Genomic DNA, 44,680 nt, shown 5'->3' on the forward strand with positions numbered 1-44,680 from the left:
GCACGATTTTACCCCCGATATGCCTGTTTTTGAACAAATGCACGAAGGTGGTGACCATTGTGAACACGTGTGACGAATGAGCCGAGTTATCCCCAGACGCCAACCCAGATGTTTGAGGATCAGCACCCTCGAACGGGCGCCGATCGTCGTCGCTAGGCTGGCCCGCATGTTGATCGCACTTGGAGACCGCGCCCCCGTCGTACCTGATTCCGCCTGGGTCGCTCCCGACGCGACGTTGGTCGGATCCGTGGAACTGTCCGAAGGGTCGTCCGTCTTCTACGGCGCCGTGCTGCGCGCCGACAACGAGCCGATCACCATCGGTCCACGCTCCAACGTGCAGGACAACTGCGTCTTCCACGTCGACAAGGGCAAGCCCGTGACGCTCGGTGAGGGCGTCTCCGTGGGCCACGGCGCGGTCATCCACGGGGCCACCATCGGCAACCACGTGCTCGTCGGGATGAACGCCACCGTGATGAACGGCTCCGTGATCGGCGACGAGGTGCTCATCGCCGCCGGAGCCCTGGTCACCGAGGGCATGGAGATCCCGCCACGCACGCTGGTCGCCGGCGTGCCCGCGAAGGTGCGTCGCGAGCTCACCGCGGAAGAGGTCGAGCGGTTGCACACGAACGCCGCCATCTACGAGCACCACCGCGACCTACACCGCGGTGGCACGGTCGTCGGCTGACCCGACTGGTCCTCGACTGATCCCAGGAAGCCAGTCACGCGTCGGGGTTCGCGGCGTACGCCTTGACGAAGTCGGTCGGATAGATCGGCAGGCACCAGTGCGAGTCACTGAAGGTCGGGATGCCGCCGGTCTTCCACTTCTCCCAGAAGACCGTGTAGGAGTCGGCCTCGTTGCCCATCGGCACGCTCTCGTAGTCGGGGTGGTTCTCCCGGAGCTGTGCCTCGAGCACGTCCGGATCGCCGCGAGTCTCCCCCTGTCCACCTGAGTTCTGGAAGTAGAACGCGCCCGTGCTGGTGTGCTCGTTGCCGTCATCGTCTGTGTAGCGCAGCTGCGCATCGTCGTCGTACCCGATCAGCACCTTGTAGTGCTCCGAGCTCCAGTGGCCCTCGCCCTGGTCCATCAGCTCGTCGATGGTGACGATCACCGGTACGCCGCAGTGGATCCAGCGCTTGAGCTGGGTGAGAGCCTCGGTCTTGCCGAGCGACTCGTAGGTGTAGCCCTGGCCGGAGAAGCCGCACCTCCAGGCACCGACGGTCATCGTCTCCTGGAGGGTGCCCGGCGACGGGTCGTCGGTGAAGATCGAGACCACCGCCGGGATCAACCCGCCGCTGACGTAGAGCAGGAACGAGTGCAGCCAGGTCGAGTCCCATCCGTCCTTGATGTGCTCACCGGCCCACTGCCCGTTGTCGCCCATCGGGTTGTAGCGCTGCGGCGCCCAGTAGCTGAACGCGTGCGCCAGCGAGAACAGGCCGCACCATCGGGTCTGCTGCTGGTGTTGTTGGGGGACGTTGCCCTGCAGGAACACCTTCGGCGGCGGGTCGACGTCCAACCGGGTCAGGTCGAACCCGTGGTCGAGTCCGACCTCGCGCACCGACCCGACGTCCATCACGACATCACGCACCGTGGTCACGATGAGTCCCCCGTCGGCGTGGCCGGCGATCACGTAACGACCGGCGGGCAGGTTGGAGATGAGCGTGCTCGACTCCTCCGGGTCCGTCGCCACCATGAGGATCTGGGGCGACTCGAGGTCTTCCTGCTTGACGAACGCGAACTTCTCGCAGGTGCCGCAGGGCGTGCCGGACTTGTCGAACGTCGACTGCCACTGCGCATGCTTGGCCGGGTACGTCGCCTTCGCCGGATGCACTGACAGCGCGACGATCTCGGGGTCGTGGAAGATGCGCAGCTGGTTGCTCGCCGCCAGGCCGACCCTGACGAAGGCAGTGGCGACCGGTACGTCGACCCTCGTCTGCGCGGACCCGTCGGAGACGACATACTCCCCCACCTCCGGGAACGCGACCGGGTTGCCCGCCGGGTCGAGGCCGAGGCCGTGGCGCACGACGACGGTGACCGGGCTGCCGATCCCAGGGCCGGACTGGATGGTCCAGGTGACGCCGTCGAGCGGTGACCCGTCGGCGGCAATGAAGACCGGCACGCTCGCGCCGAAGCGGTGCACCCACCGCACGGCCAGCAGGTTGAACATGTCGTAGAAGCTGTCCGGTCCGATGTCGCGGACCCGCAGGATCTCCAACCAGGTCTGGGGGTTGGCGTCGAGCAGCCGCTTGGGTGCCCTCGCTCCCGGGCCGCGGAAGAACCGGCCGCGGCCCGCGTTCGACAGCGACGGTACGACGAACGCGCCCGCCGTGTCGCGGAAGGTGGCGAACAGGTCCTCGCGGGTCAGTCCGGGCTCGTTGAGCAGGGCGACGAGGTCGGCGACCACCTGGTCGAAGAGCCACTCGTCGGGCTCGCCGATGATCGCCGCCGTGCAGCGGCGCACCATCGTCGACTTCCGCGGTGGGTAGTTGCCCGCCCGCTCCGCCGCCGTACGTTCGTCGACCACCTTCCCGCTCCCGTCGCCCCTCCCCTCCATCGTGGGGCCTGCGAACCGCCCACTGAATCCCCCAGACGGGCTATCTCGTGCTCCGGACCCCCGGGGCAGCAGGAGGCATGCGTCTCACGGCATTGACCACTCCGCCACTGCCACCTAGATTTACCTGTTACGCAGTGTCACAGACAATGGAGATCATCGTGAGTCGTTCAGAAGACCAAGTCGTACTCATCACCGGAGGCGCCCGCGGCATCGGGGCCGAGGTCGCGAAGTCGCTCGCCGCCCGGGGCGCGAAGGTCGTCATCACCGACCTCGATGAGACGGCCCTGGCAGAGACGGCCGCCGCGATCGGCGACAACGCCCTCGCCGTGGTGGCCGACGTCTGTGACCTGGCGGCCATGCAGGCCGCAGCCGACGCCACCCTGGAGCGCTTCGGCCGGATCGACGTCGTCGTGGCCAACGCCGGCATCGCCAGCTACGGCTCGGTGATGGCGGTCGACCCCGCCGCCTTCAAGCGGGTGCTCGACATCAACGTCCTCGGCGTCTTCCACACCGCACGGGCCACCGTGCCGGCGCTCGTGGACTCCCAGGGCTACCTCCTCGTGGTGTCCTCACTCGCCGCGTTCGCCGCAGCGCCCGGGCTCGCCGCCTACAACGCCAGCAAGGCCGGCGCCGAGCACTTCGCCAACGCCCTGCGGCTCGAGCTGGCCCACCAGGGCGTCGACGTCGGGTGCGCCCACATGTCGTGGATCGACACGCCCCTGGTGCGGGACGCCAAGAAGGACCTCTCCTCCTTCGAGGACATGATCAAGAAGATGCCCTACCCGCTGAGCCGGACCACGTCGGTCGACGCCTGCGTGAAGGCGTTCGTCAAGGGCATCGAGAAGCGCCGGCGCCACGTCTACTGCCCCGGCTGGGTGCGCGGCGTCGGCCTGAACCGCAACGTGGTCAACTCGGCCGCCGGCAGCAAGCCGGTCCTCAAGTTCGTCCCCGACCTGCTCCCCCGCATGGACGCCGAGGTGGCCGCTCTCGGGCGCTCCACCAGTGCACGCAACCTCGCCAACGCGGAGAACCCCGCGGCCGTCACCGACCCGAAGGACTGACCGTGTCCGAAGCTACCCACCTCGAAGTCCTCATCGTCGGCGCAGGGCTCTCCGGCATCGATGCCGCCGTGCACATCAGCCGGGCCTTCCCGGCGAAGAACTACGCCCTCCTCGAGCAGCGCGACGAGCTCGGCGGCACCTGGAGCCTGTTCAAGTACCCCGGCATCCGCTCCGACTCCGACATGTACACCCTCGGCTTCGGCTTCCGCCCCTGGGACGGCAGGAACGCGATCGCCGACGGCCCCGACATCCTGCGCTACCTGCGCGAGACCGCGACCGAGTACGGCGTCGACAAGCAGATTCGCTACAACCGCAAGGCAACGGACTTCGCGTGGTCCAGCGAGGACAGGTTCTGGACCGTCACCGTCGAGAACACCGCGACCGGAGAGACCGAGACGCTCACCGCCGACTTCCTGGTCTCGACCAGCGGCTACTACAACTACGAGGCCGGCTACACACCCCAGTGGGACGGCCTCGACGACTACCGTGGTCGTCTCGTGCACCCCCAGCACTGGCCCGAGGACCTCGACTACACCGGCAAGCGCGTGGTCGTGGTCGGCAGCGGCGCCACGGCCGTGACGCTGATCCCGTCGATGGCCCGCGACGCCGGACACATCACGATGCTGCAACGCACGCCGACCTACATCGTCAGCCAGCCCAGGGTCGACCCGATCGCCCAGACGCTCAAGAAGACGCTCCCCCGTTCACTGGCCGCGCGGGCGATCCACGCCCGGTACGCCGCAGTCACGATCGGCTTCTACGAGTTCTGCCGGCGCAGCCCGAAGGTCGCGAAGGTGCTGCTCAAGCGCTGGGCCAAGCTGCACCTGCCCGACGACTTCGACTACGACACGCACCTCACGCCGCCGTACGACCCGTGGGACCAGCGCCTGTGTGTGATCCCGGGGGCCGACCTGTTCAAGGCAATCCACAGCCACAAGGTCGACGTCGTGACCGACCACATCGAGAAGTTCACCGAGACGGGCATCAGGCTCAAGTCCGGCCAGGAGCTGGAGGCCGACATCGTCGTCACTGCCACGGGCCTCGACGTGATCCCGATGGGCGGCGCTTCGATCGAGGTCGACGGGGAGAAGGTCGACCTCGGCAAGACCTTCACCTACAAGGCGATGATGCTCAGCGGCATCCCCAACTTCGCCTTCATCGTGGGCTACACCAACGCCTCCTGGACGCTGAAGGCCGACCTCGTGTGCGAGTACGTCGTACGCCTCCTCGAGCACATGGACCAGCACAACCTGAAGGTGGCCGCCCCACGGCAGGAGGAGGGCCTCGAGCCCGCCCCGCTGCTCGACCTCGAGTCGGGCTATCTCCAACGCGCGGCCGGCCGGCTGCCCCTCGCCGGCGACCGGGACCCGTGGCGCCTGAAGCACAACTGGTACTTCGACAAGAAGTTCCTGCGCGGCAGCTCGGTCGACGACGGGGTGATGGAGTTCGCCGACTGACGGCGTACGACGCGTCCGGCGCGACGACCTTGCGACTCCCTGTCGAGCCCCGCTTCCGACCGTCGCGGTGGAGTGCCGGCTGCACGCATCCGTGGGGGTGGGTGGCGCGTGCAGCCGGCGGATCAGGAGGCCTGGCCGGCCAGTCCGAGCGCCTCGTCGGGTGAGGCCTGGGGGATGCGCATCTCGAAGGTGTCGGTGACGACCGTGTAGTCGTAGTAGCCCATTCGCGCGATCGGCTTGATCTTCGGGATGTCGAGCCTGCCTTCGGGCGTGAGCACCGACTCGTCGATGTGGATCCGCTCGACCTTGGCGAACACGATGTCGATCGTGCCGACGTTGGAGTCCCCCACCATGCGGTGCGTGGAGAGGTAGCGGCACTCGAAGTGCACGGGGCTCTCGCCGACCATCGGCACCGGCGCCAGGTCGGCGTACCGCTTTGTCACCCCGACGCGGTCGAACTCGCTCTCGTGGGCGGGCAGGGCCATGGCACTTGTGTTGACCGCCTCGCGCAGGTCCCAGGTGGCCATGTTCCAGACGAACCAACCGGTCTGCTCGGCGTTGAGCACGGTGTCCTTGCGGCGACCGTCGGGGTACTGGTTGGCGGAGAACATCACCATCGGCGGGTCGAAGGTCAGGTTCTGCCACTGGCTGTACGGCGCGAGGTTCTCGACGCCGTCGGGACTGACGCTCGACAGCCAGCCGATCGGGCGCGGAACGGTGCAGCTCTTGAACGGCGAGAAGGGCAGCGGGCTCTTCTCGCTCGCGGGGTCGTACTTCATGGCGAGTCCTTGGGGGTCAGCGGCCGACGGGCACGCGGTGGGTGGGCGGGACCTCGTTGCGGATCCGTGCGGAGAAGGCGTAGTAGAGGCCGCCGGAGACCACGAGTCCGAGGACCCAGGCGAACTCGGCTCCACCCATCCAGCTGGCGATCGGGCCGGTGTAGAGAGTGCTGTGCATGAACGGGATCTGGATCAGCACGCCGATCCCGTAGGCGACGAACGCCCCCACGTTGAACTTGCCGTAGATGCCGTTCGCGTCGAACAGTGCGCCCACGTCGTACTTCTCCTTGCGCACCCAGTAGTAGTCGACGAGGTTGACCGCCGACCACGGCGTCATGAAGTAGAGCAGGAACAGGAGGAAGTCGGTGAAGGTGGAGAGGAAGTTGTCGGTCGCCGCCAACGCGATGGCCAGGGCGACAGCCGAGATGAGCCCGATGTAGACCACGCGGTGGCGCAGCGCGATCGCGGACTGATGGGTGAGGCTGGTGACGATCGTGGCGACCGACATGTATCCGCCGTACGAGCTCAGCGTGTTGCCGGTCAGCTTCCCGAGGATCACCGCGACCAGCACGAGCGGTCCGAAGAAGCCACCGAGGTCGGCGAGGTAGCCCACCTGGTTGGCGCCGAACTTCTCGCCGCCGAGCGAGGCGGCGAACGCGCCCAGGATCATTGCCAGCGAGGCACCGATCACGCTGCCGGCGAAGGTCCAGCCGATCGTGGTCGACTTCGGGGTCTCGGTCGGGAGGTAGCGCGAGTAGTCGGCGATGTAGGGGCCGAAGGTCAGTTGCCAGGAGGCGGCGAGAGAGATCCCCAGGACGAACGGGGCCGCGGCGAAGGCGCCGCTCCCGAGCATGTCGTCGAAGCCCGGATCGCCGAGGATCTTGACGAACAGGCCGAGGAACACGACACCGCTGAGGACCGCAGCCACGTGCGCGAAGCGGTGGATGTGGCGGTAGCCGAAGATCGCCAGGGTCGTCGACATCAGCGCGAACACCACCGCGCCCATCTGTTGCGACACGTGGAGCAGGTCGGCAATGGCCTGCCCGCCGAGGACCAGGCCGGTGGCGTAGAAGCCGAGGTAGATCATCAGGGCCAGCACCAGCGGCAGGATCGCGCCGTAGTAGCCGAACTGGGCCCGGCTCTGGATCATCTGGGGCACGCCGAGACGCGGCCCCTGCGCCGAGTGGAGTGAGGTGAAGAATCCGCCGGCGACGTTGCCGATCACGATCGCGGGGATCGACCAGAGCGCACTGTTGCCGAGGATGACGAACAGGGCTCCGGTCACGACGGCGGTGATCGAGGTGTTGGCGGCGAACCAGACGAAGAGAAGGCTGCGGGCGTTGCCGTGCCGTTCGTCGGCGGGGACGAAGTCGATCGAACGTTGCTCAATGGTGGATGTCTTGCTCATGACATCCCTTCCGTTCGGAGGTCATCGCCAGACTACGCAGCGATCTGTGACCCGGGTCTCAAGGTGGACAACGAGCATGCAACCAATATATTGGTCATATATCAAGGGTTCGGGCGAAGAAATCTTCGTCCCACCTCCGACGAGCCGACGCCGGCCACGGGCGCCAGCGCCCCTAGGATCAAGACGAAAGGGGAACGTGATGACGACTCCGGGCAAGGCCGCACAGGCCTACCAGGTCATCGAGCAGATGATCGTCTTCCAGGATCTCGAACCGGGATCGCTGGTCTCCGAGGCATTCCTCATGGAGAAGACCGGGCTCGGGCGTACGCCGGTGCGAGAGGCCCTGCAGCGACTCTCGCGCAACCACATGGTCGAGATCCATCCGAACAAGGGCGTGCTGATCCCGGCCACCTCCGTCGAGGCGCAGCTGCGGATGCTCGAGCTGCGCCGCAGCCTGGAGTCGCTGGCCGTCGAGCTCGCATGCGAGCGTGCCACGGCCTCCGAGCGCCGAGACATCGAGGCGATGGCGACCCGGATCCGTGAGGACGAATTCACTCTCAAGGAGTACGCCGAGACGGTGAAGGCCACGCACCAGCTCATCGCGTCCAGCGCCCACAACGACTACCTCGCGGATGCGATGGCGCCCCTCCAAGGGCTCTCACGACGCTTCTGGTTCACCCACGTCGTCGACGAGGTGGCCGAGATCAAGGCCGGCGCCGCCCTGCACACCGCCATGCTCGAGGCGATTCTCGCCAGTGACGTCGACGCGGCGACCGCGGCCTCCGCCGAGCTCAACGACTACCTGGTCGACTTCGCCCTCGGCACGCTGAACCACTCTCCGGCTCGCCGCTGACGGGGCGGCTGGTCCTCAGCCGTCCTCGCCCCAGTTGGCCAGGATGGCGGCCGTCGGCGGGATCACCGCTGCGATCGCGGACATCACCACGGCGGCGGTCGTCGACCACAGGCGCACGACGTTCCATGCCAGCAGGATCAGCAGGAGGCAGGTGCCCATCAGCGTGAAGTAGATGCGCTGTCGCCGCTTCTGTCGGCGGGAGCGCGACTCCTTCACGTCGGTCACCCGGGTCGGTGCTTGCTGCGTCGCACCCCTCAAGTGTGCCGCGCGGACCTGACGCCTGATGGTCAGTCGACGTCGTCGACCAGCTCGGCCTGCGAGGGCGGGTCGTCCGGGGTCTGGGTCGATTCGCGGCGCGTGCCCTCCGGGTCGTCGGTGCGCTCGTCGGACTCCTCGAGGATCGCCTCGGCCTGGGCGTGCGGGTCATCAGCGCCACCCGCATGCTCTTCCTCGGGCAGCTGCTCGGCGCGGGAGTCGATCCGGGCGTCGTCGGGAGACTCAGTCATGACCCGAACCTAGCAACGCCCACGACACCCTGGCCATGGCTGCGCCCCGGGGGCGGTCGGGACCACGTCCACCGGGTGGAGACCACTCGACTGATCGGCAAGGATGCGTTCATGGTCACTGCACACGTCACCAATGTCCTGACGGGGCTCGAGGCTCAGCGACAGGGACTCGAGGAGCTCTACCGAGACCTGCACGCCCACCCGGAGCTGCCCCACCAGGAGACGCGCACCGCAGGGCTGGTGGCGAAGCGGTTGCGCGAGTCGGGCTGCGAGGTGCACGAAGGCGTCGGGGGCACCGGCGTGGTCGGCGTGCTGCGCAACGGCGACGGCCCGACGGTGCTGATGCGTGCCGACATGGACGCGCTGCCGGTGAAGGAGGAGACCGGGCTGCCCTACGCGAGCACGGCCACCGCCACCGACGAGACCGGCGCGGAGGTGCCGGTCATGCACGCCTGCGGCCACGACGTGCACGTGACCAGCCTGCTGGGCGCCGTCGCGTTGCACGCCGCCGCGCTGGACGACTGGAACGGCACCCTCGTGGCAGTGTTCCAGCCGGCCGAGGAGCGGGCCGACGGCGCCGACGCGATGGTCCAGGGCGGCATCGTCGACCTGGTCGAGAGACCCGACGTGGCCTTCGCGCAGCACGTGCTCGCGATGCCCACCGGAACCGTCGGAACCCGCGTGGGACCTGTGCTCTCGGCCGCGGACAGCATGCGCATCACGCTGTTCGGGCGCGGTGGCCACGGCTCGATGCCGCACGCCACGGTCGACCCCGTGGTGCTTGCGGCGATGATCGTCGTACGCCTCCAGACTGTGGTGTCGCGCGAGGTCGCGCCGACCGCGCCCGCCGTGCTCACGGTCGGCAGCCTGCACGCCGGCACCAAGAGCAACATCATCGCGGACAGGGCGGTGATCGAGCTCAACGTGCGGTCGTACGACGACAGCACCCGCACGCGCATCGTCGACGCGATCAGGCGGATCGTGATCGCGGAGTGCGAGGCCTCGGGCAGCCCGAAGCAGCCTGAGTTCGAGCTCTACGACCGCTACCCACTGACTGACAACGATGCCGGGGTGACCGAGCGACTGGCCGCCGCCTTCGCCGACCACTTCGGCGCGGCGGCCGGCGAGCTGCCTCTGCAGTCCGCCAGCGAGGACTTCTCGCGACTGCCCGACGCATGGGGAATCCCCTACTCCTACTGGGGTCTGGGTGGGATCGACGCCGAGAAGTACCGCCTTGCCGAGGAGGCCGACCGGGTCGACCAGGACATTCCTGCCAACCACTCCCCCACGTTCGCGCCCGTCATCCAGCCCACCCTCGACACCGGCGTCACCGCACTCGTCGTCGCCGGCATGGCCTGGCTGGGGGCCTGACGAACGCCTCAGTTCGCGCAGCGGATGCACGTGCGGGCAACAGGCCTGGCCTCGAGACGCCCTTCGCCGATCGGCAGTCCGCACGTCTCACACGTGCCGTAGGTGCCCGCGACCAGGCGCTCGAGGGCGGAGTCGATCTCGTCGAGGTGGCGCCGGGCCTGCCTCACCAGGGCTCCGACCTGTGACCGCTCGAAGGCGATCGTGGCCCCCTCGGGATCGTGCTCGTCGTCAGCATTGGTGTCCCGCGAGGCGGCCACCACCTCGTCGAAGTCCTCCGTCAGACCGGCGAGGCGCTGAAGGGTCTGCTTCCGTTCGTCCTCGAGTCGTCCGCGGGCACCGTCCATCCGTTCATTCTTGCCCGTGCCGGGTTCCAGGGCGCGCATTCCCTCGACGCAAGGCCAGGTCACGACAGAGCCGAGAGACGCCGTCCGCAGCTGGTGCGAGAATCGGGAGCATGACGGCATGGCACGACCTCGAAGCCGCCGAGCCGGAGTTCGCCCGGCGCGTGCAGGCCCTGTTCGACGCGCACCGGCACAAGACGATCGCGACGCTGCGGGCCGATGGCGCACCGCGCATCTCGGGGATCGAGGCCGCCTTCAAGGATGGCCGGCTGACCTTCGGATCGATGCCGAACTCCCGCAAGGGATCCGATCTGCGCCGCGACCCGCGGTTCGCTCTGCACAGTGCGACGGTGGACCCGGTGGACGGCTCCGAGGCGTCCTGGCCGGGCGAGGCGAAGATCGCCGGCCGGGCACTCGTGACTGACCCGTCACCCGACGGCGACGCCTTTCACGCCGACATCGCCGAGGTCGTGCACACCCACCTCAACGCCGAGGCGACCAGGCTGGTCGTCGAGTGGTGGACGCCCACCGACGGACTCCAGCGGGTCGAACGCGAGTAGCCCCGAGCGCGGGAGCGATCACTCGTTGATGGCCTCGATGCCCTGCCGCTCGAGCTCGGCCAGGTGGTCGCGCATGTGCTGCAGCACCTCGGGTGCGTGCGGTTCCCAGTCGGTGACCTCACCGACGACGCGGATCGGCTCGCTGGTGCGGTACGAACGGGTCGGGTTGCCCTTGAACCTCTTGTTCGTCAGGTTCGGGTCGTCCTCGAATAAGCCGGTGGGCTCGACCTGGTAGATCCGCTCGGGCGCGTCGGCCTTCGTCCCGTGGAAGAAGGGGCCGTTCTCGGTCGGCACTGTCTCCATCACGTCGCTCATGTCGCCATGATGGCGCAACGGACGGTCAGGCGCGCAGGACCTTCTCCATCGCCTTGCCTTTGGCCAGCTCGTCGACCAGCTTGTCAAGGTAGCGGATCTTCTGTATCAGGGGATCCTCGATCTGCTCCACACGGATGCCGCACACCACGCCGGTGATCAGCTCCGCGTTCGGGTTCAGTCGAGCCTGCGCGAAGAACTCCTCGAACGTGGTCTCCTCCTCGAGGTGGTGCGCGAGCGCCTGCTCGTCGTACCCGGTCAGCCACTCGATGACCTGGTCGAGCTCGGCCTTCGTGCGGCCCTTCTTCTCCACCTTCGTGACGTAGTGGGGGTAGACCGACGCGAAGCTGACGGTGAAGATGCGGCTCATGGGCGTCAGGGTAGTCGGGCGCACGGTGTCACGCCGGTGACCACATGAGCCGGTGGATACTTGACCGGCAACCGTCCATCCGGGACGGTCCTGTGAACGGGGCACTCATGAAGGACAAGCAGCGCGAGCGCGTCAGCGAGATCGTCGGACCGATGCTCGACGCCGGCGAGACCGTCGAGGCGATGGCCCAGGCGATCGTCAAGTCGGCGCCGGCCGAGCAGGGCAGGGTCGGGGGCGCCGCACGCAGGCTCAACAAGGCAGTCAACGCCCGCAGCGCCGCCCGGGCCGAGGGGTTCGTCGTCGTCACCGACCGGCGGATCATCTGCCTGGGCAAGAGTGCCGCCATGCGCCCCACCGGAGAGGTCGTGGCGCAGCTCGGTCGCAGCGACATCGACCACGCCGACTACAAGCGTGGGGTGACCTCGACGTTGACCCTGTGGCCGCAGGAGGGCGACGGCCTCGAGTTCACCTTCGGGCTGATCCTGCGGTCGTCGGCCGACGAGCTGGCCAGGGTGCTCGGCGCCACGAGCTGACGCTGCGGCTCAGGCCAGACCCGGCGCGCCGATCGCCAACGCCACCACCGCGGCTGCACCTTGTACGTCGGGCAGTGCTCCCCCGGCCCTGCGCGCATTGGCGTGGTCGAGCATGACCGACACGAACGTCTCAGCCGCCTGACGACGCAGTTTCGCCGCGACGCTCCACTCGGCGGCCTGCTCCAGTGCAGACTCGGTGAGCTCGACGAGCGAACGGCGCAGCTTCCGCAGGTGGTCGCGCACCTCCGGGTGCGTGCCGCTCTCACGGAAGATGATCGTCCGCAGGACCAGCGAGTCGTGGTCCTCCAGTCCGAGTCGACGGTGCATGGCGAGCAGCGAGGCGGCCGGGTCGCCACGGCGTACGACGTCGGCGACGGTGTCCTTCGTCGGCGTCGGGAGCCGCTCCTGCAACAGCGTCAGCAGCAGGTCGATCTTGCGTGGGAAGTAGTAGAAGACCAGCCCCTTCGGCACGCTGGCGGCCTCGGCGACACGCGCAGTCGGCGTGGCGTCGAAGCCGTCAACGGCGAAGAGTTCCTCCGCCGCGTCCAGAATCCGGGTGCGGCGGTCGGTGGCAGCCTTCACTCGACTAGTGCGCGATCGGCCCGTGGTGCAGGTGCAGCCGGTGTTCGATCTGCGGCACCTCGAGCACGCCGGCGACAAGCGTGATGGCTCCGACGATCCAGGCCGTCAGGGCCATGTCGTCGATGTTGGCGAACCCCATCACCCACGGTGCGACGATGAAGAGAACACCCATGAGCACGAGCGCGTACTCCGAGATCTTGTCGTCCGGCATGGCCACCGACCACAGGGAGACGGCCATCGTCGCGACGCCCAGGACCACCATCGTCCAGGTCGCCATGTCGTCCGTGTCGGTCCAGAGCGGCGACAGCGCGGCGTACGCACCAGCCAGCAGCGCCACCAGGGCCTGCCATCGAGTCAACTTCGGCATGACTGATCCTCATTTCCTACCCGAATCCGTCGTCCTCAGGCGGATCATTCACCACCAGAATGCTCCTTGTTTGACCGCCCGGTCAAGAGTGGCGGGGAAGGCTCGGGCGCGCCCAACCGCGTCTGACCTAGCCTGAAACCATGAGTGACATTCCCTCCCTCACCCTCAATGACGGTACGACGCTTCCGGCGATCGGATTCGGCACCTACACGCTCACCGGATCCGACGGCGTCGACGCAATCCGCAGCGCCCTCGACGCCGGCTACCGACTGCTCGACACGGCGGTCAACTACGGCAACGAGGAGGAGGTCGGCCGGGCGGTGCGCGAGTCGGGCCTTCCCCGTGACGAGGTGCTGATCACCAGCAAGCTCCCCGGTCGGCATCACGCGTACGACGACGCGGTCGCGTCCACCAAGGAGTCATTGGGGCGCCTCGGCGTCGACCACCTCGACCTGCACCTGATCCACTGGCCGAACCCGACCGTCGACAAGTACGCCGACGCCTGGCGCGCCCTCGTCGACCTGCAGCAGCAGGGTCTGGTCCGCTCCATCGGGGTCTCGAACTTCACCGCCGACAACCTGAACCGGATCATCGCCGAGACCGGCGTGACGCCGGCGGTGAACCAGGTCGAGCTGCACCCGTGGTTCCCCCAGGTCGAGATGCGGGTCGCCAACGAGGCCCGCGGCATCGTGACGTCGTCCTGGAGCCCACTGGGCAAGCGCAACGCCCCGTTCGACGAGGCACCGGTGCGTGACGCTGCCGAGTCCCACAACGTCACGCCGGCCCAGGTGGTGCTGCGCTGGCAGGTGCAGATCGGTGCCCTTCCGATTCCGAAGTCGGCCACACCCCAACGACAGCAGGAGAATCTGGCCGTCTTCGACTTCGTCCTCACTGACGACGAGGTCGCGGCCATCACCGCACTCGGCCGCCCCGACGGCCGGCTCTTCGGCGGCGACCCGGAGACCCACGAAGAGATGTGACCCGCGTCTGGAAGTCGACGTGGACCCTGCGGTGACTGCGCTCGCTCAGTTCACCGACAGCGGAGTCGCGATCTGGTTGACCACGCCTGCCGGCAGTCCGGCGTTCGCGGCGGTCGTCGCCTTCAGCTCCCATCCGTTCCTGGCACCGGCGCTGGCGCCGCACGCGGGGTTGTCGATGGTGGCCGCAGTGAAGCCGGTGTTCGCGGCGGCACCGCTGCCGTCCAGGACAGCGGGCACGGCCAGCGTGTTCGCGCTGCCCAGATAGACCAGGGTCTTCCCGTAGAGCCAGGACGGGTTGGGGCCGCCGGAGTTGAGGTAGGCGGTGCCGGTGCAGTCGGCGCCGGTGTAGTACGCCTGTGCCGGGGCGATGCTGCCGTCCCAACCGACGGTGAGCATGTAGCCGTTGCTGGTCAGGACGGTCACGCTGTTGCGGGCGATCGACTGCACCTTGCCGACAGTGACACCGTTGCCGTCCTTCAGCACGGTCCCTCCACCGGCGGGTCCTGCGGGACCGGCCGGACCGGTCGCTCCGTCGGCACCGTCCTCACCTGCGGGGCCGGCCGGACCCACGGGGCCGGCCGGGCCGGCGGGCCCCTGCGGGCCGGTGGTTCCGTCACTACCGCTGGCGCCGTCCTCACCGGCCGGACCTGCAGGCCCGGTCGCTCCGTCGGCACCGTCCAGGCCGTCTGCGCCGTTCAGGCCGTCGGCGCCGTTCGCGCCCGTCGCGCCGTCCTCACCGTTGGTCCCGTTCTTGCCGTTCGTGCCGTCCTTGCCTGCCAGCGCCATGATCCTGGCGTGGGTGCGCGAGTCCATCTGGTCCCAGCCGACCGAGCCGGTGCGCAGCTCAGACCTCCCGATGCCGTCGGCAGCGATGTCCCACGACTGGATGGACTGGTTCGCGATGTCGCCACTGCCGATGAGACGCGCGGCGACCGCCGTCGTCGGGGTGACGACTACAAGTGCGCCGATCGTGGCGAGAGCGATGAGCGCCGACTTCGGCTTCGGCTTGCGGAACAAGGACACGCGGACCTCCTGAGTAGTCCCGAGATCCCCAAATTTGGGTATGCCAAAGGCTCCCAGAATCCGCACCGGGCCATACCGGTTTTCGCACTATTGGCCTTGCCTGCCCGGGCGTTCACGGCGGTGCGGAGGGTCGCGGACTGCCCACGTAGGATCGGGCGGTGCGCCTGCTACTCATCCGTCATGGTCAGACTCCGAACAACGTGACGGGAGCGCTGGACACCGCCTTCCCCGGAGCCGGTCTGACCTCGCTCGGCGAGGCCCAGGCACGCGCCGTCCCGGGTGCGCTCGCCGACGAGGACATCGCCGGCGTCTATGCCTCCCGCCTGGTCCGCACCCAGCTGACCGCCGCCCCACTCGCCGAAGCGCTCGGGCTCGAGGTCGGCGTACGCCCCGGGTTGGAGGAGGTCGCGGCCGGCGACCTGGAGATGCACACCGAGCGCGACTCCGTTCACGCCTATCTCGACTGCCTGATGCACTGGATGCACGGCGATCTCGCGCGTGCCATTCCCGGTGGCACCGACGGCCACGAGTTCTACGAAGGCTTCGATGCGGCACTGTGCTCCATCGCCGAGGCGCACGCTCCCGATGACACCGTCGCGGTGTTCAGCCACGGCGGAGCGATCCGCGTCTTCACCGCGTTGGCGGCCAGGCTCGACCCGGACGCCTCGGACGACCTACGGATGATGAACACCGCCTGGGGCGTCCTCGAGGGGCACCCCGGCACCGGTTGGGAACTGGCGCACTGGCACGGCGACCCGCTCGGCGGCCATCAGCTCGAGGACCAGCGGGCGCACGACGTGACCGGAGAGAGTGTCGAGGAGGGCCTCGACGAGTCCTGAGGGCGAGCCCTCGGGTGCGCGGTCCGCTCAGTCGAGTCCCGTCGCTGAGCGGAGCCACGCCCATGCTCGCGCCACCTCGTCGGCGCGAGGCCGGGTGGCAGGCACCAGGTGCGTGGGGCGAGGCACCCGGTCGTGCCAGAATCGGCCGGTCGGCGGCGCAGGTCGGGTCGCCGCCAGCCAGACGCTGGTGTCGGCTCCCTGCCGATCGTCACGCAGGATCGGCCGGGTCAGCCGTCGGAACGTCGGCAACGACTCCCTCACCCCAGGAGTGTCCGCCCAGCCCGGGTGCATCCCGGCCAGCACCATGCCGTCGAAGGACCAGCGGTCGGCCAGCAGCGGGAGCATCTCCACCTGCATGCGCTTGGACCGGGCGTAGGCAACCGACGGCGAGTACTCGCCCAAGCGGAATTCGGGGTCGCCGGCCGGAAGCCGCTGGGCATACATCCCGCCGCTGCTGACCAGGACCGTCCGGCCGCTGTGGAGGCGGTCGCGCAGCAGCTCGGTCATCAGCACCGGCCCGAGCACGTGCACCGCCATGCTCAGCTCGTGGCCCTGAGGTGACTCCGTGCGTTCGGGCGGCATGACCCCCGCGTTGTGGATGAGGGCGTGGACCGAGGTGAGGTCAAGTTCGTCCGCGAAACGGCGTACGTCGTCGAGGTCGGCCAGGTCGCACCGCGTGACGCGCAGGTCGGCATCGCCGACTCGGGAGATGATCTGCCCACGGACCCGTTCGCCCTTCACCTCGTCGCGCACCACCATGTGCACCGCGGCACCCAGGCGCGCCAGGCCCTCCACACAACCGATCCCGAGGCCGGAGCTTGCCCCGGTCACGAGAACGTGTCGCCCGGCGAGTGCTCCGGGCTGAGGGTCCGCGGGCCAACCCGGCAACCGGCGCCGGACCTCGAAGCCGATGCGGCTGTAGCCCGGTGCCAGCGTCCGGTCCATCAACGTGTCCAGCGCCCTCACCGGGAGAGTGGCTGCCTCCGCCGCGCTCACCGGCCGTCTCCCAGCGCATCGAGGCACGCTTGCATCTGCCGGATGGTCTTGCGAGCCAGGGCCGGGAGGTAGGCCGCCACCAGTGGAGCGGCGTACTTCGCGGCGCCGGTGAAGGAGAACTCGGCGTGGTAGGTCACCTCGGAACCACCATCGACGCCGGCCCTCACACCCAGCACGTCGTGACCCTCGAACTGCTCGTTGCGTCCGACCAGGTGGATGCGGGTGGGCCGCTCCAGCTCTGCGACGGTGTAGCGGATCTCGGACTCGCGCCCCATGAACGAGGAGACATTGCGGTATACGCTGCCCACCTCGCCGCCGCCCTGCACGAGGTCGCAGGTCTTCGTGCCCGGGTCCCACTCCTCGGCGTTGCGGAAGTCGGCAAGGTAGTCGTGGACCCGCTCCGGCGGGGCGGTCGTGGTGAACGTGCGGGTGATCGAAGGTCTCATCTGTTCGGCTCCACACTGTCGGAGAGACCGGGAGGCACGGGGGTCATCCCGGTCGGGACGTCATGCAGTACCCACGCGGAGAGATCGAACCCGCCACACTCCCGGCATCGGCCGCATGCGGCACGGTCCGTCGGGTACGGAGAAGCATGACCGAGAACCCGAACTACGACCCCCAGACCCGCCCCAACATCGGCCCCGGCTCCTCGGAGCCCGAGCCGGAGACGCCTCCCACCGATCCCGCCGGCGACACAGGCGCAGGCGACCACGCCGAGCACCATGACGGCGATGGGCAGGACGGTGACACCGGCTTGGTCACGTCCCAGGACCCGCCGCCCGAGGGCAGCCAGCGCGAGAACGCCGAGACCGCCCTGGACCAGCCCTCGGAGGGCTCCGAGTAGTTTGTCGGACGCCGTACGCGTCGGGTCAGAGGACCTCGTCGAGTCGTGAGGTGTCGAGGCTGGCGGCCAGGTCGGCGATCGTCGTACCAGCGAGCGAGTCCCGCCAGGCACGTTCGGCATCGGCCATCACCTTGGCGATGCCGCAGGCCTCGAGGCACTTCTCGGGAGGCTGGGCCAGCACGCCCTGCTGCCGGATCTCCGTGCAGCGGAAGGCCGGCCGCTCTCCGTCGATCGCCTGGACGACCTGCAGGACCGTGATCTCGCCGGCGTCCCGGGCGAGGGCGTAGCCCCCGTCGCGGCCCTCACTCGGCACGATCAGGCCGGCCCGGGCGAGCTGGTGCAGGTGCTTGGCGAGGTAGGCCTTCGACACCCCGTGCAGCTCGGCCAGCCGAGCGCTGGGCACCGGTTGCTCCGCCTGGCTGAGTACGACGCAACAGTGGATGGACCACTCCACCCCGGCCGAAAGCTTCACCCGGCCATCCTTGCAGGCCGGACCTGCTCAGTCGCGATCACGTAGCCATTCGTCGAGCGTGGTCGGCGCGATCCAGGCGCCCGCGCCGGGCGTCGCGACCAGCGCCGCGTCATCGAGCACCGCGCCGAAGTAGCCGGCCTGAGGATCCGGGACCACGGTCCGGGTGTCCCCCGTCGCCCTGAACTCGCGACGGATCAGCTCATCGATCCCCAGTGCCTCGGGGCCGGCGATCTCGAGGGTTCCGTTGACCGGGGCTCCCGTGACCACCTCGGCCAGGTGGGTGACCACGTCACGAGAGGCGATCGGCTGCAGGGTTGCCGGCGTGGCCCGGACAGTGCCGTCCTCGGTCCCCGCGTCGGCGATGCCCGCGATGAACTCGAAGAATTGCGTCGAGCGGACGATCGTGAAGGGGACGCCACCAGCGGCGACCCCGGCCTCCTGCGCCAGCTTTGCCCGCATGTAGCCCGACTCGGTGAGCCGGTCCGCGCCGACGATCGAGAGGATCACGTGGTGGCCCACACCGGCGCGCTCCTCGGCCGCGACCAGGTGTGCCGTGGAGTCGCGGAAGAAGGCGAGGACGTCGTCGTCTGCCCAGGACGGCGAGTTGGTCAGGTCCACGACCACGTCCGCCCCCTTGACCGCATCGGCCACGCCCTTGCCGGTCGTGGTGTCGATGCCGTCCTCGCGTCCCAGCGCGTCGACCTGATGGCCCTGCTCCCCCAGTCGGGCAGCCAGCTGGCTGCCGATCAGGCCTGCTCCGAAGATGACAACCTTCATGATCCCACTCCTTACTGAGACAAGTTTTGTAGTAGTTTACTACGACACTCCTTGTCCGAGTCAAGGAGTGTCCTGCCCATCCCCGACAACGGGGAAGTCGACCGGCTCGGGTATCGCGCGTCGCCATGCGTGCTCCTTCCGTTCGACGCACCACGCGTCGTACTCATCGGAGTCGTACTCATCGGAGGACACCATGGCAACCGGACGCAGCGACCACGACCACGACAGGACGACGCGGGAGCGAGCGGAGGAGCCGCTCACCGTCGACCAGGAGCTGGAGCTCGGCGACCGACAGGGTGAGCCCGACTGGTTCGACCTCAACCGCCTGCGCTCCCCCGCCGAACGCGAGGCGGAGCCGTCGGGGAGCGTCGGCCTCGGCGAGGAGCTGCTCCGCGACGAGATGGTGCACAGCGTCGACGAATGGACCCCGGAGAACTCCCGGACGATCATCGGCGGACCGCGCTCGCTGGGCGTCCACCGTCCGCGGATGCTGCGCCGGTTCAACGGGTCGCCCGTCGAGCCCGCGAACTTCACCCAGATCTATGACGGTGAGAGCCGGCAGGTCTACTCGACGACCGCGGCCCCGTGGGTCCGCATCGGTCAGCTGGACACCGGTCGTGGCAAGGGCAGCGCCACGTTGATCGGGGAGTCCACGATCCTGACGGCCTCCCACGTCGTGGCGAACTCATGGTCCCCGGGTGGTCCGGTGAGCGGGAACGTGACCTTCACACCCGGCATGTTCGACGGCACGTCGGTGCTCGGCGGGAGCTGGACGGCCAACGTCATCGGCATCGCCGCGTGGGAGCAGTTCGTCGGGCAGGACGGCTACGACATGGCCGTCTGCCAGCTGGACCAGCCCTTCGGCCGGTGGCTCGGCTACTTCGGCTACCGGACGTACGACGACGACTGGGAGGACCTGCACGTCTGGAACCACGCGGGCTATCCCTACGACCTGAGCGCGACCGGCCAGCGGCCCTGCTTCGAGCTCGGCATCTCGGTGCACGACGACGACAGTGACAGCTATGACACGCTCGAGCTCGAGACCAGGGCCGACATCGCCAGCGGTCAGTCCGGCGGACCGCTGTGGGGTCGCTGGACCAATGGTGGTCGCCAGGTCATCGGCACCCTCAGTGGCCGTGAGGACAACTTCGCCGAGGAGAAGAACAGCCTCTTCGCCGGCGGCAACGGCCTGAGCCGACTCTGCAGGTGGGGCCGCGACAACTGGGGCTGAGGGTGTCGGCAGCCGCGCGGGTCAGATCGGCAGAGCCTTGCCAGGGTTGAGGATTCCGTGCGGATCGAGCGCGGCCTTCACCGCGTGGTGCATCTGCGCCACGGCCGGCGAGAGCTCCTGTCCCAGTCCGGCGCGCTTGAGGAGGCCGATCCCGTGCTCCCCCGTCACCGTGCCGCCGGCCTCGAGCGCAACCCGCAGGATCTCGTCGAACGCGGCCCGGGCCCGCACCCCTGCAGCCTCGTCGCCCGGCGGCGTGACCAGCAGGGGATGCAGGTTGCCGTCGCCGGCGTGGGCGATGTTGGCCACCATGACGTCGTGGGCGCGGCCGATGTCGCGCACCTGTCCGAGCACGTCGGCCACGCGCGCAAGCGGCACGCAGATGTCCTCGGTCAGCACCACGCCCTTGCGCTCCATGGCGGGGAAGGCAAAACGCCTGGCGGCGTACAACGCCTCCGACTCCTGCTCGTCCTCGGAAGCTGCGGTGAAGGTCGCCCCGGCCTCCTCGAAGCAGCGGATCAGCTCCTTCGTCTCATGGACCGCCAGCTCACCCGGCGCGTCGGTGCGACCGATCAGCACGGTGTCGGCGTCGTTCGAGAGGCCCATGTGCTTCCACTCGTCGACGGCCTCCAGGCAGCCGCGGTCGACGAGCTCGAGGACGCTCGGTGAGATGCCGGAGGCGCCGATCAGCGCGACCGCGCGACCGGCGTCCTCCAACGAGTCGAAGTTGCCGATGACGGTGGTCGCAGACGGCGGCAACGGCCGCAGGGCGAGCACGACCTCGGTGACGACGCCCAGGGTTCCCTCCGACCCGACGACCAGGCCGCGCAGGTCGTAGCCGGCAACGCCCTTGGCGGTACGCCGACCGAGCCGCACCACCTCCGCGGTTCCGGTGACCACCTCGAGCTCGCGCACGTAGTCGCCGGTGACGCCGTACTTCACGCAGCACATGCCGCCGGCGTTGGTCGCGACGTTGCCGCCGATCGTCGACCAGGGGCTGCTGGCCGGGTCGGGCGGATACCAGAGCCCGTGCTCCACGAGCGCGGCACGGAAGTCGTCGTTGACCACACCGGGCTGCACGCGCGCCAGCCGGTGCTCGACGTCGACCTCGAGGATCTGGTCCATCCGCTCCATCGACACGACCACGGCGTCGGCAGTGGCATTGGCCCCGCCCGACAGGCCCGTGCCCGCGCCCCGGGTCACCAGCGGAGTGCCGGTCGCGACGCACGCCGCCACGACCGCACGCACCTCCTCCGTCGTGCGGGGACGCACCACCGCCGCCGGGACGTCGTACGCCGCCCACACCGAGCGGTCGTGCGCGTAGGCCGACGTGGAGTCGGGGTTGGTCAGCACGTCGAGGCCCTCGATTGCCTCGAGGGCCTCCACGATCGGGGCCGAGACGGTGGACGCGGTCATCGGGTCTTTCCTTCGGTCGAGGTCTCGTGCAGCTGCGTGTCGGGCAGCGACGGCAGCAGCAACACCTTGCCTGCATCCTCCCGCATCAGCTCAAGGGCGAGCGGGAGCCCGCTGAGCGGCAGCCGGTGCGTCAGGAGCCCGGCCAGGTCGACCCGGCCGGAGATCACCAGCTCCGAGAGCCGGTCCCAGGTGCCCCACAGGGACCGACCGAAGCTGCCCCGCAGGGTCAGTCCCCGGGTGATCAGGGTGCGCGTGACCGGCAGTGCGACCTCGCCCTTGACCAGGCCCACGACGACGACGGTGCCCTCGTTGCGTGTCGCGTCGAGGACGGTGGACAGCGCCGCGCCCGCGCCCGAGCACTCGAAGGCCACTTCGTAGCCACCGCGGTGGCGCGTCGTCGGGTCGGCGACCTCCATCGGGTCCACACCGACGTCGAGCACGACGGCGCCGGACCGCTCGGCCATCTTGCGACGCATGGGGTTGGGCTCGACCACGGTGACGATGCGGGCGCCCATGGCCACGGCGATCTGGACGAGCACCAGCCCGACCGGGCCTGCACCCGAGACCAGGACGCTGCTGCCGGCCAGGGACACTCCGCTGCGCAGCACGGCGTGCATGGCGCTGCCCCCGGGCTCGAGCAGTGCGGCCTCCTCGAGCCCGATTGCGTCGGGCAGGGCGAAGCAGCTCGCTGCCGGGACGACGACGCGCTCCGCGAACGCGCCGTCGAGGTGGACGCCGAGCAGCTGCACCCGCGCGCAGTTGTGGCCGTCGCCGTTTCGACAGAAGAAGCACTCGCCGCAGTGGAGGTGGGTCTCGACCGTCACCCGGGTGCCGACGGCGACCCGCGTCATGGGGTCGGCCTCCACGACGATCCCGGCAACCTCGTGCCCCATCGTGACGGGGAACCTCATGCCGAAGTCGTCCAGCACCGGTCCGGAATCGTGGATCGCGGCATCCGTGCCGCACACGGACGCCGCGGCCACCTCGATGCGCACCTGGCCGGGGAGCAGCACCGGCTCCGGTCGATCGGTGACGAACCGGCAGCCGGGTCCGCGGTCTGCCTTGACTGTCGCTCGCATGAGCGCCTCCTTCGCGTTGCTCCCATGCTCGGCGGGAACGACGGGGCGACGGCACCGCTGCGAGACGAGACCGCAGATCGGCACCTTCGACAGATGTCGAAACACCGCAGGGGACGTGCTCGACGCCCGCACGTAGTCGCTGACCGGGGCGCGCGGCCATCGTGGAGGCACAGCGCACCGCCACGTGGAAGAGGACACGCAATGAACTCCAGTACGTCGATCATCGGTTGGGCCCACACGCCGTTCGGCCGGCTCGAAGCCCCGGACACGACCGCCCTGATGGCCTCGGTCATCCCGCAGGCCCTCGCCGACGCGCAGATGGACGCCGCCGACGTCGACGGCATCTTCGTCGGCGTCTACAACAACGGGTTCAGCGCCCAGGACTTCCAGGCAGCACTGGTCTCGGTCGTCGACAGCCGGCTCGCCGCGACACCCGCGACGCGACTCGAGAACGCCTGTGCCACCGGCTCGGCCGCGATCAACGCCGCCTGCGACTTCATCGAGTCCGGGCGCGGTCGCGTCGCGCTCGTCGTGGGCGCCGAGAAGATGACCGGCGTCAGCACCCCGCGAGCCGGCGAGATCCTGCTCAGCGGCTGCTACCAACCCGAGGAGGCCGCTGTGGAGGCCGGCTTCGCGGGCGTCTTCGCCGGCATTGCCCGCGCCTACGCCGACAGGTACGGCGACCCGTCCCGGGCGATGGCGATGGTCGCGGCGAAGAACCACGAGAACGGCGTGACGAACCCCCTCGCGCAGATCCGCAAGGACCTCGGCCTCGACTTCTGCTCGACCGTCTCGGAGAAGAACCCGTTCGTGGCCCCACCGCTGCGTCGCACCGACTGCTCGTTGATCTCCGACGGAGCCGCGGCCCTGGTGCTCGCCGCGCCGGACGTGGCCGCGACCAGCGACCGCCGGGTCCGGTTCAGGTCCCGTGCACAGGCCAACGACGCCTTCCCGCTCTCCCGCAGGGATCCCACCGAGTTCGCCGGCGCCCGTCAGGCCTGGGCCGCAGCCACCGCCGACGCCGGACTGCAGACCCTCGACCTGGACCTGATCGAGACCCACGACTGCTTCACGATCGCCGAGCTCATCCAGTACGAGGCGTTCGGCCTGGCCGAACCCGGCCAGGGCCACCGGGTCCTCGAGGAGGGGCTCACCACCGCCGACGGCAAGCTGCCCGTCAACCGGTCCGGAGGCCTGAAGGCCAAGGGCCACCCCATCGGCGCGACCGGTGTCTCGATGCATGTCATGGCGGCCATGCAGCTGACCGGCACCGCCGGCGACCTGCAGCTCCCCCGTGCCGACGTCGCCGGGGTCTTCAACATGGGCGGCGCCGCCGTCACCAACTACGCGAGCATCCTGGAGCGCTGGTGAGCACCACACGGACCGAGACCCGACCGACGCCGACGAAGGCCCTCACGATGAAGACCACCAACCTCTCCTCGCTCCTGCGCCAGACCGCGGCTCGACTCCCCGCCCACACGGCGATCGTGCGTGGCGACCTGGCATGGACCTGGCGCGAGCTCGACCAGCGGGTCGACGCCCTCGCCGCCGCGATGGCCGACACGGGCATCACCCGCGGCTCCGTGGTGCTGCTGCACAGCCCCAACGCCCGCGACTACCTCACGGTGATGTTCGCGGCGTGGAGGGTCGGCGCCGTCATCACCCCGACCAACGCCAAGCTCACGCCGACGGAGCTGCTGCCGCTCGCGGACGTCGTACGCCCCGACCTGGTGGTGCTCGAGAGCTCGCTGACCGGGCACGCAGCGGCGCTCGACAGCGCGACGGTCTGGAGACTCTCGGACGACGAGCCGGGCGACGTGCCGAGCGACGGGCACGTCACCGTGGCCGGACTGATCAGCGACCACCACGGCCGCCGCATCGACGACGTCCCGGTCGACGCCGGCGACCCCTGCTGGTTCTTCTTCACCTCGGGGAGCTCCGGCCGGCCCAAGGCCGCGGTGCTCACCCACGACCAGATGGGCTTCGTGGTCAACAACCACATCGCCGACCTGATGCCGGGCCTCGACCACACCGACGCCACCCTCGTGCTCGCGCCGTTGTCGCACGGCGCCGGCGTCCACGTGCTCACCCACGTGACCCGCGGCGCGGCCGTCGTGCTGCTGCCCGGCGACAGCCTCGACCCGACGGCGGCCTGGGAACTCGTCGCCCGCCATCGGGTCACCACACTGTTCACCGTGCCGACGATCCTGAACCGTCTGGTAGCGGCCGCGGACGGCGTCGACCACTCGAGCCTGCGTCACGTCGTCTACGCCGGGGCACCGATCACCGCACCCGACCAGCGCCGGGCGTTCGACGTCCTCGGGCCCGTGCTGGTGCAGTACTACGGGCTGGCCGAGGTGACCGGCGCGATCACCGTGCTCCCGCACGACCGGCACGCCGACGTGCCGACCGTGGACGGAATCGGCACCGCCGGCTACCCACGAACCGGTATGACGATCTCGATCCAGGACGCCGAGGGGAACCCGCTGCCGCCCGGGGAGCGCGGGGAGATCTGCGTGGCCGGCCCGGCGGTCTTCGCCGGCTACCTCGACCACCCCGAGGGCAACGCGAAGGCGTTCCGCGACGGCTGGTTCCGCACCGGCGACCTCGGACACTGCGACGAGGCGGGCTTCCTCTACATCACGGGACGCGCGTCGGACATGTACATCTCCGGCGGCTCCAACATCGACCCGCGCGAGGTCGAGGAGAAGGTGCTCCAGCACCCCGGCGTACGACAGGTCGGCGTGGTCGGCGTACCCGACGCCGACTGGGGCGAGGTCGGCGTGGCCGTGTGCGTCGTCGAGCCGGGCCTCGAGCCCGAGTCGCTGCTGGCGTGGTGCCGCGAGCACATGACCCGATACAAGGTGCCCAAGCGCGCGCACTTCGTCGACCGCCTGCCCACCTCGGCCTACGGCAAGGTCACCACTCCCCTGCTGCGCGAGCTCGTCACCGGCGCCGGACTCGCGGAGGCGACCCGATGACCTCCACCGCCGGTACGGCGACCCGCGCGGCCGCACCGGAGCCGCTGTGCCACCCCGGCCCGGTCCTCCCCGACCGGGTCGTCTCCCTCGAGACTCGTCTCGTCACCCATGAGGTCGAGCTGCCCGCGGGTGCGCGGCTCCTTGACGCCCTGGGCGACGTGCTCGTCCGCTTTTGCGCGGCGGGGGCCGTGGGTCGTCTGGTCGGCGGCTCACTGGCGGAGTTCGACTACTACATCCCCGCCCTGGGGCCGCCGGGCGGTTCGGTCGCGACGTTCAGCGAGCCGATCCCGGGCGGCCGCAACGGGCGGCTGCGACTGGGCGGCGTGACCCTGGGCCACCGCGACGGGGAGGTCTTCGCGCACAGCCATGCGCTCTTCGACACCGCGCTCGGCGAGCGCCGGGCCGGTCATCTGATCCCCGACTCCGTGGTCCTCGGCCGCGGCGTGACCGCCCACGTCGCGGTCTCCGCCGACGTGCGGTACGACGTCACGCCCGACCCGGAGACGACGATGTCCCTGTTCGAGCCGCGACGCGTGGTGCCCGGCCCGGCCGACCGCGGCGAACCGATCGGCCGGCGGGCGATCGTGTGCCGCGTGCGGCCCAACGTCGACCTGCCGACCACGATCGAGAGGCTCACGGAGCAGCAGGGATGGACGGGCGCGCGGGTGCACGGCCAGATCGGCTCGATCATCGGCGGACGCCTGCGCCAGCCCGACGGCTCGATCCTCGTTGTGGAGGGACCAGCGACCGAGGTGATGTACCTCGACGGCGAAGTCCGCCGCGTCGACGGCCGGATGACCGCAGACCTGACCGCAGGTCTCGTCGACCGCTTCGGCGGCATCCACCACGGTGGCCTCGTGTGCGGGATGAACCCGGTCGCGATGACCTACGAGCTGGCACTCGCCGAGTCCGACCCGATCGGCTGACACCTTCAGGACAGAGCAACGCGGCCCACCCCGTCGACGGGGTGGGCCGCGTTGTTCGTCGTACGCCGAGTCAGCAGGTCCACAGCGCAATGCCGGCAAGACGGTCGGGCCGCTGAACGGGCACAACGGGCCGTTCCGTGCCGGAATCGGACCGTGTGCGGGCGTTGTGCCCGTTCAGCGGTACAGCGAGACGCTCCCAGCCATCGCACGGTGGGGCGTGCGGGCCCACGGTGGCCGGGTCAGACGCTGCGCATGCCCAGTCCCCCGTCGACCGGGAGGCAGACCCCGTTGATGTAGGCCGCCTTGTCGGAGGCCAGGAAGACCGCGGCATTGGCGACGTCCCACGGCGAGCCCATGCGCCCGGTCGGGCTGAGCGCGTGGCGTGCCTCGACCTCGGCCTGCGAGCCGGCCAGCTGCTGACCCACCAGGGGCGTGTCGATCAGGCCGGGGAGGATCGCGTTGGCACGGATGCCGCGGTCGGCGTACGTCAGGGCGATCGAGACGGTGAGCTGGTTGAGCGCGGCCTTGGCGGCGCTGTACGCCGGGTACGGGTAGCCGGTGTGTCGCACGCTGGCGAGCGAGGAGACCTGGACGAAGACGCCACGGCCCTCCTCGAGCATCGGCGGAAGCGCATGCCTGAAGGCCAGGTAGGCACCGTTCAGGTTCACGTCGACTGCCGCCTGCCACTCGGCCGGCGCCAGCTCCATGACGGAGCCGGTGCGGGCGACCCCCACGTTGCCGTGGACCACGTGGGGTACGCCGAACCGGGCGATCGTCTCCTTCACGACCGCCTCGACATCGGCGTCCACGGTGACGTCCGCCTCGAGAGCCAGGGACCGACCGCCGGCCGCGGCAATGCGATCGGCGACCCGGTGGGCCTCGTTGCCGTTGCGGTCGACGGCCACGACGGTCGCGCCGGACTCGGCGTACGCTAGGGCAGCAGCCTCGCCGTTGCTGGTGCCGGCTCCACTGGAGCCGGCACCCATCACGACGACGACCCGGTCCTGCAGGTCGCCGGCGCTCATCGTTCGGCGACGGCGGTGCGGGTGACGGGGATGACCTTGCTCATCGCCAGCAGTCCGAGGGATGCGGCGACGGCGAGCACGCCGACGACCCACAGGCCGGCTCGTGCGTTGCCGGTGAGGTCGACGAGCCACCCGGTGGCGTAGGGCGCCAGGAAGCCGGAGGCCGCACCGATGGTGTTGACCAGGGCGATGCCGGTGGCGGCGCCCGGTCCCGAGAGGAAGGTCGGCGGGAGGTACCAGAAGACCGGGAAGGCCGAGAAGATGCCGATCGAGGTCAGGGTGATGACGACCATCGTGGTGAATGGCGAGTTCATGTAGAGCGCGACCGGGATCGTCACGCCGGCCAGCAGCATCGGCAGCACGACGTGCCAGATCCGCTCGTCGGAGTGGTCGGAGTGCTTCGACCACAAGACCATCGCGATCGCCCCGGCCGAGAACGGCACGGCCACGATCAGACCGGTCTGGAGGATCGAGAACGAGGTGTCGAACGTCTCGGAGAAGCCGGCCACGATCGAGGGGAGGAAGAAGCTCAGCGCGAAGAGGCTGTAGCCGAGGCCGAAGTAGACGCCTCCGAGGGCCCAGACCCGACCGTCACGCAGGCTGGCGCGCACCGAGTGGTGACCAGTGGCGGCCGCCTCCTGCTGCTCGGCCTCCATCGTGTCGTGCAGCCACTCCCGCTCCTCGGGCTCCAGCCAGGCGGCCTGGTTGGGGCGGTCGGTCAGGTAGAACCAGGCGGCGACGCCGAGCACCAGGGTCGGCAGGCCCTGCAGGAGGAACATGGCCTGCCATCCGGCCAGGCCCATCCAGCCGTGGGTGTACTGCAGGATCAGGCCCGAGATGGGCGATCCCAGGGCCGAGGACAGCGGCAGGAAGACCATGAAGAGGCCGACGAGCCGGGCGCGGTCCGCGCGCGGGAACCACCAGGTCAGGTAGAGGATGATGCCGGGGAAGAAGCCGGCCTCGGCGATGCCGAGCACGATGCGCGCGGTGTAGAGCCAGCCGGCGGTCGGCACGAAGGCCATCAGCGTGGCGACCAGCCCCCAGCTGACCATGATCCGGGCGATCCACCGTCGGGCGCCGAAGCGCTGGAGGGCCAGGTTGCTGGGCACCTCGAAGAAGATGTAGCCGATGAAGAAGAGACCGCTGGCCAGGCCGTACATGGTCTCGGTGAGACCGAGGTCGGCGCTCATCGTGAGCTTGGCGAAGGCGATGTTGCTGCGGTCGAGGTAGTTGAGCAGGTAGGCGATTCCCAGGAACGGGATGAGCCGCCGGGCTACCTTCTTCATCACCCGCTGCTGCAATGCGTGCTCCTCGGGAAGTGATGAAGTCGGTGCGAGTTCCGTGGTCATCGCGGAACCTCCTTGGTCTGTGACGGTGGTAACACCGACGATCGGCCACCCACCCCCGCGGCAACCATGTGGAGCAGACGAAAGCGCCCGGCTCCACTTGCTACATATGTCGAACGTCGGGCAGGAGGTCCATCAGGGTGAGCCCGAGGTGCATGGTCAACCTGACCCGGCCGTCGGACAGGTCGTAGCCGGTCAGCTCCTCGATCCGGCTCAGCCGGTAGTAGAGCGTCGTGCGGTGGATGTTGAGCGCCGCGGAGGCAGTCGGTGCCGATCCCCCGGCATCGAGGAAGGCACGCAGGGTGACGGCGAGCTGGCGGTCCCCGTCGACCTCGAGCAGTCGTTGGACCTCGGCGGGGAGCGCCCGGGGTCCGAGCTGGTCGTGCGGGATCCGCATCAGCGGGCCATAGGGGCCCAGCTCCTCCCAGGTCGTCGTACTGCCCTTGAGGCCGGCGTCCGTGGCCCGACTCGCGAGCGCGGCGAGCTCGGCGGTCTCGAAGGCCCGGTCCAGGCCGGTCACGGCCGGCCCGATCCCGGCCACCGCCCGGAAGCGGCCCGAGGAGAGATCGTGAACCCGGGTCAACATGCGCTCGGCGTGGGCGCGCACCTTGACCGGCTTGGCACTGCCCAGCAGGAGCACGGCGGTGCGCTTGTCGACCGCTGCCAGCTGACCGCGTACGCCGACCGGCGTGGGCAGGGTGAACGCGCTGCGCATCGCCACGTTGACGTGCGCCTGCGAGGCATCCGAAGACGTCTCCGGGATGGCCAGCCAGATGGCGGTGACCAGTGCGAAGTCCTCCGCGGTCCTGGTGGAGGCGACTTCGGTCAGTGCGCGTCGTCGTACGGTCGGCTCCTGGCTGACCAGGTCGAGCACGGCCTGCTCACTCGTCTCGTCGGCGACCGAGAGCTCGTCGGCCAGGAGGGGTGCGACCCGGTCGGCGATCCCGGAGATCTCCGCCATCTCGGCCATCGTGAACGAGCCGTCGGGGTCCATCACCATGATCAGGGCGAGCAGCTCTCCCCGCCAGCGCACCGGGACGCAGATCCGGGCCTGCATGCCGAGCTCGGCGTTGGACGGAATCACCCCGGCCCGGGGCCACGACGCGACACCCTGGGCGAGCACGTGGCCGATGGCCTTGCTGTTGGCTCGACGCTTGAGGATCGCGTCGACGCGGACCGGGTCCTCGTCGCCGAAGTGGGCGCTGCTGTAGAGCAGCTTCACGTTCGGATCGTCGATGATCACGGAGCGCTGCAGCTTGCTGGCGATCCGATCGACGATCTCCTGGATCTCTTCGCTCGGCATGAGTCGATCCTAGGGCCGAACGAGGATCAGCCGACCCCGACGAATCGCGACGACTCGGCCGTGCGGACGCGAGCGGACTCCGTCAGCGAACGCCTGGCCCGCAGCCGGTCGACCTGCCCTGCTGCGGCGTACAGGCCGAAGCCCGCTGCAAGCACGAGGACCAGCAACAGGGACACGTGCCTGACGAACGACGCGGGGTGCGCGGGATCGAGGGCCTGGTAGACCAGCAGGTCGCCGACGAGGTAGTACGCCAGGTAGGCCAACGGCGGAACCAACCAGGTCAGCGGGTGCCACCAACGCAGGTGCGACAGCTTGTCGCCGACGACGAGGAAGTCGATCACCACCAGGGTGGGCGTGACCATGTGCTCGAACACCGAGTAGGTGTCGAGGAGGTTGCCGTGCTGCATGGCCATGAAGGCCAGGGACACGAGCACCATCAGGGTGGCCAGGGCTCCCCGCACCCAGGTCCAGTTCCGCACCCGCCGACCCTCCTTCGGGGCCGACGCGCCCAGGGTGAGATAGCAGAACCCGACTGCGAGGCTGGCGAGCTGGCTCAGCGCCGTCCACCAGACGTCGTACTGCCGAGCGGCCAGGGTGACGCCCAGGAATGCGGAGGCGGCGATCAGCAGGTGCCAGAGCCTGAGGGTCGGGGTCGTGTCGGACATCCGCAAAAGGGTACGCCAACTGCCGTCTGCCCCACGTTCATTCGTCGTTCACCCGGCGAAGTCCAGGTCACTCGGAGCCGATGGAGTCGGAAACCTCGAACCGCTTCTCGTGCCGCACCCGCACCGACCCGGCGTACCCGTCGACGAAGCCGACGACCACCGCGTAGGTGTCCCCCGCGCGCGAGCGGAGCTTGAAGGTCCAGGAGTTCTCGGTCTGGTGGTGCTCCTCCGCGCTGAGCGAGAGCGTGTCCGCGTCCACGGCGTACGCCGTCGCCGCCGCGGCTCGTGCCCGCAGGATCGCTGCATCCCGAGAGGTCTGCGCCGACTCCGGTCGGCCGACCACGTCCATCAGGTCGCGGAAGGCGCGGGTCACGCCGTCGAGAGGCGCGTCCGGACCGGAGGCCCGCGTCCCGGAGCCGGTCGTCACGAGGAGCCCGATCTCCACGGCACCCGAGCTCGGACCCCAGCTGGTGTGCGACCGGTGCTGGTGCAGGGAGTAGTGCCGCGGCGCATCGCCGCCCGCGAACACGACGGGCTCCAGGGCACTGAGCGCCAGGCGCTCGTCGAAGGCCTCTCCGTCGCGCCCGTCGCCCGTCTCCAGCACCGGGAGGTCGAGCAGGAACTGCTGGTACGCCGGCGTCTCGGGGCTCGCGCGATAGCCGACCTGCACGCGGACCAGGTCCACCCGGCCGAAGGTGAGCATCGTGCGCGAGGGATCGACCGCGTGAGTGTCCATGTCCTCAGACTTGGGCCTGCGGACACGGAGGTCAAGCACTCGGCTCCGGACTGCGGTGTCAGTCCTTGGGAACCGGGACTTCGCTCACCGGCGTGACGGTGCTCGTGCAGCGCCTGAACCCCGGCCAGAGGAACTTGTGGACCGCGTTGACGTCGTCCGCCTCGACCACGAGGAACAGCGTGTGTTGGGCGTTGGCGCCGTACCGGCCGACCACGCGGACGCCCTCGACGCTCGCGTCGAACAGCGAGTTGGAGCCGCCCTCGTCTCGAGGGCAGAGCTCCGGACTGTGAACCTGCGTGATGTGGAACAGCATCGATCCTCCTCTGGTGCCCCGATTCGTCTCCTGCAGCCCATGGTGGCCCTCCCGGGAGGGCCTGTCACTCGAACTCGGAATTGGGGTCATCTCAGGTGCGATCCGTATGGTCGACATGGATGAATCACTCCAAGCGCACCAAGACCGTCCTCGGCATCGCACTCGCAGCCGCCCTCCTTGCCACCTCCGCGTGCGGTGGCGACGACAAGGATTCCGGTAGCAAGGGATCCTCCGAGGCGACGACCGCTCAGGACAGCCAGCAGGCAGCGGGTCCCGACCTCGAAGGCATCCCGGACGTCGTGGCCGACGTCAACGGCGAGGAGGTGACCAAGGACGAGTTCGTCCCGATCTACGAGGCGCAGTTCCAACAGGCCGCCATGCAGGCACAGCAGACCGGCCAGCAGCCTGACGAGGACGCGCTCAAGAAGCAGACCGCTGAGACCCTCGTGGACACCGAGCTCCTCGTGCAGGAGGCCGCGAAGCGTGGCATCTCGGCCACCGACCAGGACGTCGACGCCGCCCTCACCAAGCTGGCCAAGCAGAACCAGATGGCTTCGGTCGACGAGTTCCTCGCGGCTCTGGATAAGCAGGGCACCTCGGAAGACGTGGTCCGCAGCCAGATCGAGATCCAGGTCGTGATCGAGCAGCTGGTCGAGGACGAGGCCGGCCCGGTCAAGCCCACCGAGGCTGAGCTCCGCAAGATCTACGACGCCGCCGTGCAGCAGCAGAAGAAGGCTGGCAAGCAGGGTGGCCAGCAGCCGATTCCGCCCTTCGCGAAGGTCAGGCCCCAGATCGCGCAGCAGGCGAAGTCGGACGAGCAGACCAAGACGGCCCAGACCCTGGTCGACGGGCTCCGCAAGGGTGCGGAGATCAAGATGAACCTCTGAGCCCGGGCCGCCCCGCGTCGTGCTCAGCTGCGACGGACGATGTCGCGCAGCACCTGCGGGTAGTTGGTGATGATGCCGTCGACGTCCCAGTTGATCGCCCGACGCATGTCGGTTCCGGCGTTGACGGTCCACACGTGGATCTCCATGCCGGCGCGGTGCACCTGGTCCACTGTGGCCTCGTCGATCGCGCCGAGGGCAGGGTTCACCTGCTGCGCCCAGGTGGCCGCGGCGGCGATGTCGGCCTCGCTCGGCTTGCTGCCGTAGAGGAGCCCGACCGGTACGTCGGGGGCGAGGTCCTTGTAGACGCGCAGCCAGGCGTGGTTGAAGGACTGGACGACGACCCGGTCTGCCCTGAGTGCCCTCTGGAAGGCCGGCAGGGAACGCAGCTCCTTGTCGATGTCGACCTCGATGCCCGGGTAGAGCTCTGGCGCCTTGGGCTCGAGGAGCATGCCGGCCTGCTGCCCGACCGCGTTGACCCACTCGGCCAGGGTCGGCACCCGCTCGCCGGCGAACTCGGGCGCGAACCACGACCCCGCGTCGAGCTGCTTGATCTCGGCGAGGGTGAAGTCGCCGACGTTCCACGGGGCGCGGTCCGGGAAGACCTGTTCGACGTCGGTCGTGCGGGCCAGCGTCGTGTCGTGCACGATCACCAGCTCACCGTCGCTGGTGCGCTGGATGTCGTTCTCCACGACCTCCGACTTCTGCGCGATGGCCAACCGGATGGCGGCGAGGGTGTTCTCCGGTGCCGCGCCGGAGGAGCCGCGGTGGTCGATGATGTCGACGTCCGGGCCGTCTGCCGCGGAGCTGGGCGTGGACAGGCCGAGGACGGCCAGGAGCGGGACGAGGGTTGCGATGAGTACGCCGGCCAGGCGTGTGCTGCGAGGCATGGGGATCCTCCCGAGGATGGTTGGGCGCTGCCGATCGGCGACGCCGTTCTCGACGCTCGCGGACTGATGCCAATGAATGGCGACATCCCGCCCAACCCGTGGTGACGGCTGCCGGACGAGAAGCAGGAGTTCGGGTGCGCTGTGCCTCCGATACCGCAAGTCCTCGGGATCGGCAATGGCCCCATTTGGTCATGGCGAGACGCGCAGCCCGCACGTCGAGGGCCCGGTAATGGGCACATGACGTCATGGTGGTGCTGCATCACGCGGGAACAGAGTGGAGTGTCAGTTCACCTCATGAGGAGGCTGTGCCATGGAGCACACATCCCGTCGTGGGCAGTCTCGGAGAGCATTGACGGCGATCTTCGCCGCACTGCTGGCCGGGACAGCGACCACGGCATTCGCCGTACCCGGGGTCACGCCGTCGCCGTATGCGACAGCGCTGGAGCCCGGACAGTCCGTGACGATCACCAAGACCGTGGAGACCCCGGTCATCCCGCCCAACCCGGACATCGTCTTCCTGGCCGACACCACGACCAGCATGGGCGCCAGCATCTCCAACGTGCAGGCCAACGCCGACTCCATCGTCGACCAGGTGCTGGCCGACCAGCCCACGGCACAGTTCGCGGTCGCGGACTACAAGGACGTCGCCGACTACTCCGGCGCCCACTTCAACCTGCGCCAGCAGCTCACCGCCGACCCCGCTGCGGTTGCCGCCGGCATCAACGCCTGGACTCCCCTCTCGGGTGGTGGCAGCGATGCCGCCGAGGACTGGATCGGCGCACTCGGCGAGGTCCCCTCAGCCATCGACTTCCGCAGCGACGGCACTCCCGTGGTGGTCATGTTCGGCGACTCCACCAGTCACGACCCATCGGCCGGTTTCTCGCTGGCCACGGCGACCGCTGCGCTGCAGGCTGCCGGCGTCCGCGTGATCGCGATCGCGGTCCCCGGCGCGGACGGCTTCCTGTGGAACGGGCTGGACACAGCCGGCCAGGCCACCGCGGTCACCAACTCCACCGGTGGCACCCTCGCGTCGGCCAACCCGTCAGAGGTCTCCGCCGCCATCCTGTCCGCACTCCAGAACCTGCCCGCCGAGGTCACCCATCAGGCGGTGTGTGACCCCGGTGTCTCGGTCAGCCTCACCCCGCCGTCGCAGAACGTGACCAGTGGCGGGACCGTCTCCTTCGACGAGACGATCACGCTGGCTGCGGACGCTCCGCAGGGTACGACGGTCTCCTGCCAGGTCAGCTTCCTGGTCAACGGCCAGCTTCCCGGTCCGGAGTTCGTCCAGCAGGTCGACGTCGACGTGCTGGACGTCGAGCCCCCGGTGGTGACGGTCAGTGACGAGACCGTCGAGGCGACCGGGCCCGACGGTGCCGAGGTCGACTACGACGCGACCGCGACGGACAACGTCGACGGCCCGCTCGTGCCGACGTGCGCTCCCCCGTCGGGATCGCTCTTCGCGATCGGGGCCACGGTCGTCACCTGTACGGCGACCGACGCCGCCGGCAACACGGGCTCGGGTACCGGCACGATGACGGTGGTCGACACCACGCCACCCGACGTTGCCTGCAGTGAAGGCGCCAACCCGGGCGGCACGGTGCCGCGCTCGCACAACCAGGACGGGTTCTTCCTCCTGGGCGCCACCGACCTCGTCGACCCGGACCCGGTGATCTACGTGCGCGACTCCGGCAGCGGCACGCTTTTCGGGCCGTACGCCGATGGGCAGCAGATCAAGTACACCGAGACGCCGGGCGGGCAGCCTCGTTCGAAGTCGATGCCCGGCGACATCGTCCACCTCTTCGGCACAGGTGACGCCGAGGTCATTGCGGTGGACTCCTTCGGCAACACCTCTGCTCCGGTGAGCTGCCTGGTGCCGCCGCCCCCGATGTAGCAGTCGGTCGCACCTCCCTGCTCTCAGTCAACTGTGCGCAGGGCGGTGCGACGACGGGGCGCCGGCGCATGAACCGCCGGAGCGTCACCCGTGGGACGCGGTGGACTCGGCCTGCTGGCGGAGAAAGTCGCTCGCCGGCCTCGGCGTGATGCCACGCTCTCGCAGCGCCGCGTCATCCCAGTCTGCGGGGTGGAGGTCCTGGAGAAGACCGGCCCCGAAGGCCGACGCAAGGGCATCATTCCGCTTGTTCAACAGGCGGATTGCCCACCGGGCGACGGGCCTGGGCATGTGTTGGACCTTCATCCGGCGCCCAGTCACCTCCTCCACGAATGCCACCGCTTCGTTCTTGGTCAACGCCTCCGGACCACCGACGGTGATCAGGCTCGGCGGGTCGGGCTCGACGGCTGCCGACGCAACGAGCGCGGCGATGTCCCCGGTGCTGACCCAGCGTCGCTTGCTGTCCCCTCGACCGATGATCGTGATCTTTCCTGCCGCCACGTCGAAGCGCGCTGCGGCTCCGAAATGAATCTCCTGGAATGCATCAGAACGAATGATGACGCGCTGCATCGCCGAGCCACGCAATCGCTCCTCCGTGGCCAGCTTGGCCCGTTCCAGCGGCGTACCGATGGCCTTCTCGACCCCCGGAAAGGACAGGTACACGAAGCGCCGCACCCCTGCGGACTCGGCGGCCGCGATCAGGGATGCCATCCCCTGCTCGTCGGCTTCATGAATCGTGGGCCGGGTCGCACCGGCCAACCTGCGCGCGATCATCGTCGCGGTGGCCACGACCGCCGTGACACCTTGGCACGCGGCGGCAAGCGACTCAGGGTCAGTGAGGTCACCCGGCGTCACTTCGACTCCAAGACCCCGCACGACGGAGTCGTCACTGGTGGGGCGCACCAAGCAGCGGACTGCATGGCCCTGTTCGCTCAGGGTGCGAGCCACGCGGCCGCCGAGGTCACCTGTCGCACCGACGACGAGAATCATCTCGGTCACCTCTTCTGATGGCTCATTGTCCTCCGTGCACGCTGCGGCGTACAGACATCAGGTTCCCGAGCTCAGGACAGGTTGAGCGGGCCGCGTCATTCCACCGCGCACCAACCGCGCCTCGAGCGCGATCCCCTGCCGACAACTGACGAGTGGCAGACGGGGGTCACCAGGCTTCAGCAGCGAAACCAGCGGGCCCAGGAGTTGATGGGGCAGACGCTCGACACTCCGCGGATTAACTGGCGCGTCCGGCGACGAAGGGAGGCCACCGAGCGGCAGCGCCGGCAGGGCGAGGCGCTCACCCATCTGACCTTCCTCGTGCAGGAGATGATGACGCTTCTCTCCCACGCCGAGCACGCTGATCGTTCGCTGGTCGCCCTCGGTCCCGAGTTGCGGCCCTCGGCCGCCCGGGCATTCCGCAAGTCAGCAGCGGCCCTGCGCTCCGTGGAGGCCTCGGTCGCCGATGAGAAAGCACTCGACGAGGCACTCCGGGCCGCGGACGAGCTGGCCCTCGCCATCCGCCGGCAGCAGGACGACCAGAGCGGAGAGACCTTCGCCGCCGGAGGCCTGGTCACCGCCATCCGGCGGGTGCTGGCCTCGGTCACACCCGAGGAGCTGGCGAGCCTCGGTCGTTGACGAGGTCGGTGGGCCATGGCAGCAGAGTTCCCCTGCCGTAGGGCTACGGCAGGGGAACTCGGGCTCCGATCACTGCCGGAGCGTGGGCGGGCGTGGGGTCAGAGCCCGCGGCCTCCACGTACGCGCCCAAGGATGAAGAGCACTAGTGCGACAACTACCAACACGACAAGGATGGTCCACAACACGATGAGACTCCGTTCACGAGGTCCGGGGCCGAGTCCCCGGCGGGCCGGCGGCCGCGATCCCTCGGTACCCACACAGCTCTTCTCCATTCCGGCCGCTGCCTGACCTTTCGACGTGGGACATCACCCGTCAGGGGCAACCACGGCCCCGGGCTTGCCTGCGTCGGCGTACGACCGCACGGTCGAGATGGTGAGCGGGAAGTCGATGCCCAGGGTGCGGAACAGCAGGCCGGAGGCAGTCGCGGCCGCCTCGGTGGCCTGCGCTGCGACGTCGTCGGCCAGGGCGAGCGGGGTGTGCACGACGACCTCGTCGTGGAGGAAGAAGACCAGGTGCGGGCGGGCCATGAAGGGCCCGTCGCCACCCATGTGCCAGAGCCGGTTGCGCAGGTCCGCGATCCAGCAAGCCGCCCACTCCGCACCGGTGCCCTGCACCACGAAGTTGCGCGTGAAGCGCCCGAAGGTACGGCGATGACGCGACTGCACCTCGGGGTCGACCGGCGGGCCCTCCGGGTCCCGGGCCCACGACTCCCCCAGCGTCGGAGACCCGCGTCCCAGCAGGGTGCGCACCGCCTCACCTCGCTCACCCGCACGCGCAGCCTCCTCGACCAGACCGAACGCAGCCGGGTAGCGCCGGGTGAGACCGGCGACCATGCGGCCGCTCTCGCCGCTGGTGGCGCCGTACATCGCGCCGAGCAGGCCCAGCTTGGCGTCGTTGCGGGTGGCAACAGCGCCGTCGTCGACCATCCCCTGATAGAGGTCGGCACCCCTCGCCGACCTGGCCAGGGCGCGGTCGCCACTCATCCCGGCCAGCACCCGGGGCTCGAGCTGCGCCACGTCGGCGACCACGAGCGTCCAGCCCTCGTCGGCCACCACGGCGTGCCGAACCTGCGCCGGGAACGACAGTGCTCCTCCCCCGTTGGAGGACCACCGGCCGGTGGCTGAGCCCGCCGGCTGGTACGACGGCCTGAACCTGCCGCCACGCACCCACTCGTCGCTCCAGGCCCAGCCGTTGGTCTGGAACAGGTGCGCCAGCTGCTTGTAGCGCAGCAGCAGTTCGACGGCCGGGTGATCGAGCTGGCGCAGCGTCGAGGCCCGGGTGTCGGGGACCTCCAGCTCGGCCCGCCGCAGTGCGGCCAGAAGCTCGGGATGTGAGTCCGGGTTGAGTCCCGGTGCGTTCAGCGCACCTCGGATCTGGTCGGCCAACGCCTCGAGTCCCTGCGGGCGGGAGCCCAATGGCGGCCGCGGACCGAGCAGGTCGCTGAGCAGCCTCTGGTGGACGTCGGTACGCCACGGCACCCCGGCGTACGTCATCTCGGCGGCGACGAGGGCCCCTGCCGACTCCGCCGCGAGCAGCAGGCCCAGCCGGGCGGGATCGGTCGACGACGTGACGGCTGCCAGCTGACGCGCGTCCTCCAGGTCGGCGCGCAGGTGCTCGGCGTCGTCGTCGATCGAGAACAGTGCCGGATCAGATGCCACGCTGGGCCCGAGCCGGTCCCAGTGCTCCGACTGCGGCCCCACCAGCAGGGCCACCTCGATCGCGGGCGCCCGTCGGAGCAGGTTGTGGCCGAGCCTCAGGTCGTGGCAGCGCTCGACCCGCACGCCAGCGGCCAGCAGCGGCGGGTACCACCGGGCCGTGTCGTCCCACACCCAACGGGGCCGGTCGACCTCACGCTTGCGCACGTACGCCGCCACATCGGCCGCCGAGATCACCCGCTCCTCCGCACCCTCGACCGCGAGCACCCGCTCGTCGGGCTGACGCGAGAGCGAGATCCGGGTCATGGGCACACTTTCGCACTCCACGACCGGCGCCCGCCGAGAAGCCCGGACGGCGACCGATCGGAATGCGCACGACCACAACGGGTACTGCCATCAGTGAGAGCGCCGTCCGTCGCGGGCGGCCGGCCACCGCACACACTGGAGGAAGCATGACCAACACCCCCGAAGAGCCGCTGACCGACGACGACATGACCACCGCCCCGGCAGGTGACGGTCCCGTGCCCGGCGGAGACGCCGACGGCACCGATGGCGACGCCACGGACACCACCGACGGTGACACCACCGACTCCGACGGCACCGACAGCGACGGCACCGATGGCGACGCCACGGACACCACCGACGGTGACGCGTCCTGACCGTGCCCGGTTCCGCGCTCGACCTGCTCAGCGGTGACGCCCAGACCTTCGTCGAGAAGGTCTGGGCGTCACGCGTGCACCTGCACCACGCCGACCCCGACGCGCTGGTCGATCTGCTCTCCCTCGACGACGCGGACACCCTGCTGACGTCGTCGGCGATCCGCACCCCGTCCATCCGGCTCGCCCAGGACGGCGCCGTGCTGCCCGAGTCCACCTACACGCGCGGTGCCACGCTCGCCGGCAAGCCACTGACCGGACTCGTGGACTCGCGCAAGGCGCTCGCCCTGTTCGCCGACGGCGCGACGATCGTCTTCCAGGGACTGCACCGCTACTGGCCGCCGATCACCCGGCTCGTCGCCGAGCTCGAGCTCGAGCTGGGGCACCCGTGCCAGGCCAACGCCTACCTGACCCCGCCCGGAGCCCAGGGCTTCGCGATGCACTCCGACTCCCACGACGTGTTCGTGTTCCAGACCGCGGGCTCCAAGCAGTGGGAGGTCCACGACCATGACGGCATCGCGGACGTGAAGCTCGAGCCCGGGGTGTCGATGTACCTGCCCACGGGCACCCCGCATGCCGCTCGGGCGCAGGAGGTCGTCTCACTGCACGTCACCGTGGGCATCAACCAACTCACCTGGCGCGGCCTCGTGCAGCGCAGCCTGGCCGACCTGGCGGACGGCGTACCCGACGCGCACCTGCCGGCCGGCTACCTCAACGACCCCGGCAAGCTGGCCGAGGGTCTCGCGGATCGGCTGGAGGCGGTGGCCGCGCAGATCCGTGACCTCGACACCGCGGCGGCAGTCGAGGCCGAGGTCCGTCGCTTCCTGACCGGTCGCAGCCCTCGGCTCGCGGGTGGCCTGCACGACGTGCTCGCCGCCGACACGATCGACGACCACACCCGTCTGCGGCGTCGTCCCGGACACCCGTGCGTCCTGCTTGCGCGCGGCGACCGGATCGACGTACTGCTCGGAGACCGATCGTTGGACGTGCCCGGATGGCTGCGCCCGGCGCTGGAGGAGGTGCGCGCCCACCCCGAGTTGAGCCCCGGCGACCTGGCCGAGCAGCTCGATCCGCAGAGCCGGCTCGTGCTCTGCCGTCGCCTCGTGCGGGAAGGTCTGCTCGAGGTCGCCCCGTGACCGCACGCGACCCCGCGTTCCGCTGCTCGGTCGCCAGTGGTCTCCGCAACGAGTCGGCCGCGGGCACCGCGTCGACGGTGCGATCGTTCCTCCTGATCGAGCACGCCGGCCCGTGGGGTGTCGACGCCCTGCGCGACGCCCGGCTTCCTGACGGACTGGGCGATGCCGTGCTGCGGTCGGCCAGGACCGCCCGCGTCAGGCCGCTCCTGGTACGGCGACCCGACCGCGGCACGCACGCGGAGGGGATGCGAGTGTTCGCCGCCTTCGCCCACCCGTCGCGACCCTGGGTGGAGACCACGGTGCTGTCCGATCCCCACGACCTGCTCGAACTCGACCTGGCGGCGCTGGGAGCCGGACGCTCCCCCGGCCTCACGGCGTACGACGGAACGTTGCTGTGCGTGTGCACGCATGGCCGCCACGACGCCTGCTGCGCCGAACGCGGTCGCCCGGTGGTCAGGGCACTGGCCGCCGCTCACCCTGAAGCCACGTGGGAGGTCTCCCACATCGGTGGCGACCGGTTCGCCGGCAACCTGCTCGTGCTCCCCGACGGCCTGTACTACGGCCGCGTGGAACCCGTCTCGGCGTTGGCGATCGCCGACGGGCACACCGCCGGGCAGCTCGATCTCGACCACCTGCGCGGGCGCTCGTCGTACGCGATGCCCGTGCAGTTCGCAGAGATCGCCCTGCGTCGACAGCTCGGCGAGACCCGTGACGATGCCGTACGGCTGGTGTCACGCCGGGTGGACGACGACGTCACCGACGCCGTGTTCACCGTCGGCCGCGGCCAGTGGACGGTCCAGGTCCGTACGTCGCCCGGCGACGACCCCCTCCAACTGACCTGCCGTGCCGCCCGGGACAACCCGATCCCGCAGCACGAGTTGCTCACGGTCACCCGGACGTCGTGAGTCGCCGTCAGGTGTAGAAGTAGCCATGCGCATTGCGCGGATCGTGTCCGGTGGACAGACCGGTGCCGACCGGGCTGCGCTGGATGCCGCACTCCACGCCGGCATCCCGTACGGCGGGTGGTGCCCGGCCGGTGGCCTGGCCGAGGACCACCCGGCGCCACCGGGCCTGCTGGCCGACTATCCCGCCCTGCGCGAAGCCTCGAGCGGCGACCCCGCGGTCCGGACGCGACTGAACGTCCGCGACAGCGACGCCACCCTGGTCGTGCGCGAAGCCGTGCACTCCCCCGGCACCGACCTGACGCTCGCCCTCGCTGAAGAGCTCGGCCGGCCCTGCCTGGTCACGGCCGGAGACACCGACGCCGTCACCGCCTGGCTCGAGGGTCTCGCCCTCGGGCTGACCCTGAACGTCGCAGGTCCACGCGAGAGCGAACAGCCGGGGTCGTACGCCGCCACGCAGGCCCTGCTGGACCGGATCCTGGAGCGCAACGCCTGAGGCTCGGGTCCCTCATGTGGTCACACCGGCACGCCGCTACTTGCCGGAAGAGACGACGAAACGTCGATCGCCAAAGGTTGCGGTGACCTCGATGTCTCCGCCGAGAGCTTCCACGTAGGCCTTGATCGTCGCGATTCCCGAGCGGTCCAGGGCACCAGACTCGAGCGCGGAGATCGTCGGCTGGGTGATCGCCATGCGCTCAGCCAGTTCCTTCTGTGTGACGCCCTGTTCCTCACGAATCTCTCGGAGCCGGTAGGCGCGCTCTTCCGCTGCCATGCGAGCGACATGGTTTGCCACAGCATCGTCGTGGACCGGTCGCTTGGCGCGCGCCTCGCGCCAGCTGGTCGTCTTCGGCTTGCTCACGTCACTCCTCCTCACTGTCGAGCCATTCGTCGAATCTGTCGTCCGCAATCGGGATGTTGGTGTCGTACCACTGCACCCACTGGCCAGCCTTGTCTCCCGCAACCAGCAGGATCGCCCGACGGTTCGGGTCGAAGGCGAACAAGATCCGAATCGCGCTGCGCCCAGCAGATCCTGGCCTCAGCTCTTTCATGTTGTGGTGTCTGGAGCCCTTGACCCGGTCGGCCGTCGGCCTGCCGAGCGTCGGACCTGCCGCCTCCAATCGGGTGATCGCCGCAGCGACCAGGACATAGCTCTCATCGTCCAGTCCGAGAAGCCACGACTCGACCTCATTCCGGAGACGAACCTCCCAGAACATGGTCATGATAGTTTCCAATCGATATAGATGCAAGGCTATGTTGAGCAACCATCGACTCGGGCGGCCCCAATGCCTGCCGCTGATCTCCACCCGTCCGCCAGCTCGTCGGGCCTCGACTCCGGCGTGACCGCATCATTGCCGTCACCACCGACAGCCACAGGGCTTGGCTGACCGACGCACCGGCGGAGCCACTCACCGAGTCGCGGAACCAGATGGCCCATGACGCCGTGGTGGAGGAGCCCAATTCCGATGATCTTCGGTGAAGCGACGGCTCGACGCGACGAGTGCCTGCCACTCTCAGACCATGAGCCTGGATCCTGTGGTCAGCAACCCCGAGAGCTACAAGGTCGTCTTCGAGAACGACCGGGTTCGTGTCCTGGAGTACACCGACACGCCAGGAGACCGCACGACGCCGCACCAACATCCCGACAGCGTCATGTACACGCTGTCCTCGTTCAGGCGGCGCCTATCCTCAGGTGATTCCCAACGCGAGGTGGAAATGCAGGCGGGAAGCGTTGGCTGGCTCCCGGCCCAGGAGCACCACGGCGAGAACACCGGCGACACACCGACGCATGTCATCTTCGTGGAACTGAAGGAGCAAGCCACGCCCGTCGACCCCGGAGTTCTGGGCCCCTCATCCGGCTAGCCGCTGCTGCCACGAGTCGCGGCTCCCTCGCGCAGCCATCAGTCGACGGGCGCGACCAGCCCGTGCTGGAGCGCGTAGAGGCTCGCACCCACCCGGTTCGTGGCGCCGATCTTGGCGTAGGTGCGCTCGACGTGGTTGCGGACCGTCTTCTCACTGAGCACCAGGCGACTCGCGATGTCGCGGTTGGCAAGGCCACGGGCGACCAGTCCGAGAATCTCGGTCTCGCGCGGAGTGAGGGCGTCGTCGCGGCGTACCTTCCTCGACGCGTGCCCGGCCACGGCCAGGACCGCCTCGACGCTCTCGGCCTCGAGAACGCCGCGCGTCGCCCGTTCCTTCAGCCGCGTCGCCGCCGCCTCAGGGTCAAGGGTCTCGCGGTACGGCCGGGGCTCCAGCGCTGACTGGTAGGCGACCGCGGCGGCCAACAGCCGTTCCGGCCGGCCGAGGGCCGCACCGGCCAGGCCGAGCGGGTAGCCGGACCCGTCGAGGTGCTCGTGGTGCGCGCGAGCGATCGCGGCCACCTGCCCGAGGCCGGGGATGCGGGTCAGCACCCGGTCGGTGAGGTAAGGATGCATGCGCACCCGCTCCCACTCGGCACCGGTCAGCTCCCCCGCCTTCGACCAGACCTGGTTCGAGACACCGATCCGGCCGACGTCGTGGAGGTGCCCGGCCCGGCGTACGGCGTTGGTGTCGTCGACGGAGAGTCCGAGCTGTACGGCGGCCGCCTCGGCGAGCGCGGCAACGTTGCGGGAGTGGCCGAGCGTGAACGGGCACTTGAGGTCGACGAAGTCTCCGATGGCGGTCAGCAGGTTGTCGAGTCGGGCCGCGTCCAGCGGCGTCTCGGAGTCGGGTGCGATCGAGAGCGCCCGGTTCCAGGGGTCGTCGCCGGACGCGGGGAAGAGCGCCTCGGGATCCGCGGTGAACGCGTCGACGACGGTCGGGTCGAGGTGACCTCCTCGGCGGCTCCTGGCCATCGCGACCGCACCCTGGACGCCGTACATGCGTTGGTGCACCTCGGCCACGTCGGCCAGCTGGGCAACCCGCATCTCGATCGGGATGGCATCGCCGGAGACACCGGCCGGAAGCCCGCCGCCGTCGTACCGCTCGAAGGTGTGGGCGAGTGTCGCCTCGACGTCCGGGCCGAGCCCGAGGTGTCGGGCCAGGACTGCCGCGGAGGCGCAGTGC

General features: G+C 69.4%; 51 protein-coding genes. 22 read left to right on the plus strand and 29 right to left on the minus strand.

Annotated elements, in window-relative coordinates:
* The first annotated feature begins 166 nt into the window (after positions 1-166).
* Positions 167-685 (plus strand): gamma carbonic anhydrase family protein, encoded by a 519-nt coding sequence (locus tag ASD66_RS13880; RefSeq protein ID WP_056680487.1) that lies wholly within the window; start codon positions 167-169, stop codon positions 683-685.
* A gap of 34 nt (positions 686-719) precedes the next feature.
* On the opposite strand, the gene ASD66_RS13885 is transcribed toward ASD66_RS13880, so the two are convergent.
* A complete protein-coding gene (locus ASD66_RS13885) occupies positions 720-2,522 on the minus strand; it encodes a C39 family peptidase (RefSeq protein WP_056680176.1) in 1,803 nt (600 codons plus the stop codon).
* Positions 2,523-2,710: 188 nt separating this feature from the next.
* Between ASD66_RS13885 and ASD66_RS13890 the strand changes: the two genes are divergently transcribed.
* Complete coding sequence (locus ASD66_RS13890; protein WP_235530090.1) at positions 2,711-3,613, plus strand: SDR family oxidoreductase; 903 nt, start codon at positions 2,711-2,713, stop codon at positions 3,611-3,613.
* Positions 3,614-3,615: 2 nt separating this feature from the next.
* Positions 3,616-5,070, plus strand: a complete 1,455-nt coding sequence (locus ASD66_RS13895) for a flavin-containing monooxygenase (protein WP_162254276.1) — start codon at positions 3,616-3,618, stop codon at positions 5,068-5,070.
* 122 nt (positions 5,071-5,192) lie between these two features.
* Here the strand turns inward: ASD66_RS13895 and ASD66_RS13900 are convergent, their stop codons facing one another.
* Positions 5,193-5,849 (minus strand): flavin reductase family protein, encoded by a 657-nt coding sequence (locus ASD66_RS13900; RefSeq protein ID WP_056680170.1) that lies wholly within the window; start codon positions 5,847-5,849, stop codon positions 5,193-5,195.
* 16 nt (positions 5,850-5,865) lie between these two features.
* Entirely contained in the window at positions 5,866-7,257 is a 1,392-nt protein-coding gene (locus ASD66_RS13905) for a purine-cytosine permease family protein (RefSeq protein WP_056680167.1), read from the minus strand.
* Between the two features lie 199 nt (positions 7,258-7,456).
* Here ASD66_RS13905 and ASD66_RS13910 point away from each other — a divergent pair, with 199 nt between their 5' ends.
* On the plus strand, positions 7,457-8,110 hold the full coding sequence (locus tag ASD66_RS13910) for a GntR family transcriptional regulator (RefSeq protein ID WP_056891234.1): 654 nt from the start codon (positions 7,457-7,459) through the stop codon (positions 8,108-8,110).
* A 15-nt stretch (positions 8,111-8,125) separates the two neighbouring features.
* Here the strand turns inward: ASD66_RS13910 and ASD66_RS13915 are convergent, their stop codons facing one another.
* Positions 8,126-8,335, minus strand: coding sequence for a DUF3099 domain-containing protein (locus ASD66_RS13915; RefSeq protein ID WP_056680161.1), 210 nt, complete (start codon positions 8,333-8,335; stop codon positions 8,126-8,128).
* A gap of 62 nt (positions 8,336-8,397) precedes the next feature.
* Entirely contained in the window at positions 8,398-8,616 is a 219-nt protein-coding gene (locus ASD66_RS13920; protein ID WP_056891235.1) for a hypothetical protein, read from the minus strand.
* Between the two features lie 111 nt (positions 8,617-8,727).
* On the opposite strand from ASD66_RS13920, the gene ASD66_RS13925 reads away from it, so the two are divergent.
* Entirely contained in the window at positions 8,728-9,987 is a 1,260-nt protein-coding gene (locus tag ASD66_RS13925; RefSeq protein ID WP_056891475.1) for an amidohydrolase, read from the plus strand.
* Positions 9,988-9,995: 8 nt separating this feature from the next.
* Here ASD66_RS13925 and ASD66_RS13930 read toward each other — a convergent pair whose 3' ends face one another.
* Positions 9,996-10,370: a TraR/DksA family transcriptional regulator gene (locus ASD66_RS13930; protein WP_235530091.1), complete on the minus strand. Its 375-nt coding sequence runs from the start codon at positions 10,368-10,370 to the stop codon at positions 9,996-9,998.
* A gap of 71 nt (positions 10,371-10,441) precedes the next feature.
* Between ASD66_RS13930 and ASD66_RS13935 the strand changes: the two genes are divergently transcribed.
* Complete coding sequence (locus tag ASD66_RS13935) at positions 10,442-10,888, plus strand: pyridoxamine 5'-phosphate oxidase family protein (protein ID WP_056891236.1); 447 nt, start codon at positions 10,442-10,444, stop codon at positions 10,886-10,888.
* A gap of 18 nt (positions 10,889-10,906) precedes the next feature.
* Here ASD66_RS13935 and ASD66_RS13940 read toward each other — a convergent pair whose 3' ends face one another.
* A complete protein-coding gene (locus ASD66_RS13940; RefSeq protein WP_082599491.1) occupies positions 10,907-11,203 on the minus strand; it encodes an NAD(+)--rifampin ADP-ribosyltransferase in 297 nt (98 codons plus the stop codon).
* A gap of 25 nt (positions 11,204-11,228) precedes the next feature.
* Entirely contained in the window at positions 11,229-11,570 is a 342-nt protein-coding gene (locus tag ASD66_RS13945) for a DUF2200 domain-containing protein (protein ID WP_056891237.1), read from the minus strand.
* A gap of 107 nt (positions 11,571-11,677) precedes the next feature.
* Between ASD66_RS13945 and ASD66_RS13950 the strand changes: the two genes are divergently transcribed.
* Positions 11,678-12,103 (plus strand): hypothetical protein, encoded by a 426-nt coding sequence (locus ASD66_RS13950; protein WP_156388674.1) that lies wholly within the window; start codon positions 11,678-11,680, stop codon positions 12,101-12,103.
* 9 nt (positions 12,104-12,112) lie between these two features.
* Here the strand turns inward: ASD66_RS13950 and ASD66_RS13955 are convergent, their stop codons facing one another.
* Positions 12,113-12,685 carry a TetR/AcrR family transcriptional regulator gene (locus ASD66_RS13955; RefSeq protein ID WP_056891238.1) on the minus strand — a complete coding sequence of 191 codons (573 nt, stop codon included), beginning with the start codon at positions 12,683-12,685 and terminating at the stop codon, positions 12,113-12,115.
* A gap of 4 nt (positions 12,686-12,689) precedes the next feature.
* Positions 12,690-13,052: an SPW repeat protein gene (locus ASD66_RS13960; RefSeq protein ID WP_056680137.1), complete on the minus strand. Its 363-nt coding sequence runs from the start codon at positions 13,050-13,052 to the stop codon at positions 12,690-12,692.
* 140 nt (positions 13,053-13,192) lie between these two features.
* Here ASD66_RS13960 and ASD66_RS13965 point away from each other — a divergent pair, with 140 nt between their 5' ends.
* The gene (locus ASD66_RS13965; RefSeq protein WP_056891239.1) at positions 13,193-14,032 is read left to right on the plus strand and encodes an aldo/keto reductase; all 840 of its coding nucleotides are present in this window, start codon (positions 13,193-13,195) and stop codon (positions 14,030-14,032) included.
* Positions 14,033-14,077: 45 nt separating this feature from the next.
* On the opposite strand, the gene ASD66_RS25545 is transcribed toward ASD66_RS13965, so the two are convergent.
* The gene (locus ASD66_RS25545) at positions 14,078-15,055 is read right to left on the minus strand and encodes a collagen-like protein (protein WP_056891240.1); all 978 of its coding nucleotides are present in this window, start codon (positions 15,053-15,055) and stop codon (positions 14,078-14,080) included.
* 158 nt (positions 15,056-15,213) lie between these two features.
* Here ASD66_RS25545 and ASD66_RS13975 point away from each other — a divergent pair, with 158 nt between their 5' ends.
* Positions 15,214-15,894 carry a histidine phosphatase family protein gene (locus tag ASD66_RS13975; protein ID WP_056891241.1) on the plus strand — a complete coding sequence of 227 codons (681 nt, stop codon included), beginning with the start codon at positions 15,214-15,216 and terminating at the stop codon, positions 15,892-15,894.
* Between the two features lie 27 nt (positions 15,895-15,921).
* Here ASD66_RS13975 and ASD66_RS13980 read toward each other — a convergent pair whose 3' ends face one another.
* The gene (locus ASD66_RS13980; protein WP_200950040.1) at positions 15,922-16,890 is read right to left on the minus strand and encodes an SDR family NAD(P)-dependent oxidoreductase; all 969 of its coding nucleotides are present in this window, start codon (positions 16,888-16,890) and stop codon (positions 15,922-15,924) included.
* Positions 16,887-17,336 (minus strand): SRPBCC family protein, encoded by a 450-nt coding sequence (locus tag ASD66_RS13985; RefSeq protein ID WP_056891242.1) that lies wholly within the window; start codon positions 17,334-17,336, stop codon positions 16,887-16,889. The genes ASD66_RS13980 and ASD66_RS13985 overlap by 4 nt, the downstream gene beginning before the upstream one ends.
* A 146-nt stretch (positions 17,337-17,482) precedes the next feature.
* On the opposite strand from ASD66_RS13985, the gene ASD66_RS13990 reads away from it, so the two are divergent.
* Positions 17,483-17,734, plus strand: coding sequence for a hypothetical protein (locus ASD66_RS13990; RefSeq protein WP_056680117.1), 252 nt, complete (start codon positions 17,483-17,485; stop codon positions 17,732-17,734).
* A gap of 25 nt (positions 17,735-17,759) precedes the next feature.
* Here ASD66_RS13990 and ASD66_RS13995 read toward each other — a convergent pair whose 3' ends face one another.
* Both ASD66_RS13995 and ASD66_RS14000 read right to left on the minus strand, forming a co-directional pair.
* Entirely contained in the window at positions 17,760-18,206 is a 447-nt protein-coding gene (locus tag ASD66_RS13995; RefSeq protein ID WP_056891243.1) for an RrF2 family transcriptional regulator, read from the minus strand.
* Between the two features lie 27 nt (positions 18,207-18,233).
* A complete protein-coding gene (locus ASD66_RS14000; RefSeq protein WP_056891244.1) occupies positions 18,234-18,983 on the minus strand; it encodes an SDR family oxidoreductase in 750 nt (249 codons plus the stop codon).
* Positions 18,984-19,176: 193 nt separating this feature from the next.
* Between ASD66_RS14000 and ASD66_RS14005 the strand changes: the two genes are divergently transcribed.
* On the plus strand, positions 19,177-20,214 hold the full coding sequence (locus ASD66_RS14005) for a trypsin-like serine peptidase (protein ID WP_056891245.1): 1,038 nt from the start codon (positions 19,177-19,179) through the stop codon (positions 20,212-20,214).
* 21 nt (positions 20,215-20,235) lie between these two features.
* Here the strand turns inward: ASD66_RS14005 and ASD66_RS14010 are convergent, their stop codons facing one another.
* Both ASD66_RS14010 and ASD66_RS14015 read right to left on the minus strand, forming a co-directional pair.
* Positions 20,236-21,627, minus strand: a complete 1,392-nt coding sequence (locus ASD66_RS14010) for an FAD-binding oxidoreductase (protein WP_056680106.1) — start codon at positions 21,625-21,627, stop codon at positions 20,236-20,238.
* The gene (locus ASD66_RS14015; protein WP_056891246.1) at positions 21,624-22,706 is read right to left on the minus strand and encodes a zinc-dependent alcohol dehydrogenase; all 1,083 of its coding nucleotides are present in this window, start codon (positions 22,704-22,706) and stop codon (positions 21,624-21,626) included. The genes ASD66_RS14010 and ASD66_RS14015 overlap by 4 nt, the downstream gene beginning before the upstream one ends.
* Before the next feature lie 201 nt (positions 22,707-22,907).
* On the opposite strand from ASD66_RS14015, the gene ASD66_RS14020 reads away from it, so the two are divergent.
* Genes ASD66_RS14020 through ASD66_RS14030 form a run of 3 tightly spaced genes read left to right on the plus strand, consistent with a single transcriptional unit; the run spans position 22,908 to position 26,613 of the window.
* The gene (locus ASD66_RS14020) at positions 22,908-24,077 is read left to right on the plus strand and encodes an acetyl-CoA acetyltransferase (protein WP_056891247.1); all 1,170 of its coding nucleotides are present in this window, start codon (positions 22,908-22,910) and stop codon (positions 24,075-24,077) included.
* Positions 24,074-25,687 carry an AMP-binding protein gene (locus ASD66_RS14025; RefSeq protein ID WP_200950041.1) on the plus strand — a complete coding sequence of 538 codons (1,614 nt, stop codon included), beginning with the start codon at positions 24,074-24,076 and terminating at the stop codon, positions 25,685-25,687. Before ASD66_RS14020 ends, ASD66_RS14025 begins: the two co-directional genes overlap by 4 nt.
* Positions 25,684-26,613 (plus strand): hypothetical protein, encoded by a 930-nt coding sequence (locus ASD66_RS14030; protein ID WP_056891248.1) that lies wholly within the window; start codon positions 25,684-25,686, stop codon positions 26,611-26,613. Before ASD66_RS14025 ends, ASD66_RS14030 begins: the two co-directional genes overlap by 4 nt.
* A 239-nt stretch (positions 26,614-26,852) precedes the next feature.
* Here the strand turns inward: ASD66_RS14030 and ASD66_RS14035 are convergent, their stop codons facing one another.
* From ASD66_RS14035 to ASD66_RS14060, 6 genes are all read right to left on the minus strand, one after another.
* The gene (locus ASD66_RS14035) at positions 26,853-27,638 is read right to left on the minus strand and encodes an SDR family NAD(P)-dependent oxidoreductase (RefSeq protein ID WP_056891249.1); all 786 of its coding nucleotides are present in this window, start codon (positions 27,636-27,638) and stop codon (positions 26,853-26,855) included.
* Positions 27,635-28,987: an MFS transporter gene (locus ASD66_RS14040; RefSeq protein WP_056891250.1), complete on the minus strand. Its 1,353-nt coding sequence runs from the start codon at positions 28,985-28,987 to the stop codon at positions 27,635-27,637. The genes ASD66_RS14035 and ASD66_RS14040 overlap by 4 nt, the downstream gene beginning before the upstream one ends.
* Before the next feature lie 100 nt (positions 28,988-29,087).
* Positions 29,088-30,287, minus strand: a complete 1,200-nt coding sequence (locus ASD66_RS14045; RefSeq protein ID WP_056680088.1) for a PucR family transcriptional regulator — start codon at positions 30,285-30,287, stop codon at positions 29,088-29,090.
* Between the two features lie 26 nt (positions 30,288-30,313).
* Entirely contained in the window at positions 30,314-30,952 is a 639-nt protein-coding gene (locus tag ASD66_RS14050) for a hypothetical protein (RefSeq protein WP_056891251.1), read from the minus strand.
* Between the two features lie 67 nt (positions 30,953-31,019).
* On the minus strand, positions 31,020-31,688 hold the full coding sequence (locus ASD66_RS14055; RefSeq protein WP_056891252.1) for a hypothetical protein: 669 nt from the start codon (positions 31,686-31,688) through the stop codon (positions 31,020-31,022).
* 58 nt (positions 31,689-31,746) lie between these two features.
* Entirely contained in the window at positions 31,747-32,001 is a 255-nt protein-coding gene (locus ASD66_RS14060; protein WP_056680082.1) for a DUF3303 domain-containing protein, read from the minus strand.
* A gap of 119 nt (positions 32,002-32,120) precedes the next feature.
* Here ASD66_RS14060 and ASD66_RS14065 point away from each other — a divergent pair, with 119 nt between their 5' ends.
* Positions 32,121-32,888: a SurA N-terminal domain-containing protein gene (locus tag ASD66_RS14065; RefSeq protein ID WP_056891253.1), complete on the plus strand. Its 768-nt coding sequence runs from the start codon at positions 32,121-32,123 to the stop codon at positions 32,886-32,888.
* Positions 32,889-32,911: 23 nt separating this feature from the next.
* On the opposite strand, the gene ASD66_RS14070 is transcribed toward ASD66_RS14065, so the two are convergent.
* Positions 32,912-33,775: a glycerophosphodiester phosphodiesterase gene (locus tag ASD66_RS14070; protein WP_056891254.1), complete on the minus strand. Its 864-nt coding sequence runs from the start codon at positions 33,773-33,775 to the stop codon at positions 32,912-32,914.
* A 310-nt stretch (positions 33,776-34,085) separates the two neighbouring features.
* On the opposite strand from ASD66_RS14070, the gene ASD66_RS14075 reads away from it, so the two are divergent.
* The gene (locus ASD66_RS14075) at positions 34,086-35,666 is read left to right on the plus strand and encodes an HYR domain-containing protein (protein ID WP_082599493.1); all 1,581 of its coding nucleotides are present in this window, start codon (positions 34,086-34,088) and stop codon (positions 35,664-35,666) included.
* Positions 35,667-35,750: 84 nt separating this feature from the next.
* Here the strand turns inward: ASD66_RS14075 and ASD66_RS14080 are convergent, their stop codons facing one another.
* Positions 35,751-36,653, minus strand: a complete 903-nt coding sequence (locus ASD66_RS14080; RefSeq protein ID WP_156388676.1) for an SDR family oxidoreductase — start codon at positions 36,651-36,653, stop codon at positions 35,751-35,753.
* Between the two features lie 207 nt (positions 36,654-36,860).
* On the opposite strand from ASD66_RS14080, the gene ASD66_RS14085 reads away from it, so the two are divergent.
* Positions 36,861-37,289, plus strand: coding sequence for a hypothetical protein (locus ASD66_RS14085; RefSeq protein WP_156388677.1), 429 nt, complete (start codon positions 36,861-36,863; stop codon positions 37,287-37,289).
* Positions 37,290-37,594: 305 nt separating this feature from the next.
* On the opposite strand, the gene ASD66_RS14090 is transcribed toward ASD66_RS14085, so the two are convergent.
* Entirely contained in the window at positions 37,595-39,250 is a 1,656-nt protein-coding gene (locus tag ASD66_RS14090; RefSeq protein ID WP_056891258.1) for a bifunctional 3'-5' exonuclease/DNA polymerase, read from the minus strand.
* 146 nt (positions 39,251-39,396) lie between these two features.
* Here ASD66_RS14090 and ASD66_RS14095 point away from each other — a divergent pair, with 146 nt between their 5' ends.
* The 4 genes from ASD66_RS14095 to ASD66_RS14110 are packed head-to-tail and all read left to right on the plus strand — an operon-like array spanning position 39,397 to position 42,134.
* On the plus strand, positions 39,397-39,603 hold the full coding sequence (locus ASD66_RS14095) for a hypothetical protein (RefSeq protein WP_056680055.1): 207 nt from the start codon (positions 39,397-39,399) through the stop codon (positions 39,601-39,603).
* Positions 39,604-39,605: 2 nt separating this feature from the next.
* Entirely contained in the window at positions 39,606-40,736 is a 1,131-nt protein-coding gene (locus tag ASD66_RS14100; protein WP_235530093.1) for a cupin domain-containing protein, read from the plus strand.
* Positions 40,733-41,641 carry a sucrase ferredoxin gene (locus ASD66_RS14105; RefSeq protein WP_056891260.1) on the plus strand — a complete coding sequence of 303 codons (909 nt, stop codon included), beginning with the start codon at positions 40,733-40,735 and terminating at the stop codon, positions 41,639-41,641. Before ASD66_RS14100 ends, ASD66_RS14105 begins: the two co-directional genes overlap by 4 nt.
* Positions 41,642-41,666: 25 nt before the next feature.
* Entirely contained in the window at positions 41,667-42,134 is a 468-nt protein-coding gene (locus ASD66_RS14110) for a YpsA SLOG family protein (protein ID WP_056891261.1), read from the plus strand.
* A gap of 36 nt (positions 42,135-42,170) precedes the next feature.
* Here ASD66_RS14110 and ASD66_RS14115 read toward each other — a convergent pair whose 3' ends face one another.
* Positions 42,171-42,497 (minus strand): helix-turn-helix domain-containing protein, encoded by a 327-nt coding sequence (locus ASD66_RS14115; RefSeq protein WP_235530094.1) that lies wholly within the window; start codon positions 42,495-42,497, stop codon positions 42,171-42,173.
* A 1-nt stretch (position 42,498) separates the two neighbouring features.
* Positions 42,499-42,858, minus strand: a complete 360-nt coding sequence (locus ASD66_RS14120; RefSeq protein WP_235530095.1) for a type II toxin-antitoxin system RelE/ParE family toxin — start codon at positions 42,856-42,858, stop codon at positions 42,499-42,501.
* Positions 42,859-43,156: 298 nt separating this feature from the next.
* Here ASD66_RS14120 and ASD66_RS14125 point away from each other — a divergent pair, with 298 nt between their 5' ends.
* The gene (locus ASD66_RS14125; RefSeq protein ID WP_056891262.1) at positions 43,157-43,498 is read left to right on the plus strand and encodes a cupin domain-containing protein; all 342 of its coding nucleotides are present in this window, start codon (positions 43,157-43,159) and stop codon (positions 43,496-43,498) included.
* Positions 43,499-43,536: 38 nt separating this feature from the next.
* On the opposite strand, the gene ASD66_RS14130 is transcribed toward ASD66_RS14125, so the two are convergent.
* On the minus strand, positions 43,537-44,680 hold a 1,144-nt coding region (locus ASD66_RS14130; protein ID WP_056891263.1), incomplete at its 5' end, for an HD domain-containing phosphohydrolase.

This window comes from Nocardioides sp. Root151 (genome assembly GCF_001427925.1).
In the GTDB taxonomy this organism is placed as follows: domain Bacteria; phylum Actinomycetota; class Actinomycetes; order Propionibacteriales; family Nocardioidaceae; genus Nocardioides.

What these genes read in the sequence shown, in the direction of transcription:
- ASD66_RS13880 (WP_056680487.1), top strand. Translation starts at nt 167, where the DNA reads ATGTTGATCGCACTTGGAGACCGCGCCCCCGTCGTACCTGATTCCGCC.
- ASD66_RS13900 (WP_056680170.1), bottom strand. Translation starts at nt 5,849, where the DNA reads ATGAAGTACGACCCCGCGAGCGAGAAGAGCCCGCTGCCCTTCTCGCCG.
- ASD66_RS13905 (WP_056680167.1), bottom strand. Translation starts at nt 7,257, where the DNA reads ATGAGCAAGACATCCACCATTGAGCAACGTTCGATCGACTTCGTCCCC.
- ASD66_RS13910 (WP_056891234.1), top strand. Translation starts at nt 7,457, where the DNA reads ATGACGACTCCGGGCAAGGCCGCACAGGCCTACCAGGTCATCGAGCAG.
- ASD66_RS13920 (WP_056891235.1), bottom strand. Translation starts at nt 8,616, where the DNA reads ATGACTGAGTCTCCCGACGACGCCCGGATCGACTCCCGCGCCGAGCAG.
- ASD66_RS13925 (WP_056891475.1), top strand. Translation starts at nt 8,728, where the DNA reads ATGGTCACTGCACACGTCACCAATGTCCTGACGGGGCTCGAGGCTCAG.
- ASD66_RS13930 (WP_235530091.1), bottom strand. Translation starts at nt 10,370, where the DNA reads ATGCGCGCCCTGGAACCCGGCACGGGCAAGAATGAACGGATGGACGGT.
- ASD66_RS13935 (WP_056891236.1), top strand. Translation starts at nt 10,442, where the DNA reads ATGACGGCATGGCACGACCTCGAAGCCGCCGAGCCGGAGTTCGCCCGG.
- ASD66_RS13940 (WP_082599491.1), bottom strand. Translation starts at nt 11,203, where the DNA reads ATGAGCGACGTGATGGAGACAGTGCCGACCGAGAACGGCCCCTTCTTC.
- ASD66_RS13945 (WP_056891237.1), bottom strand. Translation starts at nt 11,570, where the DNA reads ATGAGCCGCATCTTCACCGTCAGCTTCGCGTCGGTCTACCCCCACTAC.
- ASD66_RS13950 (WP_156388674.1), top strand. Translation starts at nt 11,678, where the DNA reads ATGAAGGACAAGCAGCGCGAGCGCGTCAGCGAGATCGTCGGACCGATG.
- ASD66_RS13960 (WP_056680137.1), bottom strand. Translation starts at nt 13,052, where the DNA reads ATGCCGAAGTTGACTCGATGGCAGGCCCTGGTGGCGCTGCTGGCTGGT.
- ASD66_RS13965 (WP_056891239.1), top strand. Translation starts at nt 13,193, where the DNA reads ATGAGTGACATTCCCTCCCTCACCCTCAATGACGGTACGACGCTTCCG.
- ASD66_RS13985 (WP_056891242.1), bottom strand. Translation starts at nt 17,336, where the DNA reads ATGAGACCTTCGATCACCCGCACGTTCACCACGACCGCCCCGCCGGAG.
- ASD66_RS13990 (WP_056680117.1), top strand. Translation starts at nt 17,483, where the DNA reads ATGACCGAGAACCCGAACTACGACCCCCAGACCCGCCCCAACATCGGC.
- ASD66_RS14000 (WP_056891244.1), bottom strand. Translation starts at nt 18,983, where the DNA reads ATGAAGGTTGTCATCTTCGGAGCAGGCCTGATCGGCAGCCAGCTGGCT.
- ASD66_RS14005 (WP_056891245.1), top strand. Translation starts at nt 19,177, where the DNA reads ATGGCAACCGGACGCAGCGACCACGACCACGACAGGACGACGCGGGAG.
- ASD66_RS14010 (WP_056680106.1), bottom strand. Translation starts at nt 21,627, where the DNA reads ATGACCGCGTCCACCGTCTCGGCCCCGATCGTGGAGGCCCTCGAGGCA.
- ASD66_RS14015 (WP_056891246.1), bottom strand. Translation starts at nt 22,706, where the DNA reads ATGCGAGCGACAGTCAAGGCAGACCGCGGACCCGGCTGCCGGTTCGTC.
- ASD66_RS14020 (WP_056891247.1), top strand. Translation starts at nt 22,908, where the DNA reads ATGAACTCCAGTACGTCGATCATCGGTTGGGCCCACACGCCGTTCGGC.
- ASD66_RS14030 (WP_056891248.1), top strand. Translation starts at nt 25,684, where the DNA reads ATGACCTCCACCGCCGGTACGGCGACCCGCGCGGCCGCACCGGAGCCG.
- ASD66_RS14035 (WP_056891249.1), bottom strand. Translation starts at nt 27,638, where the DNA reads ATGAGCGCCGGCGACCTGCAGGACCGGGTCGTCGTCGTGATGGGTGCC.
- ASD66_RS14040 (WP_056891250.1), bottom strand. Translation starts at nt 28,987, where the DNA reads ATGACCACGGAACTCGCACCGACTTCATCACTTCCCGAGGAGCACGCA.
- ASD66_RS14045 (WP_056680088.1), bottom strand. Translation starts at nt 30,287, where the DNA reads ATGCCGAGCGAAGAGATCCAGGAGATCGTCGATCGGATCGCCAGCAAG.
- ASD66_RS14050 (WP_056891251.1), bottom strand. Translation starts at nt 30,952, where the DNA reads ATGTCCGACACGACCCCGACCCTCAGGCTCTGGCACCTGCTGATCGCC.
- ASD66_RS14055 (WP_056891252.1), bottom strand. Translation starts at nt 31,688, where the DNA reads ATGGACACTCACGCGGTCGATCCCTCGCGCACGATGCTCACCTTCGGC.
- ASD66_RS14060 (WP_056680082.1), bottom strand. Translation starts at nt 32,001, where the DNA reads ATGCTGTTCCACATCACGCAGGTTCACAGTCCGGAGCTCTGCCCTCGA.
- ASD66_RS14065 (WP_056891253.1), top strand. Translation starts at nt 32,121, where the DNA reads ATGAATCACTCCAAGCGCACCAAGACCGTCCTCGGCATCGCACTCGCA.
- ASD66_RS14070 (WP_056891254.1), bottom strand. Translation starts at nt 33,775, where the DNA reads ATGCCTCGCAGCACACGCCTGGCCGGCGTACTCATCGCAACCCTCGTC.
- ASD66_RS14075 (WP_082599493.1), top strand. Translation starts at nt 34,086, where the DNA reads ATGGAGCACACATCCCGTCGTGGGCAGTCTCGGAGAGCATTGACGGCG.
- ASD66_RS14080 (WP_156388676.1), bottom strand. Translation starts at nt 36,653, where the DNA reads ATGATTCTCGTCGTCGGTGCGACAGGTGACCTCGGCGGCCGCGTGGCT.
- ASD66_RS14085 (WP_156388677.1), top strand. Translation starts at nt 36,861, where the DNA reads ATGGGGCAGACGCTCGACACTCCGCGGATTAACTGGCGCGTCCGGCGA.
- ASD66_RS14090 (WP_056891258.1), bottom strand. Translation starts at nt 39,250, where the DNA reads ATGACCCGGATCTCGCTCTCGCGTCAGCCCGACGAGCGGGTGCTCGCG.
- ASD66_RS14095 (WP_056680055.1), top strand. Translation starts at nt 39,397, where the DNA reads ATGACCAACACCCCCGAAGAGCCGCTGACCGACGACGACATGACCACC.
- ASD66_RS14110 (WP_056891261.1), top strand. Translation starts at nt 41,667, where the DNA reads ATGCGCATTGCGCGGATCGTGTCCGGTGGACAGACCGGTGCCGACCGG.
- ASD66_RS14120 (WP_235530095.1), bottom strand. Translation starts at nt 42,858, where the DNA reads ATGACCATGTTCTGGGAGGTTCGTCTCCGGAATGAGGTCGAGTCGTGG.
- ASD66_RS14125 (WP_056891262.1), top strand. Translation starts at nt 43,157, where the DNA reads ATGAGCCTGGATCCTGTGGTCAGCAACCCCGAGAGCTACAAGGTCGTC.